This is a genomic window from Vibrio sp. 10N.261.45.E2 (genome assembly GCF_002875705.1).
Classification (GTDB): Bacteria; Pseudomonadota; Gammaproteobacteria; order Enterobacterales; family Vibrionaceae; genus Vibrio.
Map to the genome: position 1 here is coordinate 1 of NZ_MCZZ01000014.1, position 45,646 is coordinate 45,646.

42 protein-coding genes and 3 pseudogenes are annotated in these 45,646 nt (G+C 44.1%); 24 read left to right on the forward strand and 21 right to left on the reverse strand.

All coding sequences use genetic code 11. From position 1 onward, the window contains the following. Positions 1-135 precede the first annotated feature (135 nt). The 3 genes from BCT34_RS00580 to BCT34_RS00590 all read left to right on the forward strand — a co-directional run bounded on the left by BCT34_RS00580 (position 136) and on the right by BCT34_RS00590 (position 3,209). Entirely contained in the window at positions 136-894 is a 759-nt protein-coding gene (locus BCT34_RS00580) for a helix-turn-helix transcriptional regulator (protein WP_076651598.1), read from the forward strand. Positions 895-960: 66 nt separating this feature from the next. Beyond that, a complete protein-coding gene (locus BCT34_RS00585) occupies positions 961-2,145 on the forward strand; it encodes a GGDEF domain-containing protein (RefSeq protein WP_076651597.1) in 1,185 nt (394 codons plus the stop codon). A gap of 152 nt (positions 2,146-2,297) precedes the next feature. Further along, a complete protein-coding gene (locus BCT34_RS00590; protein WP_076651596.1) occupies positions 2,298-3,209 on the forward strand; it encodes a LysR substrate-binding domain-containing protein in 912 nt (303 codons plus the stop codon). Between the two features lie 58 nt (positions 3,210-3,267). Here BCT34_RS00590 and BCT34_RS00595 read toward each other — a convergent pair whose 3' ends face one another. Next, positions 3,268-4,149 (reverse strand): LysR family transcriptional regulator, encoded by an 882-nt coding sequence (locus BCT34_RS00595; protein ID WP_076651595.1) that lies wholly within the window; start codon positions 4,147-4,149, stop codon positions 3,268-3,270. A 281-nt stretch (positions 4,150-4,430) separates the two neighbouring features. Between BCT34_RS00595 and BCT34_RS00600 the strand changes: the two genes are divergently transcribed. Beyond that, positions 4,431-5,618 carry an MFS transporter gene (locus tag BCT34_RS00600; RefSeq protein WP_076651594.1) on the forward strand — a complete coding sequence of 396 codons (1,188 nt, stop codon included), beginning with the start codon at positions 4,431-4,433 and terminating at the stop codon, positions 5,616-5,618. A gap of 70 nt (positions 5,619-5,688) precedes the next feature. Here BCT34_RS00600 and BCT34_RS00605 read toward each other — a convergent pair whose 3' ends face one another. The 4 genes from BCT34_RS00605 to BCT34_RS00620 all read right to left on the reverse strand — a co-directional run bounded on the left by BCT34_RS00605 (position 5,689) and on the right by BCT34_RS00620 (position 9,695). After that, positions 5,689-6,252 (reverse strand): sugar O-acetyltransferase, encoded by a 564-nt coding sequence (locus BCT34_RS00605; RefSeq protein WP_076651593.1) that lies wholly within the window; start codon positions 6,250-6,252, stop codon positions 5,689-5,691. 183 nt (positions 6,253-6,435) lie between these two features. Beyond that, positions 6,436-7,434: a LacI family DNA-binding transcriptional regulator gene (locus BCT34_RS00610; RefSeq protein ID WP_076651592.1), complete on the reverse strand. Its 999-nt coding sequence runs from the start codon at positions 7,432-7,434 to the stop codon at positions 6,436-6,438. 109 nt (positions 7,435-7,543) lie between these two features. Continuing rightward, entirely contained in the window at positions 7,544-8,983 is a 1,440-nt protein-coding gene (locus BCT34_RS00615; RefSeq protein ID WP_076651591.1) for a 6-phospho-beta-glucosidase, read from the reverse strand. 172 nt (positions 8,984-9,155) lie between these two features. After that, positions 9,156-9,695 carry a hypothetical protein gene (locus BCT34_RS00620; RefSeq protein WP_076651590.1) on the reverse strand — a complete coding sequence of 180 codons (540 nt, stop codon included), beginning with the start codon at positions 9,693-9,695 and terminating at the stop codon, positions 9,156-9,158. A 266-nt stretch (positions 9,696-9,961) separates the two neighbouring features. On the opposite strand from BCT34_RS00620, the gene BCT34_RS00625 reads away from it, so the two are divergent. The 3 genes from BCT34_RS00625 (at position 9,962) to BCT34_RS00635 (ending at position 13,174) form a co-directional block, all read left to right on the forward strand. Further along, on the forward strand, positions 9,962-10,945 hold the full coding sequence (locus BCT34_RS00625; protein ID WP_076651589.1) for a DUF1254 domain-containing protein: 984 nt from the start codon (positions 9,962-9,964) through the stop codon (positions 10,943-10,945). A gap of 94 nt (positions 10,946-11,039) precedes the next feature. Next, positions 11,040-12,134, forward strand: coding sequence for a DUF1254 domain-containing protein (locus BCT34_RS00630; RefSeq protein WP_076651588.1), 1,095 nt, complete (start codon positions 11,040-11,042; stop codon positions 12,132-12,134). 203 nt (positions 12,135-12,337) lie between these two features. Further along, on the forward strand, positions 12,338-13,174 hold the full coding sequence (locus BCT34_RS00635) for a LysR family transcriptional regulator (RefSeq protein WP_076651587.1): 837 nt from the start codon (positions 12,338-12,340) through the stop codon (positions 13,172-13,174). A gap of 65 nt (positions 13,175-13,239) precedes the next feature. Here the strand turns inward: BCT34_RS00635 and BCT34_RS00640 are convergent, their stop codons facing one another. After that, positions 13,240-14,163: a LysR family transcriptional regulator gene (locus tag BCT34_RS00640; protein WP_076651586.1), complete on the reverse strand. Its 924-nt coding sequence runs from the start codon at positions 14,161-14,163 to the stop codon at positions 13,240-13,242. A gap of 128 nt (positions 14,164-14,291) precedes the next feature. On the opposite strand from BCT34_RS00640, the gene BCT34_RS00645 reads away from it, so the two are divergent. Next, positions 14,292-15,080: a hypothetical protein gene (locus tag BCT34_RS00645; RefSeq protein WP_076651585.1), complete on the forward strand. Its 789-nt coding sequence runs from the start codon at positions 14,292-14,294 to the stop codon at positions 15,078-15,080. A gap of 213 nt (positions 15,081-15,293) precedes the next feature. After that, a complete protein-coding gene (locus BCT34_RS00650) occupies positions 15,294-16,910 on the forward strand; it encodes a mechanosensitive ion channel family protein (RefSeq protein WP_076651584.1) in 1,617 nt (538 codons plus the stop codon). Between the two features lie 88 nt (positions 16,911-16,998). Here BCT34_RS00650 and BCT34_RS00655 read toward each other — a convergent pair whose 3' ends face one another. Further along, complete coding sequence (locus tag BCT34_RS00655) at positions 16,999-17,388, reverse strand: VOC family protein (protein WP_076651583.1); 390 nt, start codon at positions 17,386-17,388, stop codon at positions 16,999-17,001. A 254-nt stretch (positions 17,389-17,642) separates the two neighbouring features. Between BCT34_RS00655 and BCT34_RS00660 the strand changes: the two genes are divergently transcribed. Next, on the forward strand, positions 17,643-18,485 hold the full coding sequence (locus BCT34_RS00660; RefSeq protein ID WP_241902759.1) for a DMT family transporter: 843 nt from the start codon (positions 17,643-17,645) through the stop codon (positions 18,483-18,485). Positions 18,486-18,575: 90 nt separating this feature from the next. On the opposite strand, the gene BCT34_RS00665 is transcribed toward BCT34_RS00660, so the two are convergent. Next, entirely contained in the window at positions 18,576-19,478 is a 903-nt protein-coding gene (locus BCT34_RS00665) for a LysR family transcriptional regulator (protein ID WP_076651581.1), read from the reverse strand. Positions 19,479-19,667: 189 nt separating this feature from the next. On the opposite strand from BCT34_RS00665, the gene BCT34_RS00670 reads away from it, so the two are divergent. Together BCT34_RS00670 and BCT34_RS00675 are read left to right on the forward strand one after the other, a co-directional pair. After that, positions 19,668-21,740 carry an alkyl sulfatase dimerization domain-containing protein gene (locus BCT34_RS00670; protein ID WP_076651580.1) on the forward strand — a complete coding sequence of 691 codons (2,073 nt, stop codon included), beginning with the start codon at positions 19,668-19,670 and terminating at the stop codon, positions 21,738-21,740. 330 nt (positions 21,741-22,070) lie between these two features. Then, entirely contained in the window at positions 22,071-22,895 is an 825-nt protein-coding gene (locus BCT34_RS00675; RefSeq protein WP_076651579.1) for an SDR family NAD(P)-dependent oxidoreductase, read from the forward strand. An 18-nt stretch (positions 22,896-22,913) separates the two neighbouring features. On the opposite strand, the gene BCT34_RS00680 is transcribed toward BCT34_RS00675, so the two are convergent. Continuing rightward, a complete protein-coding gene (locus BCT34_RS00680; protein ID WP_076651578.1) occupies positions 22,914-23,615 on the reverse strand; it encodes a lipoate--protein ligase in 702 nt (233 codons plus the stop codon). 185 nt (positions 23,616-23,800) lie between these two features. On the opposite strand from BCT34_RS00680, the gene BCT34_RS00685 reads away from it, so the two are divergent. Beyond that, positions 23,801-24,085, forward strand: coding sequence for a type II toxin-antitoxin system RelB/DinJ family antitoxin (locus tag BCT34_RS00685; protein WP_005398409.1), 285 nt, complete (start codon positions 23,801-23,803; stop codon positions 24,083-24,085). Next, complete coding sequence (locus tag BCT34_RS00690; RefSeq protein WP_076651577.1) at positions 24,082-24,360, forward strand: type II toxin-antitoxin system RelE/ParE family toxin; 279 nt, start codon at positions 24,082-24,084, stop codon at positions 24,358-24,360. Before BCT34_RS00685 ends, BCT34_RS00690 begins: the two co-directional genes overlap by 4 nt. A 134-nt stretch (positions 24,361-24,494) precedes the next feature. On the opposite strand, the gene BCT34_RS00695 is transcribed toward BCT34_RS00690, so the two are convergent. Next, a complete protein-coding gene (locus BCT34_RS00695) occupies positions 24,495-24,983 on the reverse strand; it encodes a hypothetical protein (protein ID WP_102305273.1) in 489 nt (162 codons plus the stop codon). Between the two features lie 442 nt (positions 24,984-25,425). Between BCT34_RS00695 and BCT34_RS24165 the strand changes: the two are divergent. The 4 genes and pseudogenes from BCT34_RS24165 to BCT34_RS00715 all read left to right on the forward strand — a co-directional run. Then, positions 25,426-25,560, forward strand: a pseudogene (locus BCT34_RS24165) (tyrosine-type recombinase/integrase); the annotation flags it as partial. A gap of 108 nt (positions 25,561-25,668) precedes the next feature. Continuing rightward, the gene (locus BCT34_RS00705; RefSeq protein WP_076651574.1) at positions 25,669-26,568 is read left to right on the forward strand and encodes a homocysteine S-methyltransferase family protein; all 900 of its coding nucleotides are present in this window, start codon (positions 25,669-25,671) and stop codon (positions 26,566-26,568) included. Between the two features lie 114 nt (positions 26,569-26,682). Then, positions 26,683-27,693: a Gfo/Idh/MocA family oxidoreductase gene (locus tag BCT34_RS00710; protein WP_076651573.1), complete on the forward strand. Its 1,011-nt coding sequence runs from the start codon at positions 26,683-26,685 to the stop codon at positions 27,691-27,693. Between the two features lie 10 nt (positions 27,694-27,703). Continuing rightward, positions 27,704-29,209, forward strand: coding sequence for an SgrR family transcriptional regulator (locus BCT34_RS00715; protein WP_076651572.1), 1,506 nt, complete (start codon positions 27,704-27,706; stop codon positions 29,207-29,209). A 220-nt stretch (positions 29,210-29,429) separates the two neighbouring features. Here BCT34_RS00715 and BCT34_RS00720 read toward each other — a convergent pair whose 3' ends face one another. From BCT34_RS00720 to BCT34_RS00735, 4 genes are all read right to left on the reverse strand, one after another. Then, positions 29,430-30,542 carry an HDOD domain-containing protein gene (locus BCT34_RS00720; RefSeq protein ID WP_076651571.1) on the reverse strand — a complete coding sequence of 371 codons (1,113 nt, stop codon included), beginning with the start codon at positions 30,540-30,542 and terminating at the stop codon, positions 29,430-29,432. A gap of 233 nt (positions 30,543-30,775) precedes the next feature. After that, positions 30,776-31,831 (reverse strand): alcohol dehydrogenase family protein, encoded by a 1,056-nt coding sequence (locus tag BCT34_RS00725; protein WP_076651570.1) that lies wholly within the window; start codon positions 31,829-31,831, stop codon positions 30,776-30,778. After that, positions 31,828-32,346 (reverse strand): TetR/AcrR family transcriptional regulator, encoded by a 519-nt coding sequence (locus BCT34_RS00730; RefSeq protein WP_076651569.1) that lies wholly within the window; start codon positions 32,344-32,346, stop codon positions 31,828-31,830. The genes BCT34_RS00725 and BCT34_RS00730 overlap by 4 nt, the downstream gene beginning before the upstream one ends. A 167-nt stretch (positions 32,347-32,513) precedes the next feature. Next, entirely contained in the window at positions 32,514-33,635 is a 1,122-nt protein-coding gene (locus BCT34_RS00735; RefSeq protein WP_076651568.1) for a multidrug effflux MFS transporter, read from the reverse strand. Positions 33,636-33,732: 97 nt separating this feature from the next. Between BCT34_RS00735 and BCT34_RS00740 the strand changes: the two genes are divergently transcribed. Then, the gene (locus tag BCT34_RS00740) at positions 33,733-34,506 is read left to right on the forward strand and encodes a helix-turn-helix transcriptional regulator (protein WP_076651567.1); all 774 of its coding nucleotides are present in this window, start codon (positions 33,733-33,735) and stop codon (positions 34,504-34,506) included. An 87-nt stretch (positions 34,507-34,593) separates the two neighbouring features. Here BCT34_RS00740 and BCT34_RS00745 read toward each other — a convergent pair whose 3' ends face one another. Continuing rightward, positions 34,594-36,045, reverse strand: a complete 1,452-nt coding sequence (locus BCT34_RS00745; RefSeq protein WP_102300473.1) for a glutathione synthase — start codon at positions 36,043-36,045, stop codon at positions 34,594-34,596. Between the two features lie 124 nt (positions 36,046-36,169). Next, a complete protein-coding gene (locus BCT34_RS00750; protein WP_076651565.1) occupies positions 36,170-37,117 on the reverse strand; it encodes a LysR substrate-binding domain-containing protein in 948 nt (315 codons plus the stop codon). A gap of 120 nt (positions 37,118-37,237) precedes the next feature. On the opposite strand from BCT34_RS00750, the gene add reads away from it, so the two are divergent. Together add and BCT34_RS00760 are read left to right on the forward strand one after the other, a co-directional pair. Further along, a complete protein-coding gene (gene add, locus BCT34_RS00755; RefSeq protein ID WP_076651564.1) occupies positions 37,238-38,236 on the forward strand; it encodes an adenosine deaminase in 999 nt (332 codons plus the stop codon). Positions 38,237-38,361: 125 nt separating this feature from the next. Beyond that, the gene (locus tag BCT34_RS00760) at positions 38,362-38,925 is read left to right on the forward strand and encodes a sugar O-acetyltransferase (protein WP_076651563.1); all 564 of its coding nucleotides are present in this window, start codon (positions 38,362-38,364) and stop codon (positions 38,923-38,925) included. 204 nt (positions 38,926-39,129) lie between these two features. Here BCT34_RS00760 and BCT34_RS00765 read toward each other — a convergent pair whose 3' ends face one another. From BCT34_RS00765 to BCT34_RS00775, 3 genes and pseudogenes are all read right to left on the reverse strand, one after another. Continuing rightward, the gene (locus BCT34_RS00765) at positions 39,130-39,750 is read right to left on the reverse strand and encodes an HAD family phosphatase (protein ID WP_076651562.1); all 621 of its coding nucleotides are present in this window, start codon (positions 39,748-39,750) and stop codon (positions 39,130-39,132) included. Between the two features lie 257 nt (positions 39,751-40,007). Next, positions 40,008-40,784: pseudogene (locus BCT34_RS00770) on the reverse strand (enoyl-CoA hydratase-related protein). A gap of 29 nt (positions 40,785-40,813) precedes the next feature. Continuing rightward, positions 40,814-42,211, reverse strand: a complete 1,398-nt coding sequence (locus tag BCT34_RS00775; RefSeq protein ID WP_102300472.1) for an AMP-binding protein — start codon at positions 42,209-42,211, stop codon at positions 40,814-40,816. Here BCT34_RS00775 and BCT34_RS00780 point away from each other — a divergent pair. Further along, positions 42,172-42,504, forward strand: a complete 333-nt coding sequence (locus BCT34_RS00780) for a hypothetical protein (protein ID WP_076657097.1) — start codon at positions 42,172-42,174, stop codon at positions 42,502-42,504. The two genes, BCT34_RS00775 and BCT34_RS00780, sit on opposite strands and share 40 nt — an antisense overlap. A gap of 38 nt (positions 42,505-42,542) precedes the next feature. Here BCT34_RS00780 and BCT34_RS00785 read toward each other — a convergent pair whose 3' ends face one another. Further along, a complete protein-coding gene (locus BCT34_RS00785; RefSeq protein ID WP_076657096.1) occupies positions 42,543-42,773 on the reverse strand; it encodes a hypothetical protein in 231 nt (76 codons plus the stop codon). 403 nt (positions 42,774-43,176) lie between these two features. Further along, positions 43,177-44,357, reverse strand: a pseudogene (locus BCT34_RS00790) (IS91 family transposase). Positions 44,358-45,173: 816 nt separating this feature from the next. Between BCT34_RS00790 and BCT34_RS24245 the strand changes: the two are divergent. Next, a complete protein-coding gene (locus tag BCT34_RS24245) occupies positions 45,174-45,344 on the forward strand; it encodes a helix-turn-helix domain-containing protein (RefSeq protein WP_157934839.1) in 171 nt (56 codons plus the stop codon). A 68-nt stretch (positions 45,345-45,412) separates the two neighbouring features. Next, positions 45,413-45,574 (forward strand): hypothetical protein, encoded by a 162-nt coding sequence (locus BCT34_RS24250; protein ID WP_157934840.1) that lies wholly within the window; start codon positions 45,413-45,415, stop codon positions 45,572-45,574. Positions 45,575-45,646 lie beyond the last annotated feature (72 nt).

Genomic DNA, 45,646 nt, shown 5'->3' on the forward strand with positions numbered 1-45,646 from the left:
ATCTCAATCATTTTATTAATCACTTTGTTAATTTTTATTTAAATTTCACCCAATAGGGTGATGATAGTAATTTAACAAAATGAACTAATATTAATACGTTCGATATCGATACAATTAAAAAGTGTTGGCTACTGTATGGTTAAAAAAAATAATAACGAATTGACAAACCCAAGCATCTCCTATCTTCCGAACGAACTGGAAAGTGAAGTTCGTGAAGGGCTAGAAAAAGTTGGAGTTGAACATGTGAGCCTAATCATTTTGTCCAAAGGTAAGGACATTGTTTTTGAAAGTTTAGAGAGTATTTCAAATAGAATATCCATTAGCAAAAGAATATCGGAGAGCATTGAAAGCTATTTTGACGCAGCCATGTGCCATGAGAAAAACATTTTGCACTTTACCTATGACAATGTTTTGGAAAATCGCATATTTGATCACAAAAAGCTGTCAATAATCACCAATAAACTGAGCAAATATTCTGTTTATTCTCCGCTAAACTACGATCATAGAATGGTAGCTATCTTTCACAGCGTTGAATCATTATCTGAACATCAAACTAAGCACTTACAACTGGTCGCTAATATCATGATAGCCTGGTCCAACTCATGGGTTGCCCACAACACTATGTTGCGCTACTGGAAAAAGTACTCCGAACCTAAGAACATAGATATTACTTCAACGTTAACCAAATCAGAATTCAACGTTTTAGAGTTATTGATAAAAGGGTTCACTGGGCCAGAGATATCCAGCATTAGAAACGTATCAAAGGAAACCGTACGAACTCAAATCAAGAGTATTCTTCATAAGACTCACTGTCATAGTCAAAACCAACTGATATCGAGATTTTCTCAATCTCAATGGACTATCAATTGTCTCCACCGAGGCGTTTACTCTTAAAAATAGCAAATGATATTGAATCAACTTCAAGTTGTCAGTTAATTAATGGTTAAAGGATAAACCGTCATGAATATTCTTAACTTTCTGATTATAAAAAGGAACATACTGATATCTTCACTAAGCTTACTAATACTGTTATTCCACTACAATAGTATTCATAGCTTGGTAAAAACAATAGAATTCGAAAAAGGGAAAAGAGAGGATTTAATCTCAAACCTAATTATAAATAATATCGATTACAACCTCTCTTTTTTAAAAAAAATTCTTGCTGACCTTGAAAAATCCACGTTTTTAGAAAGTAAAGAATCTAACGCTGGGAAGGTAGGCAAAGATTTTTTACATGATGTAAAAAGTCGCTTCAATTTAAATTATTATTTTGAAAAGATCTCCCCTTCAAATGCACAAAACATAATACTTCAAGACCAAAAAAATCAATATTATCTACTTTCAGGAAAACCCATTCGCATTGTCTTTTCCTCTTCCTTATCACCTGATTCAGAAAAAACATACCTCAAAGTAACACCTGTATCCCTGCTTTCACTCGATTTATATCAATTAGACTCGCGGAAAAATCGGTACTTTCATCTGATTAAAGTACCGTTACCAGTTTTCAATGGAAATGTACTCATCTTCGATGATATGACAAGTTCAGCTATCGAGCTAAAAAATGAGCTGCAAAGCCTCGTAGAGATCCTATTACTTCTTCTTGCTAGCTATATTCTCTTGGCGACTTTTGCAAAATATCAACACAATACCAACATAAAACTGGCTTCAGACGCCTTAACTGGGCTAAAGAATCGAGCCTATTTACAATCAGCAAACGTAAGATTAAAGCACGACCACCTTAAACATGCGTGTATCTGCGTGATTGTTATCGACCTCGATTATTTTAAAGATATCAATGATCAATATGGCCACCCAACCGGAGACGATATCCTCATCAGAGTTGCAAGTATTTTGGCCGATAATGTACGAAGCAATGACGAATGCTACCGCATTGGCGGGGATGAGTTCATTGTCATCGTTAAATCTCAGACCCTGTCTGATACTAAGAAATTAGCCGAGAGACTGAGAGAGAAAATTGCTGAAGATGAACAGCTTCATATCATGTCTAGGGGAGGTATATCAGCATCATTAGGACTCGCGGTATTGTTACCTAACCAACCTATTGAAGAGGTCGTATCAATTGCAGATGAGATGCTTTACCAAGCTAAGAGACAAGGGCGAAACTTAGTGCAGAGTTACATTTAGACGTAGCTACTTAGACTTTGTATAAACGACTGCAAAGTCTACAAAACAGAGTCAAAATTGTATTACTCTCGACTAAATGGTACCTCCACTAGTCACTGACTAGCATACAAAGTCCATGATATTTGTTCATAACCTCAAATCTAGATCGACTTATGAAGCACTCAGATTTCAACCTAATACCCATCTTCGTTGCTGTTATGGAAGAACTAAGCCTTAGTAAAGCCGCTCATCGTTTAAACATGAGCCAACCCGCTGTGAGCCAAAGTATCCATAAGCTTAAAATTCTGTTTGATGATCCTCTTTTCTTTCGTGAAAGTCATGGTGTTTCCCCTAGCAAGCTAGCTAAAAGTATTTATCCCCAACTGTCCGCCGCGGTTCATCAAATCAAACTCACAGCCCCACCTCTTTCAAACTTTAATCCAGAAACCAGTTCCCGAAAGTTCATGATTTCAACTGCATCTGTATTCGGACTGAGTATTCTTTCTGTTGTTTCGAATCTTATATTTACGCAAGCTCCTAAGGTAAAAGTTAAGGCGGATTCAAACTTAGCGCACAAAGACATGAGTTCATTGCTCAGAAACCACTATGACTTGTCGATAGATATTGATCATGGGCAATATCCTGGACTCAAATCTGAAGAGATCTTACGGGAAGAGTTATGTGTTTTATGTCACGTAAACCACCCTCGCTTAACAAACCCAACAGTATCAATTGAGCAATTTTTGTCAGAAAAACATGTCGTGCACACCACATCCAATCAGAAACAACCTTATTTACACGACAAAGGATTGGATTATGGTGATATCCTGAAACAACGAGATATAGCGTGGAGCGCGAACAGCATCGTTGAAATGATGAGTATCATTGAAAATAGCCACCATGTTTGTTTGTTCCCGAAGCGGTTACTTAATAAATACCTTCAACATTCAGATTTAAAACTCCTACCCTGTGATTTCATTTCAGAAAGTGTAAACGTCGCGATGTTTTGGCATCCAGCTCAACACGATGACATAGGACATCGCTGGCTAAGAGACCTGATTTCTGAAGCGAGCTATTGTAGCTAACTGAGCTAGCACTCCTTGCTCCAGCTCCCAGGCGGCCAGTGACACCTCTAGTTTCTTGTTAGAGGCTTAATCTTGGTTGAATAAAATCAATAAACGCCGAGATTCGTTTAGAAACAGAAGACGACTTATAGTAAACGGCATTCACTCGTTCTCGGTCTGTATTGGCAAGTTTATCTTGTTCCAAAATAGGGATCAGACGCCCTGCTGCCATATCTTCCTGCACCATAAACCCCGACAAACAAGCAATCCCATTTCCAGCTAGTGCGAGTTGACGCACTGTTTCACCATTACTGGCTGTCACAGTTGGCGCGACATAGCTTTGGTTTGGCAAAGGCCAGTGATTAAGTACCTTGTTTCCTGCAAAGCCGACGATCTGATGCGAACTCAAATCTTCTGGTTTAGTGGGCACCCCACGCTTAGCAAGATAGTCAGGCGACGCTACGATGTGGAGTAAGCTTTTCCCTAAAGGGCGGGCATGAAGTGTTGAATCGGACAACTTACCGATTCGAATCGCAACATCGGTTCTCTTTTCTAGAAGATCAACAAAGCCCTCGTTGGAAGTGAGTTCCAATTCAATGTCTGGATAAGCTTCTTTGAATGACTGCACCAAAGGCACCAATTGGTGAAAAACAAATGGGCTTGCCGCATCAACTCTTAAACGACCTTTTGGTAATTCTCCGCGCGACACAATTTCCTCTTCTGCGCTCTGAATCATCTGTAGCCCTAACCTTACTGAATCGACAAACTGCCGCCCTTCTTCTGTCAATTCCACGCGCCTCGTTGTTCGGTTGAATATTGAGACTCCGAGTTTCGATTCAACCTTACTCACCGAGCGAGATACCTTGGCCACTTGAACGTCTAATGCTTCTGCCGCTGCAGAGAACCCACCAGCATCGACCACAGTAAGTACCATTTCTAAATCATCTGAACGGGTTAGCATGAGGCTCCTTCGTTATTTTCATTTTAGTTATGCTCCTTTCTTTAGTGCTCATCACAGCTCAAATCATCCGTTTCTTTTAACTTTCATCCACTTATTTTTATGATCGTCTAACTCTTCAATTATTGCAAATATCACAAAGGTTATTTGTTAATGGCAATGTTTTTCACAAATATATTTTGCTAGATAATCCTCGCCATCAAACGAAGCGCGCCTATTGCAGTCACAAGCTGCCCCATTTTATCGCGCTCGGTATTTAACAAAACACAGTAAGAGAGATGATTATGCCATTAGCATTACTTGCATTGACGCTCAGCGCCTTTGCCATCGGAACCACAGAATTTGTCATCGTAGGCTTAATCCCTACCATGGCAAGCGACTTAAATGTATCTCTGCCATCGGCAGGTCTATTAGTTAGTTTATACGCGCTTGGCGTTGCTATTGGTGCACCAGTGCTCACGGCGTTAACGGGGAAATGGAACCGTAAGGTGGTGTTGTTATCCGTAATGTCTCTATTTGTTGTCGGTAACTTACTGGCGTGGCAGGCTCCAGGCTATAGCACGTTGATCGCCGCACGAATTTTGACTGGTCTTGCCCATGGTGTGTTCTTCTCTATTGGCTCAACCATCGCGACAGGTTTGGTTTCAAAAGATAAAGCTGCCAGTGCCATTGCCATCATGTTTACAGGTTTAACTGTTGCATTGGTAACAGGCGTACCACTGGGCACTTATATCGGCCAAACTTTTGGCTGGCAAGCGACCTTCTTGATCGTTGCATTGCTTGGTCTTATTGCTCTTATCGGTAGCGCTATCTTGGTTCCAAGCAACCTTAAACAACCACCAGCAGCTAAGATTTCGGCACAAATAAAAGTTCTAACTCAACCACGATTACTCTTAGTTTACGCTATCACGGCACTCGGCTATGGCGGTACATTCACAGCCTTTACGTTCCTAGCTCCAATACTAGAAAACGTATCAGGGTTTGATTCAAGCTCTATCAGCCTAATCATGTTGGTCTACGGTGTGTCAGTAGCGGTGGGTAACATATGGGGCGGTAAAATGGCCGATAAGATGGGCCCAATTAAAGCGCTGACCGTTATCTTCTCAGGTTTAGCTGCAGTATTAGTGGTATTCAACTTTACCGCAGTAAACCCTTACGCAGCTGTTGCGACCATCTTGGTTTGGGGTGCATTCGCGTTCGGTAACGTTCCAGGCCTGCAAGTTTACGTGGTTAAGCTGGCTGAGAAGTACACACCTGACGCAGTCGATGTAGCTTCTGGGTTGAACATTGCAGCCTTCAATGTTGGCATTGCATTGGGTTCATGGGGCGGTGGTTTGATTGTGGCGAAATCTGGATTAATGAACACCCCTTGGGTAGGTGCAGTGATTGTTTTAGTCGCTCTTGGACTGACTCGATTCAGTGGTGCGTTAGATAAGAAGCAAGCACAACAAGCTGTTCCATCTAGCATCTAGCATCTAGCATCTAGCAAGAATAGAAAAACAAAGCCCGGACCTAGGTTCGGGCTTTGTTTATGAAATATCATTATTGTTCGTTATCAATCAGCTTCAAAACTTTACACGGGTTACCCACCGCAACCACATTATCTGGGATGTCTTTAGTCACCACGCTGCCTGCACCAATCACACTGTTATTACCAATGTTCACGCCAGGGCAGATAATCACGCCAGCACCAATCCATGCATTGTCACTAATGGTGATTGGGGTGCCGAACTCAACACCGTCGTCAACACGACTCTTCACATCCAGTGGGTGTCCTGCTGTGAGCACTTGAACATTTGGAGCGAAAAGTACATTGTCGCCAATGGTCACTTCTGCCACATCCAAAACAACACAATTGAAGTTAGCGTAAAAGTTTTTACCTAACTTAATGTTCGAGCCATAGTCACAGCGAAATGGTGGTTCTAAATATGCGCCTTCAGAATCAGGAATCAGCGTATCGATCGCTGTGCGCCATTCATCACTATCTGGGATACTGTTGTTGAGTGTTCTTAGTACCTTACGGCACTCAATTCGTTCAGCATACAGCTCTTCATCCCACGCTAGGTAAGGTTCCCCTGCTAGCATTTTTTGCTTTTCTGTTTTCACGTTACTTACCTGTTCTCACACTACTGACTTGTTTTCGCATTACTGACCTAATGGTGGTCAAGTCATCGACCAAAAACGCAATATCACACATCTAAATAACCGTGAATAAGGAGTGTTTAAGCTTGATTTAATAGATGCGCAGCTCGTCACTTTTTGTAGATGAATAACAAAGTTAAATCCGTGCTAATTTAGCTTCGCGATCGAATCACGCAACACCAAACTGCCAGTGGTATTGATAGTCGTCGCTTGCTCTGTTTCACCGACAATTTGCAGAATCGCTTTTTGCGTCATTTGCTCAAGTGGCACACTCACAGAGGTTAGGCTTGGTGTGAGGAAATCACCGACTTTACTGTTATCAAAGCCAACAATAGAAATATCTTGAGGAAGTGAGTAACCCAGCTCCGTTAACGCCTTAATCGCGCCAATTGCCATGTCATCATTTTCGGACAATATCGCAGTGAAGCTTACTTTGTTTTCCACTAAAGCTTGCGCGGCACGGTAACCACTCTCCATCGTCCAGTCGCCTTGAGCAACTTTAAACTCATCCAAAGTTATACCCTGCTTGGTTAACACATCTTGATAGGCTTGGTAACGTAGCTTATCGGTCGAAGAACCCGCTTTGCCACGAATGACTGCAATCTCGGTATGACCTTGCTCGATGATGTGTTCAACCATCAAACAAGCGCTGTGATAATGGTCAGTGGTGATCGCGTGCTCTGGCTTCGATGGCATTTCTCGGTTGAGCACCAGAATCGGTGTGTCTGTGCTTTCGATGATCTGAGCTATCTCGCTTTCCGTTAAACATTGCGGATAGATGATGATGCCCGCGCACTTCATGTCGAGTAAAAAATTGATCGCCTTTCTTTCGTCTTCAGCGCTGTGTTTACCATCGGTGATCACCAGTTGGTGATTCGATTTTTCGCTATAAGAAGCCGCGTGATACATCAAGGAAGAGAAGTAAGGGCCGTTAAACAACTCATTAGTGATCACAAAGCCAATGAAGTTGGTCTTCTTAGTCGCCAATTGCTGAGCCAACAGGTTTGGTCGATAGCCCGTTTCTTGAATCGCATCAAATACCTTTTTCACCACATCTGGGCGCACGATATTCTTGCCATTTAAGACACGAGAGACTGTCGACTTAGATACGCCTGCACGGTTCGCGACATCAAGCATTGTGACCATTCGCTTCTTTTCCTTTATAAAAAATTAGCCGACATAAGCCGACTAATTTAATGTTAATTCACATTGCGCGTAACTTTATATTACGTGTAACTGCGCAGCAAAACGCATTCTAAATAGTGGCACCGTTAGATGCAATCACACCTTTATACCACTCGAACGACTTCTTGCGCTTGCGCTCAAGTGTTCCAGATTGGTCGTTGTGCTTATCGACATAAATGAATCCGTAGCGTTTTTTCATCTCACCGGTGGTGAACGATACCAAATCGATACAGCCCCAAGGGGTATACCCCATCAAATCAACACCATCAATCGCAACCGCTTTTTTCATCTCTTTGATGTGATCGCCGAGGTAAGCGATACGGTAATCGTCGTTGATGCTGCCATCTTCTTCGATGGTATCAACCGCGCCAAAACCATTTTCAACGATGAACAGCGGCACTTCATAGCGCTCATACAGAGAAGCTAAACAGAAACGCAGACCTGTTGGATCTATAGGCCAACCCCAATCACTTGATTGGATGAACGGGTTATCAACCGAGTTTTCATGACCGCCGTCCATCGCTTCTTCGGTCGATTGGTGCGAAGACGAGTCCAAAGTATTCGACATGTAGTAACTAAAGCCAAGGTAGTCCGCTTTACCTTCTTTCAAGATCTGTTCATCTTCTGGCTGCATTTCAATATTGAAGCCTTTGATAGCCCAATCACGCTTAGCGTAATTTGGGTAATGACCGCGTACCATCACATCCGAGAAGAAGTAACGATCACGCATCGCGTGCTGTGCCACCATAATATCTTCTGGCTTCGAAGAACGAGGGTAGAAAGGCACCATCGCACACATTGCACCAATCTGAAGATTTGGATTGATCTCGTGGCCTTTCTTAACCACCAGCGCACTGGCAACAAATTGATGGTGAACCGCTTGATACATAGCTTCTTGCGGCTTTTCGCAGTGTGGGAATTTCACGCCAGAACACAACCAACCAAAGATGTCAGCCGAGGTGTTCATCTGGTTATTGATCTCGTTAAACGTCATCCAGTATTTCACTTTGTGCTGATAACGCTCCATCACTGTAGTCGAGTACTTAACAAAGAAGTCGATCACTTTACGGTTCATCCAACCGCCGTATTCTTTGGCTAAGTGGTAAGGCATTTCAAAGTGGCTCAGTGTCACCACTGGCTGAATGTCGTATTTCAGAAGTTCATCAAACAAGTCATCGTAAAACGCTAACCCCGCTTCACACGGCTCGGCCTCATCTCCATTTGGGAAAATACGTGTCCATGCAATACTGGTGCGAAAGCACTTAAAACCCATCTCTGCAAATAACTTAATGTCTTCTTTGTAGCGATGATAGAAATCAACCGCCACTTGGTTAGGGTAGTTTTCACCATCGATCACGCCATCTGTGATTCGACGTTGTACGCCATGTGCGCCTGCCGTTAACACATCAACGACGCTCACCCCCTTACCATTCGCATCCCAGCCGCCTTCTAGCTGATGCGCTGCAACCGCACCGCCCCATAAAAAATCGTTTGGAAATTCGTTGTTCATACCATTACTCGCTACAAGTTATTCGTGAAAAAGATCTGGAATAGAGCGCTCAACTGCAACTCTGAAACCGATTTCAATAAAAGCAAAGATACAGATTGAAACCGGTTTCAGCAACAATTAAAAGATCTTTTTTTTGATCGAGCAACGGGCTAATCAAAAGTCAGCAAGGCTACTAATGCTCTTCAAAATACTGCTCGTGTTGTGGTTTGCCAGATTGATCTTGAGTTCCAGGATAGAACTGAACGAGTGTCTGATCAGCTAGAGTAAGATGAATCCAACCCTCTTTGACTCTCAACCAATTGGTGCCATTGGTCTCATAGACTGCAGGAAATTGGCCCCAACCTGATTCTGATACCTGGAGCTCTTTAAAGCGCTTAATCGGAGTGAGCTTGCTACTGTTGAGGTTTGCGTCAACATAGACAGATAAAGGCTCGATGGCATCGTTTGGCTTGAACGTGTAGCAACTCACAGAGACTAGAGTGCGATCAAGCCACTGGTAGGATTGTGCGCCTGTTAAATCGAAGACCGTGCAATCATTGAATTGAATCGCCCACTCTTGGTGATTCACAAAGCCTAGGTAACCTATAGGTTCTTGTGATAGAGCTTCTTGTGGTAGAGGTTCTTGTGATAGTGGAGCCACCTCTGAGACAGTATCAGAAACTGAACACCCCATAAGTCCAAGGCTAAAAATAAAACTCAACATGCGCTGCATATAAACGTCCCGTATTTAATGAGTGAGAAGATAACCAAACCTCTCTATTCATCTTAGTATCCTAACAGCATAGATTGCTATCGGACTCGCAGTAATGAACAGGTTTAATAATCGATACCTATTCCAACTCATTTCGCAACTCAGCCACCAACTAAACGCGACAAAAACATCACTATCAGTGATATCTTAAATCATCACCGCTCTATTTTTAGAGCTATTAATCACAGACATAATGTTCGCAAGTTAATCAAACTTTGAGAGCATCCATGAAAAAAACCACCCTAGTTACCCTAATGGCATTGGCTTCTTCTGGCCTTATTGCTGCTGAAGTAACCAAAGAGAACTACGTTGAAGCAGAAACAGACTGGTACTTTTCTGGCGTACAAAACAATGCGGGGGTCAACACATGGATGCACGACGCTCCGGTAAGTATTGATAATCAGCAAGTCATTCGCTCAAACCGCGACGTGGTGTACTCGATTGCAATTGTCGACGTATCACAAGGCGCAACCTTTACCGTTCCAAATTCAGAGCACTACCAAATTATCCACCTAATGGATGAACAGCACCTATCACACCAAGTCGTGTCTCGTGGTGAATCACTAACCATCAATGCTGATGATATCAACGGTGAGTATGTTTACCTGCTCGCACGTACCAAAATTGCAGGTGATGACACCGCTGAACGTCAAGCACAGCTACAGATCAAAACTAATTCTTCACGCCCTTACCAAGGTAAAGGCTATTCAGAAGCGGACGTACAAGCACTGCGTAACCAGCTCGTTATGGAGTTTGTTAAAGGCGAAGTGAAGATCCTAGAGCACATGTCTTTTGTAAAAAAGATTGAGCAAGCGGACCCAACCTCCTATATCTACGCGACAGCGGTTGGTTATGGCGGCCTGCCATCATACGAAGCTCAATACTTACCCTACGTGGTAGGTGGTGGCTCAGATAAAGCGTGCCAAACCTTCAACATGCCAAAGCCCGATCTCGATTATGCAAACGGTGGTTTCTTCTCACTCACCACTTACGATACCGCTGGCTGGATTGTAGAAGACAATTTCTACATCGGGCATGAAGAGATGAAAGATAACGGCGACACTTTTGAGGTTGCATTTAACTGCCCACAGTTATCGCACTCAATCGATGTAAAGGATGGCTGGACGGGGGTATGGCGCTTCTATAAGCCAAACAATGAAATGGAATTCATCGAATTTATCGACGGTATTCGCTCTGTCAGCGTTCAATAACCTGACGCTTCGAAACCGATGAACTTAACAAGGAGGGCATTCTCTCCTTGTTTCAAACGAATCCATTTTTGCAAAGATATTCATAAGGTTACACATGAAAAAGACTCTTCTGTCAACACTTATCACCATGACTAGCTTTTCTGCATTCGCAGGCACTTCAGCATCTGCGCTTGAGGCATCACATCAACCGTTTTCTTCAATCGAACCGATCAACTCATCAAGCTGGGACATCAATCCAGTAGATTATGGAATGACACCAGAACAGTTTCTAGAAGCTGAATCTCTGCACTTCATGACCAACATGGCAAAACGTGAAGGTATCAACGGCATCTTCCATTTTACGACCTTAGCCAAAGCCGAAGATCGCTGGGTTGTATCTCCAAATAATGACGTGGTGTACACCATGATCGTAGTAGATGCGAGTGAGGGCTTTACTTTAACCATGCCAAACACAGGCGACCGTTACATCACGGCGCAAATCGTGTCGCAAGAACACATGTCTACCCAACTAATGGGCGGTGGTGTTTACGAGTTTGATGGCAGTGAATTTAACGGTTCTCACGTAGCGATCGGTATCCGCGTTGGCACCGACGGTACGGATGCAGACGTACAATACGTGGTTGATAACCTACAACCTAAAATGACACTAGAAGCAGCATCGAACAACCCAGTGCCAGACTACGATTTAGACACGTTACTGAAAGTGCGTACCGCGCTTATGCAAGGCTACAACGCGCTGCCTGATACCTTTGGTCAAATGACGGATAATGTGGCTAAGGTACAAGACTGGGAGAAGTTCACCTACTCAACAGCTGGCGCTTGGGGCTTATCTGAAGACCAATACGCAATGTACGCTCCATACAATCCTGGCGTAAACCAAGAGACATGTTATACCGCGACCTATAGTCAACCAGATGTGAAAGATTTTTGGTCTATCACTCTATACAACAATGAAAAGTACTTGATGGCGAATGAAAGCAATGTGATCAACTCGGGTAATGTAAAGCTAAACAGCGACAACACCTTTACTGTTCACTTTGGCACTAAAGAGGCGTGTTCTGACATCGACGGTATTAAGAACTTTGCACTCGTCACCGAAGATAATTGGGGCTTTTTAATGCGTGCCTATGGTGCTGACGTTCAGGCATTCAAACAATACAACATGCCAGAAATAGAGCCAGCAAGCTAAGGGCTGACTTCACAGCGAACGGCTTGTATAGACTTTAAATTTAAGGTCAGACTATAAAGATCAAAGTCAGGCCATAAAGCTCAAAGTCAGAATTTAAAACCAAAGTCAGGCTTTAAATACAGGGCTTAACACCATACTATAAACCTTCTATTTCGGTAGAAGGTTTTTTTGTTTCTGAAGCAAGCCTACCCACAGGAGCCTGTATGGATTACAACCTGATCAAAGTATTTGTGGCATTAAGTCAGACTCGTTCGCTCACCAAAGCCGCAGAAGCCATTGGCATGACCCAGCCCGGTATTAGCATGGCATTAAAAAAGCTGAAGTCGGAGGTTGGCTATGAACTCTATATACGCAAAGGCCGTGGGGTAGAGCTAACAGCAGAAGGGCTTTGGCTCGCAGAACGATTTGCTCAAGCCGAGCAACTTCTCGATGTCACCGGCAATGTCGCAAAACCTGTCATCCACTGCACAGAATCCCTGTTATACCTCGTTGAAGACAAGGTCTCTGGTCACTTCATTGAGTCCCCTCTGAGCGATGAGCAACTCGTTAATGACCTAACATCAAGAAAAGTACATCTGGTCATCGATCATCTTCCAAGGCAATCTAGCGCTTTAATTTCCGAGCCTGTCTACCAAGAAAAAATGCTCGTTATCTGCAACGAAAACCATCCTCGCATCCAAGACCAATTGTCGGCGCAAGACTATTTAGCCGAGCAGCACGTAGCCATAAAGATGACACGTCAAAGTATGTCTGCCTTTGATTACCTGCTGGTAGGGCAACCACAACAACGTGAGGTGGTTGTAGAGACAAGTTCTATCGCCAGTATGATGTTGTTGGTTTCAGAGAGTGACCGACTCGGCAGTGCCTCAGCAAGTATGTATCAAAGGTGGGGGAAGCAACTTGGCCTCAAGTCGTTTGAATTTCCATTCGAATTGACCGCTGTGGACTATCACCTCACTTATCACCGTCGCTATCTCAATGATGCAGCCCATAAGCAGTTACGAGAACAAGTGAAGCACTGCTTCGAGACAAATAACTAAAAGCTAACTGACCTGTTCCCGAGTAAACACGTTGAGAGCCCGCGACGACGAATGCACAAACCTATTTAGGCGTGGTGATAAGTTGCCATCGATGTCTCAATCACATCTAACAACCATTTGTATTTGGCAGAGTGCTGATTACGTTTATTAATGTAAGCATAGACTTGTACCTCTTGTGCCCCTTCTAAACCTTCCACGGTAATCGCTCGTATGTCTTGCGCATGTTGCTCAACCACTGGAGGCATGCACGGTGCAATCACATTGGTTTGTTTAACCGTCTCTATTAAACCGACGATCGAAGTGGTTCGCAGCGCCATGTTAATCGACAACCCAATGTTAGAGACCTCTTGCTCAATTCGAGAGTTTTTGCTTTGGTCAAAATACGCTAAATCAACGTGTGCAAAAGGATAAGGCAACAGCTCTTCAATCTTCGCAACTTTGGCTTTTACGGGATGTCCATGTCTTACAGCAAGCACAAAACTCAAGTTGATGAGAGGTACCGCAATGATCTCCGATGGCAGTTCTTCTTCACTAAAATGAATCACAAAATCAATAAGACCGTGTTGAAGCTTCTCGAGTGAATGCTGAGAAATGGTATGTGTCACTAATGTTGAACGAGGGCTTTCTTTTGAAACGAGATTGAACAGAGCGGGAGTAAACCACGGTAGAATATGAGGATTCGCTTCCACATGAAAGCTATCGCTCAACTCTTCTGGATTAAAAGCCCGACCTTCCTCTATAGCCACCGAAAGCCCTTCAAGTAACGGAAAAACACGTTGGTAAAGATCATCTGAAAATGGAGTTGGTAAAAACTGCTTGTTTGATAGAACAAATAACTCCTCACCCAGCGACTCTTTAAGCTTCTTAATGCTCTGGCTCACCGCAGGTGTAGAGACGAATAATTTCTCGCCTGCTTTTCGCAAACTTTGCTCTTGATAAACAACAACAAAGACTTTCAACAAGTTCAAATCAACATTATTCAGCTTCATATCTCACCATAAAGTTTTGCTTAACGAATGCTTAAGCTTATGTGAATTTAATTAACTTTCTCTAGTTTGTATAGTGGTTTTATATTCACGATTACATGGACGTAATAATAAAAACTATTGAGGTTACTATGCTATTACGTCGTTCACTTGTTTCAATGGCGGTTATTGCTTTCTCTTATTCAGCAGTCGCTGAAGAATCTGAAGTTCAAGACATGTCAGATCCACTGGCGGTTTATACCCAAGCAGGTTTTGGTTACACAGACAAAGGTCTGAACGTAAAAATTGGCCAAACCTACGACACTGGTAGTGATATCACTATGGGTATGAATGTTATTGAAATCAAAGGGATCGCAGGTGATGCTATTGGTTGGAGCAACCGTGATACAGACGACAGCATCGACTCAATTCGTTTTAGAAACTTTGGCGTTGACCTAACCAATGGCCGTGGTGCACAGGTTGATATATCGTGGGATTTCGACAACAACCAAGGTAGCGCGTCTTATAGCTTCATCCAAGCACTTCCACAAATGGGCATGTTCAACTTCTACCCTCTAGCAGGGCTTGGTATTGCTGCTGGTGAAGAACTTCCTGGTACATCTGGCGGTGATTTAGATGCCGATCAACTTCGTGATCGTTACAACATGCACGGCACATTCTACGTAGCTGGTATGTACGGTAAAATGCAAATCACTGACAAGATTTGGTTGAACTACAACCCAATGTACTTAGGCACAATTTCTGGCTCATCGACATTTAAAGATTACGGTTTCGAGCAAAGTGATTCAGTGTTAGCACACGAGTTTGCTGCTAGCTACCAAATCACACCACGTGCCAATGTTCGTTACTTCGCTAACTGGTCAGAAAATACCAGCTTTGAAGACGGCGACCACCGCATCGAGTTCAACTACCAGTTCTAATCAGATGCGAGGCTGGCCGAAACAATGCCCACTTAGGTGTTGATTCTAAGGTTTCTGCTGATGCATACAAAACCACACAGTCAGCCCTATCACGCAGCCTCAATCATTATTCAATCCAACTTCAAATCCATGAAGTCTGAGATAGCATGAGGAGTCAGGTGACTCCTCTATTTTCAAAAGTACGATCAAGGAAGTCATTACATAGGCAAACCAATGATTCGTGACCTTCTAACCTACCTGTTCCTTATGTTCGCGCTTCTTGTCGGAGCCCACAGCTACGCTTCTGACGTGCACTCAACTCAAGACCAGTTAATCAATGATCTTGCTGCACTGGAGGTGGCGCACTCATCGGGTGAAACGCCAACCAATGAGCAAGAGTTCTTAGAAAACATACTAAAGCGCAAAAACGAACACCTAAGAGCCCAAATAGACGCAATCGCAGCTGAGCCAACCGATGATGAAAGCCTTTCTAAACTACTGAGCGATCAACTCGACCTGATGCAGCGCTTATTACTGTTGAGCGAAACAAAAATTCACCAGCAAGCGATTGAGTTTCGCGCAGCACCAGACGATGAGAAATCAACTCTGCTCGTGAACCTTCAACGTCGTTCAATGTTAATGGACACCTATTATGGTCAACTGATGGCCACCATTAACCAGCTTGAATCCAATGCTATTCCCGTAGACGAGGCGAAGGCCGCATTTAAACAGTCTGTGACTGAGCGTGTGGATTTCCTCACCAATATCTTGCTGTATAAAGAAGCCAAGATCATCGAACTCGAGCAGCGTAGTTCTTTTGTCAGCAACAATGAAGCACTGACACAAGAGCTCAATCAACAAAATGAAGAGCTAGAAATAACACTCTACAGTTTTGAATCGATCATCGCGCTAATGACAGCATTGAACATCGAAAATGCCGATCACCTAGCTTTGCTTGAGCAAGTTCAACGACACCTTAATACCGATATCATCGATGTCGATGTGGCTTACTCGTTCGTTGAAGAGACACTGCACTCTTTTCAGCTGTGGATTGTTGATAAAGCACCATCACTTGTTGTTCGCTTACTGCTTTGCTTAGCTATCCTGTTTGCAGCCAAGAAAATCGCCAACCTTGTTGCAATCGGCGTCGGCATGAGTGTTAAGAGCGCCAAAATGAATTTTAGCGTCTTGATGCAAAACTTTTTCACATCGATCGTTTCAAAAGCGGTCATGTTTATCGGAATTCTGGTCGCACTATCTCAAGTCGGGATTGAGCTTGGTCCGCTTCTGACTGGTCTTGGTGTTGCAGGTGTGATCATTGGTTTTGCCTTGCAGGATACCTTATCGAACTTTGCTTCTGGCTTGATGATCCTGATCTACCGCCCTTACGACGTTGGCGACCTAGTTAAAGTCAACGATATTCAGGGGACCGTTAATAAGATGAGCTTGGTTTCAACCACAATTCAAACGGTAGATAACCAAAGGTTAGTGATACCAAACAACAAAATCTGGGGTGATGTGATTAACAACATTACGGCAGAAAGCATCCGACGCGTCGACATGGTGTTTGGGATTGGTTATCAAGATGACATCGATAAAGCCAAAAAGGTATTCATGGATATTCTGACTAGCGACCCGCGCGTGTTAGAAACGCCTGAGCCTATGGTACGTGTCCATTCATTGAATGACTCGTCTGTTGATTTTGTTGTTCGCCCTTGGGTAAACACCGTCGATTACTGGGAAGTTTATTGGGATATGACAGAAAAGGTGAAGAAGAGCCTCGACCAAGAAGGTATCTCGATCCCTTTCCCTCAGCGAGATGTTCATATCTATAATCACAAGGTTGATTAAACTACCATCCCACCAATAAAGAGCAATGCAGCAGGCGCTCATTGCTCTTTTAATATAATGACTTAACCGGTTTACTTGATTCCCTCTATCAAACAGTAAGTTCCAATCGATTGCCATCAGGGTCAAGAACACAGCTCTCATAATAGCCATCACCTGTTCTTCTTGGGCCATCTAAGCGCTCATAACCATCTTTAACCAAGCGACTGGTGAGCTCATCCACCGCCTGTTCCGAACCTAATGAAATCGCCATATGGATGAAGCCCGTGAACTGGTCGTAGATGTCATCTTTCGATTCAGGCACAGAATCCATTTCCATGATCTCTAAACGACTGCCAGTTTCGAAAGAGAGGAAATAGGAAGAGAAGCCTTTGGTTGAGTTGTAGTATTTTGCGTTTGATGTCGCGCCGAAATAGTCCTCATAAAATCGCTTCAACACTTCGAGTTGTTTGGTCCAAATCGCGATATGTTCAATCTTCATTTTGTTCACCTAAGTTTGATGTCCAACATGAGATTACTCATCAAACCAGACTCAATAAACAGAACGAAATTCATCGAAACCGTTCCTATTTAACGGGCTCTATCTTATGTCCATAACTGTACAGTATTGGTATCTATGTTTGTGTAATAGTTATCTTTCCTCCATAGTCGGGTTTTACACATTCTGAGATATACGCCGTGAACTTTCTAAAATTAATAACTCTCGCTGCGATATGGGGCGGTTCGTTTCTGTTCATGAGAATTGCTGCCAATCCATTGGGTCCAGCGGTGTTGATTGAAGCGCGAGTTCTGTGCGCTGCCGTCACTCTACTCTTGGTTTCTTTTTATCTGAAAAGGAAGCTATATTTTAATGCCCATGCGAAACACTTTTTCATTCTTGGCTTGTTCAATACCGCGCTTCCTTTTTTGTTTTTCGCTTATGCCGCGCAGACACTCAATGCCTCGACACTCGCTATCTTGAACTCTACCGCGCCAATATGGGCAGCAATCATTGGTGCGATATGGACAAAAACAGCACTCGAGGCGAGAGTTCTATTAGGGCTTGGAATTGGAGTAACGGGAGTTGGCGTGTTAGTCGGTTGGGATGCGATGAACATTGGCCGTGAGGCTGTACTTCCTATCTTTGCGGCGGTAATGGCGGCCTTTAGTTACGGAATCGCCTCGAACTATACCAAACAAGCACCTAAAGTTGAGGCATTCAATAATGCTCATGGCAGTATGTGGGCTGCGGTATTGATCGTGTTGCCGTCCGTCTTTTTCATTCCGATGAGAGAGGCTCCGGATCTAACCATCACCACATCGGTGATCTTATTAGGCGCTGTATGTACAGGGCTTGCTTACTTGCTTTACTTCAATCTCGTTTCTGAATTGGGAGCACCTTCGGCTCTATCTGTCACCTTCTTGATTCCTGTTTTTGGCATCTTGTGGGGCAACCTGTTCTTAGGCGAAGCAATTGGCCTTAACACCATTTTCGGATCAGTTCTTGTTATTTCCGGCACCATGTTAGTGACCGGTATGACGCCTTCTAAGATAATAGAGAGCGTCAAACAAAAACGAGCAGCAAGAGCGGCTCGTTAGTCGAACTGCAACCAATGCTTAGCACTTCAGCAATATATGTTTGAATGACGATAGAAAGCTGCTCAGATACAGGTTAACCAATAGAAACCGTTAGTCAGTCATATATTGTTGAATTTTGTTTCTCAACCACTGATGAGCTGGGTTTAAATCGGTTCTCTTATGCCAAATCATGTACTGCTGCATCGGCAAGATTTCAAAAGGTTGATCAAGGACTTGAAGCTGGAAGGGTTCGGAAAATTGATTGGCAAAATCACGCGACGTGCTGCCAACACAATCTGAGCCCGATACCAGCACACACATAGTCATCAGCGAGTCACACTCTGCACTCACTTTCCTTTGCTTGAGTGGCGATTTAGTGAAGTATTCTGCAGTGTACAAGCGAGTTCGACGCATCCGAAAAGTGATGTGCTTTTCGTCATAATACTGCTCTTGTGTTATCGAGCCATCGATTCTAGGGTGACCTTTCCGGGCAATAAGCACTAGTTCATCTTCAATCACAGGCTGAGTCATATAGCCATTAACTTGCGGATAGTGGATATCGATCGCTAAGTCGGCTTGCTGCATGCTTAAACTCTGAAGAAGATCTTCTTCGTTGTTCGGCACCATATTGAACTCAATTGAGATATTTCCCAGTGTTTCATCTTGCTCAACAAGGGGTTGAAGCTTGGTTAAACCTATCTCATTCACCAAAATTCGAAACACATGATGCTGCTGATTATCAAACTGCTTTAAAGTGCTGACGGCACTCGTTATGCCTTCTAATGCTGGCTCAACTCGATTTGCTAATTGCACCGCTGCGTTAGTCGGAGTAATGCCGCGCCCTTCACGAATAAACAGGTCAGTATCAAGCTGAGATTGGAGTCGCTTCAATGCCCCACTCACCCCGGGCTGAGTCATACCAAGCGATTCAGAGGCTAAGGTGATCGACTGCAGTCGATACACTTCCAAAAATACGCTCAGTAAATTTAGATCTAACTTTTCAACATCACTCACGGTCACTCTCCATGTTTAGGTGCACTCGCATTGGGTATGCGACAAGCTTTGTGCTTCAATCTGCTACTTTTAAGCATACAACACATAACCGTTTGTGATGTGTTAAATAAAGTTTACTTTATTTTTTGCTATATGTCTTAAACCTATAATCGCCTCAACGAAACAAAATCCCGAATTGAAGAGGCTCTTATGACAACTTCACGCACGTTCAAAAACGCATCACTGTTCCTAGCTATTTCGCTCGCATTCCCAGCGGTTGCTGCAAACCATGACCACGCACACTTCAGCGAAATTGGCGATCAAGGTGGCAAAGGCGCAACCGAGATGACCACGCAAGCAAATCAAGAGTTCGCAAAAACACTTAACTTTGCCGACACTCGTGCTTTCGACAATAACAACAAAGGTCTAATTGCTAGCTTTGACCAAGAAACGGGCGACATCATTCGCAATAGCTTTAACTTCATAGACCCAAGTGTGACGAACGCTGACCAAGCACCTGACTCGGTAAACCCTTCATTGTGGCGCCAGGCGGTATTGAACCAAGCGGCAGAAGGCTTATATGAAGTTGTTCCGGGTAAAGTATACCAAGTTCGAGGCGCGGATTTAGCGTCTATCTCTTTCATTCGTAGTGACAACGGTTGGATCGCCTACGACGTTCTTCTCACCAAAGAAGCGGCCGCTAAATCACTTAAATTCTTCAAGAACAATGTGCCTGAGGGCGGTGAACTTCCAATCGTTGCGATGATCTATTCGCACTCACACGCCGATCACTTCGGTGGTGCTCGCGCAATTAAAGACGCGTACCCAGATGTTAAAGTGTATGGCTCAAAGAACATCACTAAAGAAATTGTCGATGAAAACGTATTGGCGGGTAACGCAATGTCTCGTCGTACCGCTTATCAATACGGCGCAACGCTGAACCGACACCAGCACGGTATAGTTGATGCGGCACTGTCAAAAGGCCTATCAACAGGTAGCATTACTTACGTACTGCCAGACTACGAGCTAAACCATAACGAAGAGATTGAAACTCTGGTTATCGATGGCCTAGAAATGCAATTCATGGATGCATCAGGCACCGAAGCAGCATCAGAGATGGTCACCTACATTCCTAGCATGAAAGCACTTTGGACGGGCGAACTGACCTACCAAGGTATGCATAACCTATACACACTACGTGGCGCAAAAGTACGTGATGGTTTGAAATGGTCTAAAAAAATCAACGAGATGTTGGTCACTTGGGGCGAAGAAACAGAGGTGCTGTTTGCGTCTCACTCAGCCCCAATCTGGGGTGAACAAGAGATTTCTGATTACCTAAAAATGCAGCGTGACGCTTACGGGTTTACTCATAACCAAACGCTTCGCTTAGCCAACAACGGTGTGGTTTTGCAAGACATCGGTGACGAGATTTACAAGGTAATGCCAGACAGCATTCAACAGTCTTGGCACACCAACGGTTACCACGGTACTTACTCTCATAATGCTCGCGCTGTGTACAACATGTACCTTGGCTACTTCGACATGAATCCAGCTAACCTAAACCCATTACCAATCAAGCCAGAGTCAGTGAAGTTTGTTGAGTACATGGGCGGCAGCGACGCTGTGATTGAAAAAGCGCAGCAAGACTTCCAAGAAGGTGAATACCGCTTCGTTGCAACAGCATTGAATAAGGTGATTCAAGCAGAACCAGAGAACAAAGTTGCACGTGGCTTATTGGCTGATACTTACGAGCAGTTGGGTTATCAGTCAGAAGGTGCTGGTTGGAGAAACATCTATCTAACGGGCGCTCAAGAGCTTCGTATTGGCACACAACCGGGCGCACCAAAGACTGCATCTCCGGATGTATTGGCGAATATGACCATCGAAAACCTGCTGGATTACTTAGCAGTAAAAGTGGATTCATTGAAGGCGCAAGACACGCCTTTTACCATGAACATTCAGCTGCCCGACGTGAAAGAGTTCTACTACGTTGAGATGTCTAACGGCAACCTGAACAACATCCAAGTATCAGAGCTGCAAGATGCGGATACAACACTGATCATCAATAAGTCTGACGTGTCTGATATCGTGCTTAAGAAAACAAGCCTTGGAAAACTGCTAGAAGACGGACAAGCAGGCGTGAAAGGTGACAAATCATCACTTAACAAACTGCTGTCTTCACTGACAGAAGCTGACACCTCTTTTGAGATTGTACCGCGTCCAAACAAAGGCGAAGAAGTTGATGCAGAGCTATACCAAGATTCAGCGGTACACGCTCATTAATCTCTAAAAAATAACAACGTCAAACAAAGCCAACATTGGCTGACACAAGGCTACTAACGACCAAGCCTCAACTAATGAATTTAGTTGAGGCTTTTTCTTGCAAGAGTAATCCACCAGCAGGCTAAAGCTTTCCATTACAAACCACTCCCAAAAGCTTTAGAAAAATTGCAGTATAATATCCGGCCACCCTATCCGACTCAGTATTGTCATAATTCTCATTTACAGCACGTTTTCTGACCGTTGCTCCTCCTATCATGTGAACTAGTATGAATTTTGCGCACCGAATCTTTGTTATAAAAGTTACACGGGTAATGTTTCAAAGGAAGAAAGATGCACAAAACAATCCTGATCACAGGTGCGACAGATGGTATTGGTTTAGAAACGGCAAGGATGTTGGCTCAACAAGGCCACCATATCCTGATCCATGGACGCAACCCTGCGAAGTTGAACAAGGTTAAAACGGGACTATCTAGACTGTGTAAAAATGCGGTGATCGACAGTTATATCGCAGACTTTTCTTCTCTCGCTGAAGTGAAGACTCTCGCACAACAAATCAGAGACAAGCACCTACAACTTGATGTACTGATCAACAATGCTGGGGTCTATAAGGTATCCGAGATTACCACTGCAGAGAACTTAGACGTTCGATTCGTCGTTAACACCATCGCCCCTTATCTACTCACGCAAATACTACTCCCTCTTTTTGATGCCTCTGGTCGCATCGTCAACTTATCTTCAGCAGCACAGGCCTCAGTAGATCTTGATATTATGACGAGTTCAAACGCAGGCGAATTAGATGGTCCAGTTTACGCGCAAAGTAAGCTCGCGCTGACGATGTGGTCTATCAACTTAGCTCATCAACTCGGGTCTAACGGTCCATCTATAATTCCCGTCAATCCAGCTTCATTTCTTGGTAGTAAATTGGTCAAGGATGCTTATGGTTTAGATGGCAATGACTTAGGAATTGGTGCTGATATTTTATGTCGAGCAGCACTGTCTGATGAGTTTGCCAACGCATCAGGAAAGTATTTTGATAATGATTCGGGGTTATTCAAAAACCCACACTCCGATGCATTGAATCACGCTAAAAACCGTAAATTAGTGGAAGTGCTTGACCAGTTGCTAGAAGAAAAATTGCACATCACCCCCATCTAATTCTGGCAGTGCATAGTATTACGCGTACTTGATGAAAGCTTGACTTAGCTGCTGAAAGAGTGAATCTACGTTGGGCAAGGGTATCACATGCGCAGACAACGGAGTATGAACGTGCGGATCTACTGCGGTCGGGTTGTCGCAAACTTGATTGTAAAAATTCACAGGCGCAACGATATTCTCTAAGTCAGCGTCTAACAAGATACAGGCTTGCGAAAGTACGATTTGACCGCCCCCTCGTTTAAGCAAAACGCGTTGAGCCGTACCCACTATTTTTTGCTTGTTGATGTTGAGATTGTAATCGCCATCGCAATAAGAACCTGGGGTTGCGTGCACATCAACATCAACGCCTAACTCTCTGAAAAATTGAGTTAAAACATCGCATAAATGCAGATAGGCTTTTTGAATATTATACGCTTCGTCAGAAGGCCAATGATAAATATGCGACAGGTTAATAACACCCGGTAGTTGGGGAACGGGAGCGCCACCGGTTTTACGCGAGGTGAGTTGCCAGCCTTGTGCCGCAAGTTGCTTTCTAGACTCCGTCGTAACTGGCCACTTTTTACCTGCGGGCAAAACAAGTGTTGGCGTTTTTGCTTGCCACAGCATTAAGGCTTGTCCAATCTCACCCGCCTGTATTTGCTGCAATAACTCAGCTTCTTTTTCAAACGCACGATCAACATCAATGTGCGGGTAACGCACGAGTTTATTCGTTAACTTCAATGCACTTTTCCTCTACAGATTGTGGTGACCTACCATTTAACATTCCGCAACGGTTTATGATAGACAAGGCTATGTGGGATAGAAACAGCGCCACATGTTAGTTATTGATGCCATAGTCGTTTGTTAGTTGCCCATCTCAAAGCCTAGTGCTAACATTTGTACACACACTAACAAAGGAACAAATCATGGACACTAGAATTCAATTTCGTGTTGATGAAGAAACAAAACGCCTAGCTCAACAAATGGCTGAAAGCCAAGGTCGCACTCTGAGTGACGCATGCCGTGAACTTACTGAGCAACTCGCTGAACAACAAAGAAAAACATTATCTCACGATGCATGGCTAACTGAACAAGTAAACCTAGCATTTGAGAAGTTTGACTCAGGAAAGTCCGTTTTCGTTGAGCACCAAACTGCTAAATCTCGAATGGAAGAGCGCAAAGCCAGAATCCGTAATCGAGGCAAGCAATGATTTTATGGGAAGAAGAGTCACTTAATGATCGTGAAAAGATCTTCGAGTTTCTCTATGACTTCAACCCTGATGCGGCAGAAAAAACCGACAACCTCATTGAAGCAAAAGTAGAAAGCTTGCTTGAACAACCTTTAATGGGTGTACAACGAGATGGCGTCCGCGGACGATTACTCATTATTCCTGAGATTTCGATGATTGTCTCTTACTGGGTCGAGGGCGATATCACCCGAATTATACGTGTACTCCACCAGAAACAAAAATTCCCTACGGATTGATTAATTCTTCTGGGGAACAACGCCGCGTTAAATGGTGAGCAACGCAGACCACCCACCTAAACCATTGTGCCGTAAACACTAAAGATGAATCAAATCGAAAATGCCGAGCGTTGGGAATCCGTCTTAAACGTTTGTTATAGCGATGTTTTAGAAAGTAGCAAGTGCCTAGAAACTAGTAAGTATGACGCAGCTATAGATTTTGCCTGATTGGTTTCATAGAAACTCTTTTTCTGGGTTGTTGCTTCTTTTCTAAAATGCTCCAGTAAACGAATAAGCTCTAATATATTGGATGAATCATCAATAGACGGTTTGTAGGCGAACAATGCCAATTCAAATAGAGCGACAGCACTTTTCATTTGATCTAAATTGTCTCTATTCCTAATCACACTATTCAACAACAGCAAATGGTTTTCAGATGGTCGACCATGGACAGTGATTTTTTCTGACAATTCAATAACTTTATCAATATCAGACCTCGTACGAGAAGTTAGGCTTTGGTATACATACAGTTTAACTAACATCAAACGAACAACTCTATACGCTAGGTAGGCTGCCAAAAAAAGCCCTCCAAATATACAAAATGCCTTAAATGACGCTACTAAATACTCATAATCACAGGACATACACTCTGAACCTCGCCGAAAATTGTTCTTCAATCGCTATAACATTTTAATATCGTGCAAGCACAAATCCAACCGCTTAACATATCAAAAAGGTCGCTTATAACCAACTGAATGTTATGCATTTAATATAGAAGTGGGTCTAAACATTAAGTGTGAAAACGTGCAAGCACACGTTACCGCCTATATAACGCTCGTTATCATTTTTAACCACCCAAACATTCATTTATTAATCAACAATTTAAATGCAAACCCTCGTTAGATTCGTGTTCAATCTGAGTTAAAAACCACTCTTTTTTAAGTCATTAATTATTCAACAATCAATAAACTGTCTAGATGTACAGATTTTGTGAGGGGGATATATGGCGAGTCAATTCATGGAGGCAATTTGCGAACATATGACGATGCGGGGCTATCGTCGCAGGACAATCAATTTATTAAGCAACTTCTAAAATCAGGCTCCGATATCAGAACGGTTCAAGAACTACTGGGGCACAGTGATGTTAAGACAACTCAGATATACACTCACGTTCTTGGGCAACACTTTAGCGGCACGACTAGCCCGCTAGACGACCTATAACGAAACTCGCTCATCGATAGTTGAACCTGGTCTTGATGGCTTCTGTCTGACAAGGTTGTCTGATATGGTGACGGCAGAACTTCAGCAATTGTTTAGATAGTATTGAATATGAAAACACTAACCATACTTGATGGTGGCATGGGCCGAGAACTCAAAGAAATTGGCGCGCCATTTTCTCAACCGCTTTGGAGTGCTCAAGCGCTGATTGAAGCACCCGATTTTGTTAGCCAAGCGCATCAAAACTTTGTCGACGCAGGTGCTGAAATCCTGATCACCAATAGCTATGCCTGTGTACCTTTTCACTTGGGTGAAGAGCTGTTTGAACAGCGTGGTTTTGAACTAGCAGCACTGTCTGGTGAACTGGCTAAAGCGGTTGCTGACAATGCTTCTCATACCGTGAAAGTAGCAGGCGCGATTCCACCGCCATTTGGCAGTTACCGACCGGACTTGTTCAAGGTAGAAGAAGCAGCGCCAATTATTCAAACCCTTTACGATGCACAAGACCCAAACATCGATCTTTGGATAGCGGAAACGCTCTGTAGCCTGCAAGAATTCAAATCAATCCATGCGGTTCTTAAGCAGTCTAATAAGCCGTGTTACTACGCTTTTAGTTTGGAAGATACCAAGGCTGATTCTGCCTACATTCGTTCTGGTGAGAGCGTAACAGACGCGGTCAAACTTGCCTGCCAATCGAACGCGCAAGGTATTATGTTTAACTGCTCGGTGCCTGAAGTGATGGATCAAGCCATTATCGATGCTAAGAAAGTGATCGATGAGCTAGGCTGCAACTTAGACATTGGTGTTTACGCCAATAACTTTGCACCGATCAACAGCGAACATAAAGCCAACGACATGCTTCAAGAGATGCGTGAGCTGGATGGTCAAGGTTACTTAGCTTACGCTAAACGCTGGCACGCACTGGGCGCAAATATTATCGGTGGCTGTTGTGGGATCGGGCCAAAACACATTCAAGCCCTAGCCGATTGGAAACGCGCCATACAGAACTAATCCAGCACTTCGACTAGAATAAAAACAAATAGAGAACAGGTTGAGAAATCTGTTCTCTATTTGTTTGTGGCGTCTCTGAGTACACTGATACAAAACAACGATTTGGAGCAACGGATGAGCAACACGCAACGCAAAATTAAATGGGGTATCGCAGGGCTAGGCAATATCGCTAATAGATTCGCAAGCGCAGTCACAGAGCACTGTTTGCACGGTGAGCTTTATGCTGTTGCTGCAAGAGATCACTCGCGTGCAGACACGTTCGCCAACAAATTTGGTTGCGATAAAGCTTACGGCTCTTATGAGGAGATGGCGAATGACCCAAATGTTGAAGCGGTTTACATAGCTACCGTTCACCCATACCACCAGCCTCTCACCGAGCTGTTTCTAAAGAACCACAAGCACGTATTAGTCGAGAAGCCAGCTTTCACCAACCTTGCAGAATGGCTTGAGATGAAAGCCCTCGCGAAACAAAATGGCGTGATGCTGTTAGAAGCGATGAAAACCGTGGTGTTTCCCGCGTATCGTGAACTCAAATCATTCTTAGTCGACAACAACATTCAGATAGATTCTATCGAAGCCAGTTTTGGTAACTACCACGATTATGAACCCGATTTGTTTATCTTCAATCCGGATTTGTCAGGAGGAGCAACGCTCGATGTTGGTGTTTATGGGCTTTGGTTCTTCTACGATCTATGCCGCACACTCGGCGTGAAACCTTCAAATCCTCAAGTGGAAATCACATGCCTGTATGAAGAAGCGAATGTTGATACCGAGGCGTGCTTTACATTCTCTGGTGATATGAAGGCTAAAATATCGGCATCAACAGTGCAGGATCTTCCCCGCTCAGCACAATTGAGTGGGCCCGATACCAAGATCGTCGTTCACGAAAAATGGTGGAACCCAGCCTTTATCGAGATTGAACATCAAGGGCAGAAGTCGACCATCAACTACCGAGTGACGGGGAATGGGTTCGAGTTTGAAATCGACCACTTTTCAGAGTTACTCCTTCAAGGAAAAACCGAGTCCAATATCCTAAGCTCAGAGATAACCGCTCAAGTTCTCGATACGATGGAAAAAGCACTCATTGACGCTGGCTATCAGCATTTAACGCAACCTCGTCGTTAGGAAAAACAAATTGGCTAACCTTAAGCGCAAGCTTGAACTGTATGAAAAGATCTTTCAGGCTTTTGGGCCTGGAGTATCACACTGTCAGGTCAACCAACTGGCGACACTGCTGCACGTGAGTGAACGTCACGTTCAAACCTTACTTAAAGCGATGACAGCACAGGGTTGGATTGAGTGGCAAGCTAGCTCAGGCCGAAGCAAGAAAGCACAACTCACGTGTCTAGTTGAGCCGATTGAGGCATGTTACCAATATGCACAAACTCAAGCAGATGCAGGCAACATCGAACAGGTGTTTAGCACCTTGAGCTTCAATGGTCGTAATGCTGGCGCTGAGTTACAAGCCTTTCTAAGCAGTACTAATTCGTCGGCGCAGAATATCGCGTATATCCCTTTTCACCGAGAACTCGAAGCTCTGCACCCTCAGCGTATACTCAGGCGCACCGAACGTTTCTTAGTGATGCAGATTTGCCAACGCCTGACCTCCGTTCAACAAGGAAAGCTGAGTGGTGATTTGGCTTATCATTGGCAGTCTAATGAAGATGCTACACAGTGGCACTTTCAAGTTCGTAATGATGTTCACTTTCATGACGGCCGATCACTCGAACCTCAAGACATAGCACACAACCTTAACTCGCTCTCCCAAAGCAAAATATGGCGTCGCTGCTATCAGCATATTGATGAGGTTTCTGTTTCGACAGGCAATGTGGTCGTCGTGAAACTGAATCAACCAGATTGGCATTTACCACGTCTACTCGGCAGAGCCGAAGCTTCGATATTTGAACACACATCAGACGATAGGCTGATTGGATCGGGTGCGTTCTCATTGGACATTTTCTCAAGCAAAATGTTGAGATTAAGCCGCAATAACACCTATTCACACAGCACGCCTATTCTCAACCGAGTCGAGTTGTGGGTCTATCCAGAATGGGCACAGAGTAAAGCTTGCGCTCAAAATCAGGTGTGCGTGAAACTACCCGAAAAGACGGTCACAGTGAATAGAGCAAGCGGTGCAGCTCTACACAATTGCAGCTCAATCTTCTTTAAAATTCAAAGTCCGATGTTGTCTTCAACAGCTCGAGAGTTCACCGTTGAAGACACCTCTGAATGCCAATCCCTTTTCGAGCAGGTGTCAGCGCTCGACGACCACAAAACCAACGTGAAATATGGGCACTACCTATCCACCAAAGACGTCGCACTTTGCAGCATTATTGATGAGAACGATCTCTTCACTTCGTGGTTAAGCTTTTTCACTCGCTTCCCGTTTGAGAACTTAACGCTGCCTGCTGAAATGCTAAAGACAATCGAACAAGGGTTGGACTTAATAAGAAACCAGCCAAACTTTGAGTTAGCGATGGGCGCACTGTTGGCACTGAAACATTGGCTAAATGAAACTGGGATTGTGGTTGAACTCAAGCAAGAGGCGTTCAACTTAGAGGTTTCTGAAAAGATACACGGCGCGCAGGTAAATGGTTTCGGTTGGTGCGAACTCGACAAGCTGTGGATTAGCCATATTTGATTCGATTCTTAACAGAGATAAGTCATTAGGCACTGCGACTTATCTTTAACACTTCCCTGCCAATAGTAAAGAAATCGGGGGCTAATGTACCTTCAAGGCGATACAAAAAAATGGTCTTACTGATTCGTAAGACCATTTGAAATTGACTCCCAATAAACAAAATCGAGAGTAAACGCGACTAATCCCCAACTTCTGGATCTTGAGGCTTTAAGGCGTTAGCTTACCCAGCTAATGCTAATTCAGACTCTTTATAGATACGGTTGACCACTTTGAATGCCGCTGGCGACATCAGTGTTTCTTTGCATCGAGATTTAAACTGCTCAGTATCAATCGTCTGCTTTTCCAATAAATATTGCAGCTCACTCAGATAGTTAGCCTCAAATACAGCTTGGCCGAGCGGTGTGCACTGGTATCGGCTCGACTCTTGATAACCAATCACGGTTAACACTGATTCTGGTAACTCCCAGAACTTAGCAACGGTGTAAGTCAAACGAATAGAGTAGCTGTTCATCAAGCGCTTCAATGCTAACGAATTAGGCGGAATAGAGGGATCAACATGCTTGAAGGCTTCGACCATCATTTGGAAAATGATCATCTTGCCTAAATTACGAATTAACCCAACAAAGTACGCAGCGGCTTGCTCTTCTTCGGATGAAGAATCTTTCATCAACTCCTTAGAAAAAGAGGCGGTTTGAATGCTGTGATTCCAAATCTTCTCACCAAAATGACGCCAATAAATGTTATTGCCCGGCGTGAAGTTCTTCATATAAGAATTCACCACACCTTCGATTAGCCCTTGTGAGCCCATGTTTAGAAACGCGGTTTTTAAGTCGGTAACTTGTTTTTCGCTTCGTTTGTAGAAGGCGCTGTTAGCCAATTTGATCACATCAGCTGCCATGCTTGGCTCGCGCTCAATCACTCTTAACAATGCGTCGACATCAAACTCGTCGCTCTGTAATTCGGCCATTAAAGTGGTCACAGAGGCAGGCATCACTGGCAACTCATTAAGCAGCGCTTTTGGAGAGCGAATCAAGCGTTCGATTTGGCAGGCCACAAACTCACTAAACGGGTCAGACTCTGTTCGAAGGCGTGATTCTCCAAACAGATAATCAAGAAACTCACCATCGTGAAGGCTTATCGTTCTATCGATAATGAGTGATGATGGCTTAGCTGACGACGGCGGAACAAAGATTGAAGACTTTACCGTGGCTTTTCCTTGCCCTGCTGTAAGGTTTTCTCTTTCAGAAACAGTTGGTTGGGAGACACTTTTTGAAGAGTTACTTTGATTAGCAACGAAAGGGGAAAATAGTGCCTGTAATACCCTTTTAAACATCAATACGGCTCCTAGATGAATACAAGATAGGTCGGGATATATAACGTCGGTGATTATCGCACAGGCCACTCATAAACCATACAGTGATAAATGAATCATCAATTCTTCAGCTGTATAGGATATGTTACTCACAGCTTGCTAGGACAAAGCCTCCAGTCTCGCCAGAAACAAAAGAGCGAACAAATAACACTTGTTCGCTCTTCCATAGATTTGAATTGTAACGCTAACTAAAACTAGCGCTTAGCCACTTCCAGCACGATCTTACCGACGTGCTTTTTCTTCAAGAATTCGTCTTGTGCCGTATGGATATCAGCCAATGGGAAAGACTCCGCCACAATCGCAACGATCTGCTGTTTCTCGATGCGGTTAACCAAGTTTTGGAATACTTGTGGTTCTAAAACCGTGCAGCCAAAAAAGCTCAGGTCTTTCAGATAGAGAGTACGAACATCCAAATCAACCATTGCACCACCAATCGCACCAGATACAGCATAACGACCATGCGGTTTTAGGACTTCAAGAAATTCAGGCCACTTTTCGCCAGCTACTAAATCGATCACGACATTAACGCTACTTTCACCTAGCGCTTTGATTAGATCAGCATCTCGAGCAATCACTTCGTCCGCGCCCAGTTCAAGTAGCTGTTGGTTTTTGCTTGGGCTAGTAATCGCAATCACATAAGCACCACGAGCTTTCGCCAGCTGAATCGCCGCCGAGCCCACACCACCTGATGCGCCAGAGATAAGCACGCGGTCACCTTCAGCCACATTCGCGCGAGTCAGCATGTTCTCTGCTGTTGAGTACGAACATGGGAAAGACGCCAGCTCAATATCCGACATAGTGCTGTTCACCGCATAAGCGTGCTTTGCTGCTACTTTGGTATATTCAGCAAAACCACCATCACACTCAGAACCGAAATACCATGGCTGTGGCAGATCTCGTCCGTACACTTCCGTTAAACAAGGTTCGATTAGAACACGCTCACCAATACGATCAACAGAGACTTCGTTGCCGACGGCCACGATGAAACCACATACATCTGCACCTTGGATACGAGGGAACTTTAATGCTTCACCCGACCAACTTGCGTCATCTGAATCGTCGCTTTTTGAGTACCAGCCGATTCGTGTGTTGATATCGGTATTGTTAACGCCTGCTGCCATCACCTTGATCAGCACTTCAGTAGGTTCAATTTGAGGAACAGAGATATCTTCGCGGTAGCCCAGCATTTCTGCGCCGCCGTGCCCTAACATCTCTGCGCCTTTCATTGTTTTTGGTATCTCGAAATTCATATTGTTTCCTTGAGTAATTTTGTAACCATATTCTGTGCTGATGCTACCGCTTCTTCGCCTAATACTGGCCACGCGCTTGATACGCCTTCATGAAGTAAAAACAGTGGTGTCGCGAGATCATCTCGCAGGCTCTGCTTGCCGATAAGCAAACGAACTTGTTCTTTATGCTGCGTAACCGCTTGGTTGATAAGCTCATTATCAGGGAACGCCGCAATCGCATTCATCGACATGCACCCATGCGGCGCATACTCTTCTAACCATTGTTGAAGCTTGTTGAAAATATGAGTGACAGATTCCAATCCAGCCTCTGGCGACGCTTCCAGTAAGAAGTCGAGATAACGTTGGTGTCGGTATTCTAATGCGCCAACAATCATCGCTTCTTTTGAAGGGAAGTGTTTATACAGGGTTCTCAGGCTCACATCGCACGCGGTTTTCAGCTGTGCAACGCTCGGCTCAGCAAAACCCTGTTGGCTAAACGCCACCTCAAGACTTGCTGCAATCTGTTCTCTCAACATAGTGCTCTCTTAATACCTGATAATGGGTAGAATGATTGTTCTACTTACAAGGTAGAACGATCACTCTACCCATGTCAATATCCAAATTTACGAATCAATAAAATGAAAATCCCGCACCCAATAAGATGCGGGATTTATCGATAGAGATGAAAAACTTACGGCTTCAGCTAGAGTCGGCTACGTATCGTCACCAACACAGATAATGCACCACAAAGTACCAACACCACGCCTAGATTTTGAATCATTCCCGCTAAAGCGAGCCCCGAACCAATCAAGGTGTAATACATCAAACCAAACAGTGCACCAGCACTTCCTGCCTGCGATTGGTAACTAACTAATGCGCAGCTCAACACATTAGGAATCGCAATGCCAAACGCCATAACCACCAGCATCATAGGAAGCAAGAACCAGATTGTGTGTTGTGAGAAATAGACACCCACAGCACCAAGTGTTTGCAGCCCTGCCGCTAAGCTAATCAAAGAGATAGATGACACTTGGCGCTTCAATAATGTCTTGTTCACTAAGCTTCCAAACAGCGTTCCAAGTCCAAGTACAACGCCGCTGTAGCCAAACTGCTCAACGCTGAATCCAAGCTGTAAGAAGGTAAATGAACCCAGTTGATAATACGAAAACAACGCAATATTGAATGACGCAACAAGCAGAGCTGATAACCAAATACTGCCGTCTTTAATCATGCGGATACTGAGTGACTTTAACTGCAAAGGCTGTTTAGATTGTTGTGTTTCAGGCAGCGACCATAGGCTATGTACCAACAACGCTAATGCCATAATAAACAAGGCAATAAACACATATTGATGTCCGCCTGCTTGGCTTAATTGCCCACCAAGAAGCAGTCCGATAATCGGGCTAATCGACAACCCCATTCCCATGTAACCGAACACCTTAGCTAACTCGGTGCCGCTAAAGGCATCTCGCAACATGGTTTGAGTGACGACAGAACCAACCGCAAGTCCGAAAGCGCCCATAGCTCTTGCTATCATCAACCACGTAAAGCTGTCGGTTTGCATGGCAATGAGTGCTGAACAGGCGAATAACCCCAACCCTAATAACATGGTTGGACGACGTCCCCATTTGTCCGCTAACACGCCCCATACCACCACACCTAACGCAAAGGCCGAGAAGTAAATAGAAAGAGTTTGAGCGGCTTGTGTGTAACTGACATCAAAGGATTTCGAGATTGAATCCAGAGTCGGGCTATAGATGGTTTCTGCTATTTGAGGGAACATCAACAACAGCACCATTTGCCATAAAGAAGGTTTTGTTTTCATCATTTTTCCAAGACCAGTGAACTTGACGAGGAGTCTAGAGGAAACTAACCTTGGCTCGTTAACAACATTAAAACCAAAAACAACAAGATTGGGACAAATGGCATTAATCAATGAAACCATCGAGTTTGATGCAGACAGCTTACCTGCACCTGTCATTGGCATTGCCGCAGATCTAGGCCAGCACGACTCGGGCATACATCATCACGTTAAGGGGCAACTTCTATACGCCCCGCAAGGCTGCATTACCTTGACCTTAGATAACGCCCTTTGCATTTTACCGCCGACCAAAGCCGTGTGGATCCCGCCCTATACCAAGCACCGAGCGCAGATGACCAATGTGGTTGCCTATCGCTCGCTCTATTTCGATAGCAGTTTTTACACCTGCCCAGAGGGCATTGAAATTGTGGAAGTGAACGAGCTTTTGAAGGCGCTGATCAATAAGATGGCTTTCTGGGAATGGGACATTGCCCCTGAGCAAACTACCAATACTGCCAACCTATTCTGGGAAGAGTTTTACAGCGCCAATCAGCATTCGTTCATTTTGCCGCTACCGACAGATCGCCGCTTTAAAAGCTTTTGTAAACGAGTACGAACCGCTTCCTTTCTCGCACCCGCCTTATCGACGTTGGCTGAATCAGTTGGAGCGAGCACCAAAACAATTACTCGATTATTCAAAGCCGAAACAGGCATGACCTATCAAGAATGGCGACAGCAGTGGCGCTTGTTTAAAGCGATTGAACTACTTTCTGAAAACCGACAAGTCGGTGATGTGGCGCACCAGTTAGAATTCTCGTCTAACAGCGCGTTTATTGCCTTTTTCAAACAACAAACCGGACAAACACCACTGGCTTTTACCAAGTTGGGGGCGTGATTATTGTCATCCAAACCTGTTAGTTTTACTTAATTTAGATACAAAAAAACCAGAACGTGGGTTCTGGTTTTATTTAGAGATATTGAATTAATCAATCAACACCAACGAATCTAAAATGCCTTTGCCACTATGGATCCCGCCTTCGTTTTCGCTGGCTGGCTTACTGCGGATTAAGTAGCCCGCATAGCCGTCCAGTTCGGTAACTGGTTCGCCTTGATAGTAAGCGGTGAATAGGCCGACTTCACTGACTAAATCAGTCACGAGCGTTTGTTGGGCATCACGCACAGCAATGGTTGGTACGTCACGTTCATGCGGGTACAAGCGCTGCATCAATGCCCATGCGTCGTACTCTTCTGGTTTAAGTTGGCTCAGCTGCTCGCTGATATCGTCACCGAATACACAGTGGCCGCCGCCCTCACCTTGGTTTTTCAGCACCCACTCTTGCTTGTCTGCTTGCGAGTTAAACCATTCAATCGACTCGCCAGTGATTGGCTTCATATCGGCCAAGACACTTTTCACCAATTCGGCTTCTTCTAACGTTAAACCCCAGCGTGCGTATTCTGGCGCTGGCATTATGGTCAACAGCATTTGCATGGTTTTACTGGTTGCTAGCTGTTGGCTAATAGTCGCGTTCATTGCGACATGGTGCTGTTCCATAAATAAGCGAGTCTGGCTAAGGGTATGGCAACAAACCGATTCATTAAGCTCAGGCATCCAGTAATCTGAATACTGATAACCTGCTCTTAGGTATACCACGTCGACAGCACCGACATCTTGCAGTAACAAGCGCTGATTCTCACCCGTAGAAAGCTGACAGCTCAATTGTTCAAAGGTACGACGAACCGTGCGAACACCCTGCTTTTGCAGCTCAACTTCAAGTAAATGTTGGTCATATACGTTGTCTTCATTTTTCTGCACTACCATCAAGAACACCGGCTTATCTTGCTCATTAAAGTCGGCTTTCACTTGCCTTGCAGCATTAGCGATACCATACGCCAACTGCGTTAACCCTTGGTTTTCAGCCGGTGTTGCAGACGAGTCTTCCAACCAATTGTTATAAACGTTTGGCCATTGGTTCTGCATGAATGAGTGGAATTCTGTTCCACGTTGACCAAAAGGCGCCATTCCTGCAGCAATGCCATTAAACTCAATCACTTTTGCCTCGTGTTGGCGATCATCCATGAAATCAGTACGCATCAACAACAAAGGTTGTCGAGCAGGATTCAAGCGTTCACCCGCAAAGCCGTGTGCTTGTTGGTGCAACTCCATCAGGCGGCCAAAGAACGGATCGGCTTTAGCCATGTCGCTCAGCGATGACTGTAGAAATTCATGATCTTCAGAAACATTATTGATGAGCTTGGTGATCAGCGGCGTCACCTTCAACAGGTGTTCAAAAACCTCACGCTCAATACTCATTGGTGCAAGGCTAAAAGGGCAATGCTTCGCGGTATTGTCTGACTGACGAAACGCGACACCGTGCATGATCGCCCACTCACAAGCATCTTCTATTATTTGTTGCGGAATCAATGACGCTGGCATTGGATTCATTTTGAACTCTCACTATATATCAGAAATTACGTCTCTAACTAAGACGTTGTTCGCCCTGAAAAGACGAACAAAAAGCGAAAAATATTTCACTTATTTAAATACGTTCAACCACCAGCTACTTTTGGGTGTCTTGGGTATTATTAATGATTAGCTCTCGCAGCCATCGGTGACTAGGTTCAGAATCGAAATAACGGTGCCACAACAAGAACAATCCACCAGGTACTAGGTCAATGGGGACAGGCTTCATTACTAATTCACCACTATCAATATAATCGCGAACCGAGTTGTATGGGTAACACATCAACAGGTCGCTTTGCTTGCACAATTTGATGGCACTGGTGATGTCTGACACGTTAGCCGCTTTGTTAATTTCAAGCTGCTTTGAGTTCAGCACTTCCATCAACAACCAGTCACCCGCTCCGCCTGTGACCAATTGGATATGTCGATATTTTAAAAAGGTGTCGAGATTCCACTCTTCTTGCAAAGCCGGGTGATCGTTACGCATCAAACATACGGAGTAATCCAAACACAATTCGACGTAATCCAACTCAGCAGGGATAGATTGCACGTGAGTAGAAGCACGTTCATCCAACTCAAAAATACCAATGCCAAAGTCCACTTCACGCTTAAGTAAACGTTTAAAACTATCGCTACTCCACGTTGAACTGTTGATGGTGATATGGGGTGCATCAGCAAGCGCTGTTGGCATAAACTGCGGATAAACCGCTGTGTAGGCGGTCTCAACAAGGTCTATAGTGAAGGTACGCTCACTCTCTTTGGGATCGAACACCTCAGGAACGGTCAGCTTTTCGATTTGCAGTAAGATTTGGTGAATCTTAGGTGCTAATGCGAGTGCTTTAGGGGTTGGGAATAGCCCTTTTGATTCACGCTCAAACAGCGGGTCATCAAACAAAGCTCTTAACTTGGTGAGTTGTTTACTTACTGCAGACTGGCTCAAAAACAGTCGCTCTGCCGTTTTGCTGACACTGCGTTCTTCAATCAGAACGTGTAGACACAGCAGTAAGTTCATATCGCATTTAAGTAAGCTTTTAACATCGACCATGATATTCCCCAAATTCAGGTTAATGATGATTATTTGTCACTTTAAATCATATCATGGTCTTGGTAAATTGAGCGCATGTGAGTTAACACACTCAAAGAACAATAGAATTAAGGAATACTCATGGATTTTCTAGCACTACCAAAGATTGACTTACACTGCCACCTAGACGGAAGTGTTCGCCCAGATACGATTATTGACCTAGCAAAACAGTACAATATCGAACTACCTGAAGATCGCGATGCGGTTGTTCAATCTCTAACTGTGCCAGAAGATTGCAAAAACCTAGATGAGTACTTAGCTTGTTTCAAGCTGCCACTGCAAGTAATGCAAACTGAAGAAGCGATTGAGCGTATCTCTTTCGAGCTTTACGAAGACGCAGCACTAGAGAACGTTAAGTACCTAGAAGTGCGTTTTGCACCAATCCTGCACGTAAACAAAGGCCTATCTCTTGATACGATCATTGCAAGCGCAGTAAAAGGCATGAAGCGTGCTGAAGAGAAATACGACATCAAGGGCAACTACATCATGTCTGTACTGCGTATGTTCCCTAAAGATTCAATCAAAGACGTGATCGATGCAGGTAAACCATACCTTGGTAAAGGTGTTGTTGCGTTTGATATTGCAGGTGGCGAAAAGCCAGGTTTCTGTGCTGAGTTCCCTGAATACACGCAGTACGCTATCGAGCAAGGCTACCGTGTGACAGTTCACGCAGGTGAGCAATGGCACGGTCAAAATGTTTACGATGCAGTGACTATGCTGGACGCAGAGCGTATCGGCCACGGTGTTCACATCCAAGGCAACGAAGATGCGTACAACATCGTGAAAGAGAAGCAGGTTGCTCTAGAAACTTGCCCAACAAGTAACGTGCAAACTAAATGTATTCACCAATTCAGCGACCACCCAATTTCTGAATTTAAGAAAGACGGCATCGTTGTAACCATCAACACAGACAACCGCACTGTGTCGAACACAACCATGACTAACGAAGTGAAGCGCGTGTGTGAAACATTCGGCCTAACAAAAGAAGATTACGCGGAAATCTACAAATACTCTGTAGAAAGCGCTTTTGCTTCAGACGAAGTAAAACAACACCTAATGGGTTTCGTTGAGCAAATCTAATTTGTAGAGCTTGTCTGGGCTCATTTAGTGATAAAAAATAGGAAGAGAAAGGCTGAGGCTTTTCTCTTTTTTTATGTCCATTTGTCCGTATTCTAATACTCATGTTGACCAATGAGATGCAAGCAATGAAAACGAAAACAGAACTCGAAAAGATGCTGTCCGGTGAGGTTTTTGATGGCGCAGACCATGAGATAGACCATATGCGGACGCACGCGAGCAAGGCGCTGTCAGACTTCAACCAATGTTCAGACGATACTCAGCAGCCAAGCCTGCAAGCTAATCTGTTTGGTAAAGTAGGAAGCAGCGTTATCCGTCCCCCTTTTCACTGCGAGTTTGGTAAAACCATTGAGATCGGTGACGACACATTCATTAACATGAGCGTCGTCATGCTAGATGGCGCGAATATCAAAATAGGCAACAATGTATTGGTGGGGCCGAGTGTCCAGTTTTACACGGCCTCTCACTCACTCGACTACCTCAGTCGTCGCAAGTGGGAAACGTTCTGTCTACCTATTACCGTCGAAGATGATGTGTGGGTTGGTGGAAACTCGGTCATCAACCAAGGCGTGACGATTGGGGCTCGCTCGGTTATCGCAGCGAACTCAGTGGTCAACAGTGATGTACCGCCAGACTGCCTATACGGTGGCACACCTGCTAAGTTGATTCGATATTTGAATACTGAGCAATAAAGTTAAGTAGAAGAATAAAGCGATTTAAAAGAACAAATAGAAAAAGAGGCGATGTTCATATGAAACATCGCCTCTTTTTAATCGATTCGTTTTAGCTCTTATCAGTCTTTTCTATCCGTCGTTTTTCTACTTATCTTGCCTACCTAGATTATCTACATAGAGAAACCTGACTAAAATAGATAGCTTGAGAACTTCGCTACATGATCACGTAAATTCGACGCCAAGAACACGCAGTTCGTTCTCACACTGCACAGCATCGATAAACTGAATACCCGCCATACCTACGGCTTTTGCTCCTTCTACGTTGTAAGGCATATCATCAATGAACACCGTTTCTGAAGCCTCCAGTCCATTATTTGAAAGCAACGCTTGGTAAATCTCAGGCTGCGGTTTAAGCATGCCAAGTTCAGCGGATACGGCTGCGCCATCAAACAAAGGCCAAAATTCGTAGGTGGCTTTTAGGTGTTCAACAATCTCGACCACGTTGTCGGTAAGTGCATACACACCATACCCAGCACGCTTTACACGCTCGATGAGGTAGACAGAACCATGCAATAAGATCTGCGTTTGCTTAACGTAATAAAACAGGCGGTCGCACTCTAATGAAGATAAATCGAGCTCTTGTTGGTAGCGAAATTTGGCTTCATTTTCGGTTAAGAACCCTTTGTTCAAATCCAACCAAATCGCACTTTGAAAAATCGAAAGCGCTCGGGCTTCAGGGTCGGCAATGTTACCAATCGTTAGTTGAGTAATCTCCAATGGCGACCAACGCACAATCACATAGCCCACATCAAACACGACATTTTTGATTTGATTCGAACTCATAACCTACTCCTCAATTAGTCACATAACATAGCAACAAGACAAACATTAAATGCCGCACCTTAAAGTTCATAATCTTGTTTTACAAAATGAGGACTAGAATCACAATATGTCGCCGAGCATGCACCAAAAAAACCATCATTAAGATGGCCTTTCAATAGTAAAAGCTTACATAAATTATGCCTTTACCAGTACACTCGATAAACTATACAAAAATAACAAATCATCCTAAAACATTAGGACTAAACGCTTCAAATAATTTAATATTTTTTGTAACTCGGCTTACGTTTTTCAGCAAATGCAGTCATACCTTCACGTTGGTCCTGTGAACCAAATAGGGCATGAAACAAGCGACGTTCTAATTTAAGACCCGGCTGTAGCGGAGTTTCAGCTTATTGGTTAACAGATTCTTTGCCAGCCAAAACCGCCATTCTTGGGTTATTGCAAATCAATGACGCAAGCGCTATTGCTTCTTCTACGTGCTTCCCTTCTCCAGTGATTTTGGTAATAACTCCCATATTTTCTGCTTCTTGTGCATTAAACACTTTACCGGTCAGTATATATTCCATAGCTTTAGCCTTACCGATTGCACGAGTAAGACGAGCTGGACCGCCCGCCCCTGGAATTACACCTAATGTAACTTCAGGTAAGCTGAATTTAGCTATAGGGTCTGCAACAACCATGTCACACATTAGCGAAATTTCAGTTCCGCCACCAAAAGCCACGCCATGAACAGCTGCAATAACAGGTTTGCGTAGTTGCACCACTTGGTCAATTTCAGAGGCTAAGTCTGAAGTAAATGCACTCTCAAAGTCTTGTGATGCGATCCATTTTAAATCAGCACCTGCACAAAATGCTTTGTCGCCTCCAGTCAAAACCATACACCCAATTTCACTATTGCTATCAAAAGCTTTAAGTGCATTTACGATGTCTATTGTCACTTGATAATTTAGAGCGTTGAACGCTTCAGGTCTATTAATAGCGACTAGTCCAACTTGGCCAATTTGTTCTGTTGTAACGTATTTATATTGAGACATTTAGTACTCCAAATTTTTTAGGTTAGTTTTCATAAATTAGATAATGGTATTAATCGTTCTCGTAGTTTCTTCTTCGATATTCGATATTCGATATTCGATATTCGATATAAAGTAGATCGAGGAAAATCGTCGGTTATGTGTATTGTTACGGGAACTTTAAAATCGGCAATTTTCTCTTTGCAATATTGAGTCATTAAAGTAATTACCTCATTTGGAGCTTGTTGTTTTCCTGCATCGTTGAGCGATACAAAAGCTACTGGCACTTCACCTAACATATCGTGTGGTTGGGCAATAACAGTACACTCCATGATTAAACCGCTGTTTACGATGGTTGTTTCTATTTCTACCTCTAACGCGGCAACATTCTCACTACCGATACGTAACATATCGATCGTTCGAGATACATAGTACATCCAACCTGCTTCATCAATACGGATGCGGTCCCCAGTATTTAACGCGCCACACTCATCAAATGACGACAAGGTTTGTTTTGGGTGATGGTAATATTCTTTAAAGAGGGTTACGCCTCTTTCGCCATAAATATATAACTGACCTTCTTCCCCAACCGTTGCTAGATTTCCGTCATCTTTACGAATCTCAACACTATAAAATGGCGATAGTCGTCCAATATTACCTGGAGGACCAGGGTGATCAGGATCCGAGACAATACAAGCGGAAATCGTCTCCGTCATACCCCATAACGCCATTGTTTTGGTGCCGAACTCTTGTTCAATCTCAGGCAAGCGCTCCAAACCGACCATAAAACGAACTTGATGCTCAGGTACAGGTCGCCCTGACAAGGCCTTAAATGCAAAAGGGATCATCGATACCCAAGTTATATTGTGATTAACGCAAGCATCCCAAAATCGCGAAGCAGAGAATTTTGGTTGTGCAACCACTGTGCCACCAGTCCAAAGAGTACTAAGTAGCGTAATCTGTACATTTGCGTGAAACAGAGGTAAGTACAGCAATGTAATATCGTCTTGATTCAAACGCATATTGAATGCCATAGACTTTCCTCCCCACATCGCATTTACATTAGTCCATAACGTTGGCTTTGGACGTGATGTCGTGCCTGACGTAAATTGAACTGCAAAATCACGTTGATGATCAGCAGGCAATACAGTGAGTGGAGAATCACTATAAATAGAAGCAAAGTGCTCAGCATTACTAGGTAATGCTTCGGCTCCCGCCACTATGAGTTGGGTACCACTTTTACACGCCTTCGACACAACGCTATGTAAAGAAGGCTGAGTAATAGCGACAACAGGTTTCATCACTTCACAGAAATGTTTCATGTTGTCGCTCGTTGACCGAGTGTTGGTCGTAACAGGAGTAGCGCCAATATAGGCACATCCGAACCGGCGACACCGTCGCCGGTTCAGCCTTGCGCGTTGAGCTAGAAAAAGAGCTTCAGAGCAGCACACAACAAAATCAGGATAAAATCCCCACAGAGAATAGTAAGAAGCAAACCAATCAAAAAAATGAAAGCGCGGTGAATGTGGCGGAATCGGCTCTATCAGAGTCAGAGAAAACCCTAAACGATCTTAACCTGGCTTTAGATGAGTTGGAGCAGGAAGCTAGCCAATATGAAGTGGCGAAAATTTCAGAGGAAGCCGCCGAGATCGCAAAACAAGCAGAGGAAACGCTGAAAAGAGCGGAGGCATTTGAAAAAATAAAGAACAACCCTTCAAGTTATATTGTTAGCGCGCTGCGTTAAAGGACGGTTTTTTCGGCTTAAATTATAACAAAGGGGCGTCAATCCGCCCCTTCATCCTTCCCCGCATTCACTATCAATTCGCAAAACTCGATCCCGTCGGTAAGCCTCTTAACATCCCGGGCGACCGTGTTGACCGGAACATCAAAAACCCTTTCAGCTTCAGAGGGGCGCATATCATCAAAGATAACCGCGCAAATTGCATCATACTTACTTTTCTTCCCTACTTTCCACAGCTTATCGAACATAAGCGAAACTTGTTTTTTATTCATAACGACCTCGTTTTTTAAGATTTTATCATTAAATAGTATCCATAAACTAGGCTAGACTTTTCGCCCACCTATCGACAAAACAGCAACAAACAGATTAAAATCAAATTGCGGGTAGGCTGATCACCGAAAGCCCGGAAATGTTCGCCGGGTTCCCGTAACCAATTACGAACACAAACCAAGAGCAGGGTTTTAAAATGACAGATAAAGATAAACCAGTTTTAACCGTGGAGCAGTTCAAAGGTAAGGAATTTCAATGATTCCTTACCTGAACAGTAGCGACTTAATTCACGCCAGAATGACTACCTGACTAACCTAACTCCTGCTCTACTATCTAAACACGTGTGTTTAATGAACATATTCAGGCTGTTTTCGCTATTTCAGATACACTCATCCTACGAAAACCCTAAATTGACCTGATTTGGGATTGAACCAGAGCATGATGAACCAGCTCTGACAGCGGCTCTCCAGCTCTAAAACGAAGAAACGTTAAGCCGTGACCACAAAGAATGCACTCAAATGGGTCAACCTTCACATACCCTTTCAGCATGGCGGCGTAACCGGGCATTTCTGGAGAATCTTTAGGGACGATGCCTAAGGCATCGTAGACCTTAGGGAGCATCTCATTGCGACGTCGATTTGATAGAAACCAAAGTATCGAATCATTTTGAAGTGCTTCTCTGGGGTATGCTCAATCATGCGCTCTATCAGTGCTTCTGGACTCAAAATGAGGGATTCAGCCCGACCATTTCTATGGTTGAGGTAATCAAACGTCACTAAGCTTCCTTGGAAGTTATGTCGTAAACGCGACGCCGATATGGGTGGGCGTTTTAGGTATCGGCCGAGGTAAGTCATGGTGGGCGTCACATTGGCCGTTTTCTTTGCAAAGTGCAATTTCCATCGGCGGCAATACTGGCTGGTTAAAAATCGTGACCAATCTTGCTCATTGCGAATAAAAGGGTAGCCTTCTCCTGCCAAATCTAACTCTGAGTAATTGGAGTCGAGAAGTTGAGTGATGGCGGCACGCCAAAACTTCTCAGTCGTCTTAGCTTTAAAGAAAATGGGCTTCCATAGGCCAGTCTTCTTACATAAGCCCCCACGCGTGACCGATACATTCCAATTCAGCTTTCTGCCGTAGGTGTGCAGTGCACAGAACACTCCGATATCGATATCCCGTTGTTTTGCCCATCCTAAGAAGATTTTAGCTGCACAACTAAAGAGATGATTGAGAAGAAATCGATTATCCCGAAAGACGGGCCACAGCGTGTGTGGAAGCGTGAACGTAACGTGTTGATACTCACACTCAGGAAAGACATGTTGTTGCTTTCGTATCCACCGCTCTGTGGCTTTAATGCCACAACTGCTGCAAAAGCGAGATTTACACGTCTGGTGAATGTATTTGTGGTGGGTGCAGTTAGCATGGCTGCATCGATACTCTTTGGAGCCAAAAGTGGCGGTACTGCAAGCGAGCATTTTAGTGACGTTTTCTATGACGACTTGTCGGAGAGTGCCCTGATGTTTATTGAGATAGTTCAGCCAATTATCGTTGGCATTGAAGAGTTGTTTGATGGGCTTATTCGGAAACATGGCCTATAGGATAAACTATTCATGCAAAGCACCCTAGTAGGTTGAGTCTCTTTGTTTTCGGCCGTAGGCTGCTCAGACGACACCGTCGCCGGTTCTGAGTTTAAGCCCGAAAAGCCCCGCCCGGTAAAGCTTCAAGTTGTCTCGGTTGGAATTGTTCAGGATAAAACAGAGTTCAAAACGCAAATCGAGCAGGACATTAAAAAGGCGATTTTGTCCCGGACGATAATCCGTCCTTCAGTTCAGGGAGTGCGGGAGGTCTTTAGCGGCGTTGGTAATGACAGAATTAGCGCCCTACTGAAAGAACTAGGGGAAATGGGGGAGCTTGTCCCGCGAGGCTCCCGAGGTTGGAAATACGCTAGTTAACCCCCTTTAAAGGCCAATAAAAACCTTTGAACGAAACCACACGCCCCACCACCTAAATGGCGTGGTTTCTCCCTATTATTTACTAAATTAATTAAAGCACATATCCGCTATAGCTTAATTTCCGGAGGGCTTCTTGCGCCTAAAAAACAGCTATAAAGCACAATAAGCCCCAATTTTAGCGGTCTTAGGGTCTATTTGGGTAAATAATTCATGTAATATTTAGTTACATGCTCAAGCGCGATATTGCTTGTTAGTGTGGACAGCCCACGCATACAATGCCAATCAAGCAAGCGATTAAGCCTTTTGCAGTTCTTTAAAAATTAGAATTTAAGCGAGTCCGGACGCTATATCCTGGACACCTCATATTTTGGGGATGAACGAATTTTAAAGCCCGAATTTTGGGTGAAGACTATTAACTACCGCCCTGTTAAGTGAACTGGGCAGGATTTAGAAATGAAAGAAAAACGCAAAGCACCGCGTCTAAGTCAGGTTGATTCAGCACGACGAGATCACCAGGCCGCAAAACTTCTAAGCGAAGGTAAGTCGCCCCAAGAGATCGCGCTTGAATTGAATATTTCAAAAGGAAGCATTTACGCAGTATTGAAGCGAGCTAAGAAGATTTAACTTTACTGGAAAGGCATTCGAAGTCGGAAAGGGATATTCTGGCACTTAAGGCGAAGCATTCCGAGCTATTGGAGGCTATTAGGGTCATTGACGCTGTAGACGCCGTTCGCGCCGGGATTAAGACCGTAAGAAAGAAGAAGCTAGATAAAGAGCGACAAGGGCAGATAGAAGCAATCAACGAAAAATATGATCGCATGATTGAAGCCGACGACTTTTTTGAAGGTCATTAACGGCTTTGTTGCGTAATTCAGTTTAGAGACAGAGCCGCCCATTTCGTGTGTTTCTTAGTCAATACGACAAGT

Excerpts from the sequence above, each read along its gene's own strand:
- BCT34_RS00595 (WP_076651595.1), bottom strand. The coding sequence starts at position 4,149 with ATGCTAACCCGTTCAGATGATTTAGAAATGGTACTTACTGTGGTCGAT.
- BCT34_RS00705 (WP_076651574.1), top strand. The coding sequence starts at position 25,669 with ATGAAAACACTAACCATACTTGATGGTGGCATGGGCCGAGAACTCAAA.
- BCT34_RS00785 (WP_076657096.1), bottom strand. The coding sequence starts at position 42,773 with ATGAATAAAAAACAAGTTTCGCTTATGTTCGATAAGCTGTGGAAAGTA.
- BCT34_RS00765 (WP_076651562.1), bottom strand. The coding sequence starts at position 39,750 with ATGAGTTCGAATCAAATCAAAAATGTCGTGTTTGATGTGGGCTATGTG.
- BCT34_RS00655 (WP_076651583.1), bottom strand. The coding sequence starts at position 17,388 with ATGAAGATTGAACATATCGCGATTTGGACCAAACAACTCGAAGTGTTG.
- BCT34_RS00695 (WP_102305273.1), bottom strand. The coding sequence starts at position 24,983 with ATGTCCTGTGATTATGAGTATTTAGTAGCGTCATTTAAGGCATTTTGT.
- BCT34_RS00645 (WP_076651585.1), top strand. The coding sequence starts at position 14,292 with ATGCTATTACGTCGTTCACTTGTTTCAATGGCGGTTATTGCTTTCTCT.
- BCT34_RS00690 (WP_076651577.1), top strand. The coding sequence starts at position 24,082 with ATGATTTTATGGGAAGAAGAGTCACTTAATGATCGTGAAAAGATCTTC.
- BCT34_RS00630 (WP_076651588.1), top strand. The coding sequence starts at position 11,040 with ATGAAAAAGACTCTTCTGTCAACACTTATCACCATGACTAGCTTTTCT.
- BCT34_RS00640 (WP_076651586.1), bottom strand. The coding sequence starts at position 14,163 with ATGAAGCTGAATAATGTTGATTTGAACTTGTTGAAAGTCTTTGTTGTT.
- BCT34_RS00590 (WP_076651596.1), top strand. The coding sequence starts at position 2,298 with ATGAAGCACTCAGATTTCAACCTAATACCCATCTTCGTTGCTGTTATG.
- BCT34_RS00720 (WP_076651571.1), bottom strand. The coding sequence starts at position 30,542 with ATGTTTAAAAGGGTATTACAGGCACTATTTTCCCCTTTCGTTGCTAAT.
- BCT34_RS00660 (WP_241902759.1), top strand. The coding sequence starts at position 17,643 with ATGAGAATTGCTGCCAATCCATTGGGTCCAGCGGTGTTGATTGAAGCG.
- BCT34_RS00735 (WP_076651568.1), bottom strand. The coding sequence starts at position 33,635 with ATGAAAACAAAACCTTCTTTATGGCAAATGGTGCTGTTGTTGATGTTC.
- BCT34_RS00745 (WP_102300473.1), bottom strand. The coding sequence starts at position 36,045 with ATGCCAGCGTCATTGATTCCGCAACAAATAATAGAAGATGCTTGTGAG.
- BCT34_RS00620 (WP_076651590.1), bottom strand. The coding sequence starts at position 9,695 with ATGCAGCGCATGTTGAGTTTTATTTTTAGCCTTGGACTTATGGGGTGT.
- BCT34_RS00685 (WP_005398409.1), top strand. The coding sequence starts at position 23,801 with ATGGACACTAGAATTCAATTTCGTGTTGATGAAGAAACAAAACGCCTA.
- BCT34_RS00710 (WP_076651573.1), top strand. The coding sequence starts at position 26,683 with ATGAGCAACACGCAACGCAAAATTAAATGGGGTATCGCAGGGCTAGGC.
- BCT34_RS00610 (WP_076651592.1), bottom strand. The coding sequence starts at position 7,434 with ATGGTCACAATGCTTGATGTCGCGAACCGTGCAGGCGTATCTAAGTCG.
- BCT34_RS00625 (WP_076651589.1), top strand. The coding sequence starts at position 9,962 with ATGAAAAAAACCACCCTAGTTACCCTAATGGCATTGGCTTCTTCTGGC.
- BCT34_RS00580 (WP_076651598.1), top strand. The coding sequence starts at position 136 with ATGGTTAAAAAAAATAATAACGAATTGACAAACCCAAGCATCTCCTAT.
- BCT34_RS00635 (WP_076651587.1), top strand. The coding sequence starts at position 12,338 with ATGGATTACAACCTGATCAAAGTATTTGTGGCATTAAGTCAGACTCGT.
- BCT34_RS00760 (WP_076651563.1), top strand. The coding sequence starts at position 38,362 with ATGAAAACGAAAACAGAACTCGAAAAGATGCTGTCCGGTGAGGTTTTT.
- BCT34_RS00725 (WP_076651570.1), bottom strand. The coding sequence starts at position 31,831 with ATGAATTTCGAGATACCAAAAACAATGAAAGGCGCAGAGATGTTAGGG.
- BCT34_RS00585 (WP_076651597.1), top strand. The coding sequence starts at position 961 with ATGAATATTCTTAACTTTCTGATTATAAAAAGGAACATACTGATATCT.
- BCT34_RS00650 (WP_076651584.1), top strand. The coding sequence starts at position 15,294 with ATGATTCGTGACCTTCTAACCTACCTGTTCCTTATGTTCGCGCTTCTT.
- BCT34_RS00750 (WP_076651565.1), bottom strand. The coding sequence starts at position 37,117 with ATGGTCGATGTTAAAAGCTTACTTAAATGCGATATGAACTTACTGCTG.
- BCT34_RS00740 (WP_076651567.1), top strand. The coding sequence starts at position 33,733 with ATGGCATTAATCAATGAAACCATCGAGTTTGATGCAGACAGCTTACCT.
- BCT34_RS00670 (WP_076651580.1), top strand. The coding sequence starts at position 19,668 with ATGACAACTTCACGCACGTTCAAAAACGCATCACTGTTCCTAGCTATT.
- BCT34_RS00615 (WP_076651591.1), bottom strand. The coding sequence starts at position 8,983 with ATGAACAACGAATTTCCAAACGATTTTTTATGGGGCGGTGCGGTTGCA.
- BCT34_RS24245 (WP_157934839.1), top strand. The coding sequence starts at position 45,174 with ATGAAAGAAAAACGCAAAGCACCGCGTCTAAGTCAGGTTGATTCAGCA.
- BCT34_RS00730 (WP_076651569.1), bottom strand. The coding sequence starts at position 32,346 with ATGTTGAGAGAACAGATTGCAGCAAGTCTTGAGGTGGCGTTTAGCCAA.
- BCT34_RS00675 (WP_076651579.1), top strand. The coding sequence starts at position 22,071 with ATGCACAAAACAATCCTGATCACAGGTGCGACAGATGGTATTGGTTTA.
- add (WP_076651564.1), top strand. The coding sequence starts at position 37,238 with ATGGATTTTCTAGCACTACCAAAGATTGACTTACACTGCCACCTAGAC.
- BCT34_RS00600 (WP_076651594.1), top strand. The coding sequence starts at position 4,431 with ATGCCATTAGCATTACTTGCATTGACGCTCAGCGCCTTTGCCATCGGA.